The 56,458-nt window shown below is 62.5% G+C and carries 51 protein-coding genes and 2 tRNA genes (1 of these 53 cut by a window edge); 18 read left to right on the plus strand and 35 right to left on the minus strand.

Features of this window, described 5'->3' with window-relative positions:
* Window positions 1-1,243 carry the 3' portion of a secretin N-terminal domain-containing protein gene (locus DBR47_RS20825; RefSeq protein ID WP_197047205.1) on the plus strand. The gene continues 635 nt to the left of window position 1, outside the view, so only the last 1,243 of its 1,878 coding nucleotides appear in the window; the start codon falls outside the window, past its left edge; the stop codon is at window positions 1,241-1,243.
* A 4-nt stretch (window positions 1,244-1,247) separates the two neighbouring features.
* Here the strand turns inward: DBR47_RS20825 and DBR47_RS20830 are convergent, their stop codons facing one another.
* From DBR47_RS20830 to DBR47_RS20860, 7 genes are read right to left on the minus strand one after another with little or no spacing between them, the layout of a single operon-like run.
* Entirely contained in the window at window positions 1,248-2,090 is an 843-nt protein-coding gene (locus tag DBR47_RS20830; protein ID WP_231512425.1) for a substrate-binding domain-containing protein, read from the minus strand.
* Complete coding sequence (locus DBR47_RS20835) at window positions 2,087-2,800, minus strand: ATP-binding cassette domain-containing protein (RefSeq protein WP_231512426.1); 714 nt, start codon at window positions 2,798-2,800, stop codon at window positions 2,087-2,089. The genes DBR47_RS20830 and DBR47_RS20835 overlap by 4 nt, the downstream gene beginning before the upstream one ends.
* The gene (locus DBR47_RS20840) at window positions 2,797-3,510 is read right to left on the minus strand and encodes an ABC transporter permease (RefSeq protein ID WP_124453714.1); all 714 of its coding nucleotides are present in this window, start codon (window positions 3,508-3,510) and stop codon (window positions 2,797-2,799) included. The genes DBR47_RS20835 and DBR47_RS20840 overlap by 4 nt, the downstream gene beginning before the upstream one ends.
* 6 nt (window positions 3,511-3,516) lie before the next feature.
* Window positions 3,517-4,404 carry a DMT family transporter gene (locus DBR47_RS20845; RefSeq protein ID WP_124453716.1) on the minus strand — a complete coding sequence of 296 codons (888 nt, stop codon included), beginning with the start codon at window positions 4,402-4,404 and terminating at the stop codon, window positions 3,517-3,519.
* A 45-nt stretch (window positions 4,405-4,449) separates the two neighbouring features.
* Entirely contained in the window at window positions 4,450-5,397 is a 948-nt protein-coding gene (locus DBR47_RS20850) for an AlkA N-terminal domain-containing protein (protein WP_124453718.1), read from the minus strand.
* On the minus strand, window positions 5,398-6,180 hold the full coding sequence (locus DBR47_RS20855) for a LytTR family DNA-binding domain-containing protein (protein ID WP_124453720.1): 783 nt from the start codon (window positions 6,178-6,180) through the stop codon (window positions 5,398-5,400).
* Window positions 6,177-7,370 carry a sensor histidine kinase gene (locus DBR47_RS20860; protein ID WP_197047206.1) on the minus strand — a complete coding sequence of 398 codons (1,194 nt, stop codon included), beginning with the start codon at window positions 7,368-7,370 and terminating at the stop codon, window positions 6,177-6,179. The genes DBR47_RS20855 and DBR47_RS20860 overlap by 4 nt, the downstream gene beginning before the upstream one ends.
* 196 nt (window positions 7,371-7,566) lie before the next feature.
* Between DBR47_RS20860 and DBR47_RS20865 the strand changes: the two genes are divergently transcribed.
* A complete protein-coding gene (locus tag DBR47_RS20865; protein WP_124453724.1) occupies window positions 7,567-8,955 on the plus strand; it encodes a phosphomannomutase/phosphoglucomutase in 1,389 nt (462 codons plus the stop codon).
* The gene (locus tag DBR47_RS20870; RefSeq protein WP_231512427.1) at window positions 8,952-10,274 is read left to right on the plus strand and encodes a 3-deoxy-D-manno-octulosonic acid transferase; all 1,323 of its coding nucleotides are present in this window, start codon (window positions 8,952-8,954) and stop codon (window positions 10,272-10,274) included. The genes DBR47_RS20865 and DBR47_RS20870 overlap by 4 nt, the downstream gene beginning before the upstream one ends.
* 96 nt (window positions 10,275-10,370) lie before the next feature.
* On the opposite strand, the gene DBR47_RS20875 is transcribed toward DBR47_RS20870, so the two are convergent.
* The 4 genes from DBR47_RS20875 to DBR47_RS20890 form a co-directional block, all read right to left on the minus strand.
* Window positions 10,371-11,513, minus strand: a complete 1,143-nt coding sequence (locus DBR47_RS20875) for a branched-chain amino acid ABC transporter substrate-binding protein (protein WP_124453726.1) — start codon at window positions 11,511-11,513, stop codon at window positions 10,371-10,373.
* Window positions 11,514-11,850: 337 nt separating this feature from the next.
* Complete coding sequence (locus tag DBR47_RS20880; RefSeq protein ID WP_124453728.1) at window positions 11,851-12,429, minus strand: hypothetical protein; 579 nt, start codon at window positions 12,427-12,429, stop codon at window positions 11,851-11,853.
* Window positions 12,426-12,872 carry a DNA polymerase III subunit chi gene (locus DBR47_RS20885; protein WP_124453730.1) on the minus strand — a complete coding sequence of 149 codons (447 nt, stop codon included), beginning with the start codon at window positions 12,870-12,872 and terminating at the stop codon, window positions 12,426-12,428. The genes DBR47_RS20880 and DBR47_RS20885 overlap by 4 nt, the downstream gene beginning before the upstream one ends.
* Before the next feature lie 40 nt (window positions 12,873-12,912).
* Window positions 12,913-14,391, minus strand: coding sequence for a leucyl aminopeptidase (locus DBR47_RS20890; protein ID WP_124453732.1), 1,479 nt, complete (start codon window positions 14,389-14,391; stop codon window positions 12,913-12,915).
* A gap of 28 nt (window positions 14,392-14,419) precedes the next feature.
* Here DBR47_RS20890 and lptF point away from each other — a divergent pair, with 28 nt between their 5' ends.
* The 5 genes from lptF to DBR47_RS20915 are packed head-to-tail and all read left to right on the plus strand — an operon-like array spanning window position 14,420 to window position 19,211.
* Window positions 14,420-15,532: an LPS export ABC transporter permease LptF gene (gene lptF, locus DBR47_RS20895; protein ID WP_124453734.1), complete on the plus strand. Its 1,113-nt coding sequence runs from the start codon at window positions 14,420-14,422 to the stop codon at window positions 15,530-15,532.
* Window positions 15,529-16,662, plus strand: coding sequence for an LPS export ABC transporter permease LptG (lptG, locus tag DBR47_RS20900; protein WP_124453736.1), 1,134 nt, complete (start codon window positions 15,529-15,531; stop codon window positions 16,660-16,662). Before lptF ends, lptG begins: the two co-directional genes overlap by 4 nt.
* A 16-nt stretch (window positions 16,663-16,678) precedes the next feature.
* Window positions 16,679-17,059 (plus strand): sirohydrochlorin chelatase, encoded by a 381-nt coding sequence (locus DBR47_RS20905; protein ID WP_124453738.1) that lies wholly within the window; start codon window positions 16,679-16,681, stop codon window positions 17,057-17,059.
* Window positions 17,056-18,000, plus strand: a complete 945-nt coding sequence (locus DBR47_RS20910; protein WP_124453740.1) for a CysB family HTH-type transcriptional regulator — start codon at window positions 17,056-17,058, stop codon at window positions 17,998-18,000. The genes DBR47_RS20905 and DBR47_RS20910 overlap by 4 nt, the downstream gene beginning before the upstream one ends.
* A gap of 20 nt (window positions 18,001-18,020) precedes the next feature.
* Window positions 18,021-19,211: a pyridoxal phosphate-dependent aminotransferase gene (locus DBR47_RS20915; protein WP_124453742.1), complete on the plus strand. Its 1,191-nt coding sequence runs from the start codon at window positions 18,021-18,023 to the stop codon at window positions 19,209-19,211.
* A 42-nt stretch (window positions 19,212-19,253) separates the two neighbouring features.
* Here the strand turns inward: DBR47_RS20915 and DBR47_RS20920 are convergent, their stop codons facing one another.
* Entirely contained in the window at window positions 19,254-21,443 is a 2,190-nt protein-coding gene (locus tag DBR47_RS20920) for a hypothetical protein (RefSeq protein WP_124453744.1), read from the minus strand.
* 342 nt (window positions 21,444-21,785) lie between these two features.
* Here DBR47_RS20920 and DBR47_RS20925 point away from each other — a divergent pair, with 342 nt between their 5' ends.
* Both DBR47_RS20925 and DBR47_RS20930 read left to right on the plus strand, forming a co-directional pair.
* On the plus strand, window positions 21,786-22,490 hold the full coding sequence (locus DBR47_RS20925; protein WP_124453746.1) for a Crp/Fnr family transcriptional regulator: 705 nt from the start codon (window positions 21,786-21,788) through the stop codon (window positions 22,488-22,490).
* 85 nt (window positions 22,491-22,575) lie between these two features.
* Window positions 22,576-23,649, plus strand: a complete 1,074-nt coding sequence (locus tag DBR47_RS20930) for a phosphotransferase (RefSeq protein WP_124453748.1) — start codon at window positions 22,576-22,578, stop codon at window positions 23,647-23,649.
* 43 nt (window positions 23,650-23,692) lie between these two features.
* Here DBR47_RS20930 and DBR47_RS20935 read toward each other — a convergent pair whose 3' ends face one another.
* Complete coding sequence (locus tag DBR47_RS20935) at window positions 23,693-24,436, minus strand: hypothetical protein (RefSeq protein WP_124453750.1); 744 nt, start codon at window positions 24,434-24,436, stop codon at window positions 23,693-23,695.
* 67 nt (window positions 24,437-24,503) lie between these two features.
* Between DBR47_RS20935 and DBR47_RS20940 the strand changes: the two genes are divergently transcribed.
* Window positions 24,504-25,196 carry a glutathione S-transferase N-terminal domain-containing protein gene (locus tag DBR47_RS20940; protein ID WP_124453752.1) on the plus strand — a complete coding sequence of 231 codons (693 nt, stop codon included), beginning with the start codon at window positions 24,504-24,506 and terminating at the stop codon, window positions 25,194-25,196.
* Between the two features lie 110 nt (window positions 25,197-25,306).
* On the opposite strand, the gene DBR47_RS20945 is transcribed toward DBR47_RS20940, so the two are convergent.
* The 3 genes from DBR47_RS20945 to DBR47_RS20955 form a co-directional block, all read right to left on the minus strand.
* A tRNA-Arg gene (locus DBR47_RS20945) sits at window positions 25,307-25,383 on the minus strand.
* 90 nt (window positions 25,384-25,473) lie between these two features.
* Complete coding sequence (locus tag DBR47_RS20950; protein ID WP_124453754.1) at window positions 25,474-27,468, minus strand: OPT family oligopeptide transporter; 1,995 nt, start codon at window positions 27,466-27,468, stop codon at window positions 25,474-25,476.
* Between the two features lie 259 nt (window positions 27,469-27,727).
* Window positions 27,728-27,804 (minus strand) — tRNA-Pro (locus tag DBR47_RS20955).
* A 229-nt stretch (window positions 27,805-28,033) separates the two neighbouring features.
* Between DBR47_RS20955 and trxA the strand changes: the two genes are divergently transcribed.
* From trxA to DBR47_RS20975, 4 genes are all read left to right on the plus strand, one after another.
* Window positions 28,034-28,363, plus strand: a complete 330-nt coding sequence (trxA, locus tag DBR47_RS20960) for a thioredoxin TrxA (protein ID WP_124453756.1) — start codon at window positions 28,034-28,036, stop codon at window positions 28,361-28,363.
* Window positions 28,364-28,614: 251 nt separating this feature from the next.
* A complete protein-coding gene (gene rho / locus DBR47_RS20965) occupies window positions 28,615-29,880 on the plus strand; it encodes a transcription termination factor Rho (RefSeq protein WP_124453759.1) in 1,266 nt (421 codons plus the stop codon).
* Window positions 29,881-30,029: 149 nt separating this feature from the next.
* On the plus strand, window positions 30,030-30,287 hold the full coding sequence (locus DBR47_RS20970) for a type B 50S ribosomal protein L31 (RefSeq protein WP_124453760.1): 258 nt from the start codon (window positions 30,030-30,032) through the stop codon (window positions 30,285-30,287).
* 222 nt (window positions 30,288-30,509) lie between these two features.
* Complete coding sequence (locus DBR47_RS20975; RefSeq protein WP_231512428.1) at window positions 30,510-32,114, plus strand: hypothetical protein; 1,605 nt, start codon at window positions 30,510-30,512, stop codon at window positions 32,112-32,114.
* 103 nt (window positions 32,115-32,217) lie between these two features.
* Here the strand turns inward: DBR47_RS20975 and phoR are convergent, their stop codons facing one another.
* The 7 genes from phoR to pstS all read right to left on the minus strand — a co-directional run bounded on the left by phoR (window position 32,218) and on the right by pstS (window position 39,079).
* Window positions 32,218-33,591 carry a phosphate regulon sensor histidine kinase PhoR gene (gene phoR, locus DBR47_RS20980; protein ID WP_124453764.1) on the minus strand — a complete coding sequence of 458 codons (1,374 nt, stop codon included), beginning with the start codon at window positions 33,589-33,591 and terminating at the stop codon, window positions 32,218-32,220.
* Window positions 33,592-33,646: 55 nt separating this feature from the next.
* Complete coding sequence (gene phoB, locus DBR47_RS20985; RefSeq protein WP_124453766.1) at window positions 33,647-34,348, minus strand: phosphate regulon transcriptional regulator PhoB; 702 nt, start codon at window positions 34,346-34,348, stop codon at window positions 33,647-33,649.
* Between the two features lie 34 nt (window positions 34,349-34,382).
* Entirely contained in the window at window positions 34,383-35,090 is a 708-nt protein-coding gene (gene phoU, locus DBR47_RS20990) for a phosphate signaling complex protein PhoU (protein ID WP_124453768.1), read from the minus strand.
* 113 nt (window positions 35,091-35,203) lie between these two features.
* A complete protein-coding gene (gene pstB / locus DBR47_RS20995) occupies window positions 35,204-35,989 on the minus strand; it encodes a phosphate ABC transporter ATP-binding protein PstB (RefSeq protein WP_124453770.1) in 786 nt (261 codons plus the stop codon).
* Between the two features lie 15 nt (window positions 35,990-36,004).
* Window positions 36,005-36,889: a phosphate ABC transporter permease PstA gene (gene pstA, locus DBR47_RS21000; RefSeq protein WP_124453772.1), complete on the minus strand. Its 885-nt coding sequence runs from the start codon at window positions 36,887-36,889 to the stop codon at window positions 36,005-36,007.
* Window positions 36,886-37,863 (minus strand): phosphate ABC transporter permease PstC, encoded by a 978-nt coding sequence (gene pstC, locus DBR47_RS21005; protein WP_124453920.1) that lies wholly within the window; start codon window positions 37,861-37,863, stop codon window positions 36,886-36,888. The genes pstA and pstC overlap by 4 nt, the downstream gene beginning before the upstream one ends.
* A gap of 175 nt (window positions 37,864-38,038) precedes the next feature.
* Window positions 38,039-39,079, minus strand: coding sequence for a phosphate ABC transporter substrate-binding protein PstS (gene pstS, locus DBR47_RS21010; RefSeq protein ID WP_124453774.1), 1,041 nt, complete (start codon window positions 39,077-39,079; stop codon window positions 38,039-38,041).
* Between the two features lie 196 nt (window positions 39,080-39,275).
* Here pstS and DBR47_RS21015 point away from each other — a divergent pair, with 196 nt between their 5' ends.
* On the plus strand, window positions 39,276-39,779 hold the full coding sequence (locus tag DBR47_RS21015; protein WP_231512429.1) for a fasciclin domain-containing protein: 504 nt from the start codon (window positions 39,276-39,278) through the stop codon (window positions 39,777-39,779).
* A gap of 143 nt (window positions 39,780-39,922) precedes the next feature.
* On the opposite strand, the gene glmM is transcribed toward DBR47_RS21015, so the two are convergent.
* From glmM to DBR47_RS21035, 4 genes are all read right to left on the minus strand, one after another.
* Window positions 39,923-41,254 (minus strand): phosphoglucosamine mutase, encoded by a 1,332-nt coding sequence (gene glmM, locus DBR47_RS21020; protein WP_124453776.1) that lies wholly within the window; start codon window positions 41,252-41,254, stop codon window positions 39,923-39,925.
* Window positions 41,255-41,292: 38 nt separating this feature from the next.
* Window positions 41,293-42,150, minus strand: coding sequence for a dihydropteroate synthase (gene folP / locus DBR47_RS21025; RefSeq protein ID WP_124453778.1), 858 nt, complete (start codon window positions 42,148-42,150; stop codon window positions 41,293-41,295).
* 174 nt (window positions 42,151-42,324) lie between these two features.
* Window positions 42,325-44,229 (minus strand): ATP-dependent zinc metalloprotease FtsH, encoded by a 1,905-nt coding sequence (gene ftsH / locus DBR47_RS21030; RefSeq protein WP_124453780.1) that lies wholly within the window; start codon window positions 44,227-44,229, stop codon window positions 42,325-42,327.
* Between the two features lie 185 nt (window positions 44,230-44,414).
* Window positions 44,415-45,101 (minus strand): RlmE family RNA methyltransferase, encoded by a 687-nt coding sequence (locus DBR47_RS21035; RefSeq protein ID WP_124453782.1) that lies wholly within the window; start codon window positions 45,099-45,101, stop codon window positions 44,415-44,417.
* Window positions 45,102-45,121: 20 nt separating this feature from the next.
* Between DBR47_RS21035 and DBR47_RS21040 the strand changes: the two genes are divergently transcribed.
* Window positions 45,122-45,598: a YhbY family RNA-binding protein gene (locus DBR47_RS21040; RefSeq protein WP_124453784.1), complete on the plus strand. Its 477-nt coding sequence runs from the start codon at window positions 45,122-45,124 to the stop codon at window positions 45,596-45,598.
* Window positions 45,599-45,673: 75 nt separating this feature from the next.
* Here DBR47_RS21040 and DBR47_RS21045 read toward each other — a convergent pair whose 3' ends face one another.
* The 5 genes from DBR47_RS21045 to DBR47_RS21065 all read right to left on the minus strand — a co-directional run bounded on the left by DBR47_RS21045 (window position 45,674) and on the right by DBR47_RS21065 (window position 51,924).
* Window positions 45,674-46,099: a DUF4149 domain-containing protein gene (locus tag DBR47_RS21045; protein WP_231512430.1), complete on the minus strand. Its 426-nt coding sequence runs from the start codon at window positions 46,097-46,099 to the stop codon at window positions 45,674-45,676.
* A gap of 29 nt (window positions 46,100-46,128) precedes the next feature.
* The gene (gene greA / locus DBR47_RS21050) at window positions 46,129-46,605 is read right to left on the minus strand and encodes a transcription elongation factor GreA (protein WP_124453786.1); all 477 of its coding nucleotides are present in this window, start codon (window positions 46,603-46,605) and stop codon (window positions 46,129-46,131) included.
* An 84-nt stretch (window positions 46,606-46,689) separates the two neighbouring features.
* A complete protein-coding gene (carB, locus tag DBR47_RS21055) occupies window positions 46,690-49,956 on the minus strand; it encodes a carbamoyl-phosphate synthase large subunit (protein ID WP_124453788.1) in 3,267 nt (1,088 codons plus the stop codon).
* A 14-nt stretch (window positions 49,957-49,970) separates the two neighbouring features.
* Window positions 49,971-51,131 (minus strand): glutamine-hydrolyzing carbamoyl-phosphate synthase small subunit, encoded by a 1,161-nt coding sequence (gene carA / locus DBR47_RS21060; protein ID WP_124453790.1) that lies wholly within the window; start codon window positions 51,129-51,131, stop codon window positions 49,971-49,973.
* A 388-nt stretch (window positions 51,132-51,519) separates the two neighbouring features.
* Entirely contained in the window at window positions 51,520-51,924 is a 405-nt protein-coding gene (locus DBR47_RS21065) for a heme-binding protein (RefSeq protein WP_124453792.1), read from the minus strand.
* A 201-nt stretch (window positions 51,925-52,125) separates the two neighbouring features.
* On the opposite strand from DBR47_RS21065, the gene DBR47_RS21070 reads away from it, so the two are divergent.
* Entirely contained in the window at window positions 52,126-52,821 is a 696-nt protein-coding gene (locus DBR47_RS21070; RefSeq protein WP_124453794.1) for a Bax inhibitor-1/YccA family protein, read from the plus strand.
* 159 nt (window positions 52,822-52,980) lie between these two features.
* On the opposite strand, the gene rlmD is transcribed toward DBR47_RS21070, so the two are convergent.
* The 3 genes from rlmD to DBR47_RS21085 are packed head-to-tail and all read right to left on the minus strand — an operon-like array spanning window position 52,981 to window position 56,382.
* Window positions 52,981-54,345 carry a 23S rRNA (uracil(1939)-C(5))-methyltransferase RlmD gene (gene rlmD, locus DBR47_RS21075; protein ID WP_124453796.1) on the minus strand — a complete coding sequence of 455 codons (1,365 nt, stop codon included), beginning with the start codon at window positions 54,343-54,345 and terminating at the stop codon, window positions 52,981-52,983.
* 55 nt (window positions 54,346-54,400) lie between these two features.
* Window positions 54,401-55,441, minus strand: coding sequence for an RNA polymerase sigma factor RpoS (gene rpoS / locus DBR47_RS21080; RefSeq protein WP_124453798.1), 1,041 nt, complete (start codon window positions 55,439-55,441; stop codon window positions 54,401-54,403).
* A 29-nt stretch (window positions 55,442-55,470) separates the two neighbouring features.
* Window positions 55,471-56,382 carry a peptidoglycan DD-metalloendopeptidase family protein gene (locus DBR47_RS21085; protein ID WP_124453801.1) on the minus strand — a complete coding sequence of 304 codons (912 nt, stop codon included), beginning with the start codon at window positions 56,380-56,382 and terminating at the stop codon, window positions 55,471-55,473.
* Window positions 56,383-56,458: the final 76 nt, after the last annotated feature.

Here is a 56,458-nt window from a genome sequence, read left to right on the forward strand (position 1 = left end):
CACCACGGGTGCCGGCGGCACGCCGCAGCAGCAGGACGGCACGCAGGTTTCCACCAGCACCCGCAATGATTTTTGGTCCGACACCACGGCCGCGCTGCGCGCCTTGATCGGCACCGAAGGCGGCCGGGCCGTCATCGCCAGCCCGCAAGCCGGCACCGTGGCCGTGCGTGCCATGCCGGAGGAAATGCGCCATGTGGAGGCGTTCCTGAAGTCCACCAAGCTCTCGGTCGAGCGCCAGGTGATGCTGGAGGCCAAGATCGTCGAGGTGGAATTGCGCGAGGGCTTCCAGAGCGGCATCGACTGGTCGGTGTTGGGCAAAAACGGTGCCATCGGCCAGACCGGCGTCAACCCCTCCACCCCGACCGGCGTCGGCACCATCCTGAATCCCCTAGTCAGCAATAGCAACGGCCTGCCGGTGCTTTCCACCGCGGCGCAAAACCCGGCTTGGGCCGATCTGATCCCGGTCGCCTCACCCGGCGGCGCCGCCTTTGGCCTGGCGCTGACGCGTGGCGGCTTCCAAGGGCTGATCAGCTTTTTGGAAAGCCATGGCGACGCGCAAATCCTCTCCAGCCCGCGCGTGGCCACGCTGAACAATCAAAAAGCCGTGCTCAAGGTGGGCTCGGATGACTACTTCGTCACCGGCATCACCAGTGGCAACAACACCAGCAGCACCAGCACGACGACCAATACCACCAATAACGTCATCCCGACGCTGACACTCACGCCCTTCTTCTCCGGCATCGCCCTGGACGTCACACCCCAGATCGATGAAGAGAACATGATCACCCTGCACATCCACCCGGCCGTCACCGCCGTGACCGAAAAGGTCAAGCAGATCGATCTGGGCACCCTGGGCAACTTCCGCCTGCCCCTGGCCTCCAACAGCATGAACGAGACCGACACGGTGGTGCGCATCCCGGACGGCGCCATCGTCGCCATCGGCGGCCTGATGCAGATGGAATCGAACCGCCGCGGTTCCGGTCTGCCGGGTTCGGACAGCAATGCGCTCACCGCCACCTTGTTCGGCAACCGCGCCAATTCAGGCCGCAAGCGCGAGCTGATCGTGCTGATCAAGCCCAGCATCATCCGCAGCGCCGAGGACTGGGAGCAGCACAACCGCAGCGCGGCTCAAGCCATGTCGGATATGGACGACAAGGCCCGCCGCGTCATCACGGTGAATGGCGGCAGCACAGCGCCAGCGCCTGCACCAGCTGCAGCGGCCGCCAGCGCGAACAAGCCCTGAATCTTTAGCGCGCCACCAGCGGGAAGAACAGCGCCTCGCCGCCGATTTTGTAGTCGGCGATGGCGCGCTGGCCGCCTGGCGAGACCAGCCAGTCGGCGAAGGCCTGCGCCTCCTTCAGCTTCACATGGGGGTGCTTGGCCGGGTTCACCACGATCACCGCATAGGGGTTGTAAAGCCGGCTGTCGCCCTGCACCAGCAAGGCCAGCTCGCCCCGGTTCTTGAAGGCGGCCCAGGTGCCGCGATCGGCCAGCACATACGCATTCAGGGCCGAGGCCATATTCAGGGCCGGGCCCATGCCGCAGCCGCATTCGCGGTAGCCGGCGGGCTTTTGCGAGGGCACATCCACCCCGGCCGCCTGCCAAAGGCGCAGCTCGGCCGCATGGGTGCCGCTCTTGTCGCCGCGCGAGATGAAGCCAGCAGCGCCAGCAGGTGCGCCCCCCAAGAGTTTCATCGCGCGCTGGGCATCGCTACCGCGCAACTTCAGCGGATCACTGGCCGGCCCGACCAAGACGAAATCATTGAACATCACCGGCATGCGGCGCAGACCAAAGCCCTCGGCCACAAACTTCTCTTCGGCCGGAATGTCATGCACCAAGACCACATCGGCATCGCCGCGCCTGGCCAGATCCAAGGCCTGGCCGGTGCCCAGGGCCACCACCTTGACGGCAATGCCGCTCTCCTGAGTGAAGCGCGGCAGCAGATGGGCGAACAGGCCCGATTGCTCGGTCGAGGTGGTTGAGGCCAGCACCAAGGCCTCGGCGGCCGAGGCTGAGATGCCTGAACCCGCCAGGCACAGCAGCAGGGCCAGACGGCGAGCCATCGCGGCCGCAGACAGACGATTTTTCATAGCAATTCACCTTTCAAAAACTGATCCACCGCACGCCCCTGGGGCTGCTGAAAGAAGGCCTGCACCGGCGCATCGGCCAGCACCTGGCCGGCCTCCAGATACAGCACCCGGCTGGCCAAGCGCTTGGCCTGGCCCAGATTGTGGGTGCTCATCACCCAGCTCATGCCCTCTTCGGCAAAGCTGGCGATCAGACGCTCCACCTCGCGGCGCGCCCCCGGGTCCAGATGGGCCGTGGGCTCGTCCATGAACAGCAATTCCGGCTTCAGGGCCCAGGCGCGGGCCAGCGCCAGCCGCTGCTTCTGCCCGCCGGACAAAGAGGTCGCCAGCTGGGTGGCTTGGTCCAACAGGCCGACCCGGCGCAGAGCGGCCTCCAGCAGCGCCTCATGTTGCGGCCAGGGTAGCCGCGCCAAGACCAGGGCCAGACGCAGATTGCTGCGCACCGACAGGCTCAAAAAAAAGGGCTGCTGAAACACCATGGCCTGGCGCGGTGGGCGGCCCAGCTCGGGCAACTGGTGCAAAACGCGACCAGGGGTCGGCAGCAGACCATGCAGCAGGCGCAGCAAGCTGGTCTTGCCCGCACCGTTGCTGCCCAACAGGGCCAGGCGCTCACCCCTCCGCAGCTCCAAGTCCAAAGGCGCCAGCACTTGACGACCGCCCAGGCTCAGGCTGCTGCCGCGCAGCTGTAGAAGCAGGGAAGTCGGCGCGCTCACAGGGCCAGCTCCGGCGCCGCTTTGCGCTGCAAGACAAAAGCCTGCTGCAGCCAGGCGCTCAAGCCGTTCAGCAAACCCACCACCAGCAAAAGCAGCAGGCCCAGGGCCATCGCGCGGGGCAGATCGCCTTTGCTGGTCTCCAGAGCGATGGTGGTCGTCATCACCCGGGTAAAGCCTTCAATATTGCCGCCCACCACCATCACCGCGCCCACCTCCGCAATCGCACGGCCAAAGGCGCTGAGCAGAATCACCAGCAAGGCGCGGCGTAGATGCAACAGCATCAACAAGGCCGCGAGCCAGGGGCTGGCACCCAGCGAGCGCAGCTGCTCACCGCCCTCCTCCAGGCCCTCCACCAAACGGGCGCGCGCCAGGGCCGCCACCACCGGCAGTACCAGAATCGTCTGCGCCACGATCATGGCCCAGGGCGTGAACAGCAAACCCCAGCTGCCCAGCGGCCCCGAGCGCGAGAGCAGCAAATAAACCCCCAGACCCACCAGCACCGAAGGCAGGGCCAAGGCAGTATTGAGCAGCAAGACCCAGCCGCGGCGCCGCCCCGGCGCCAGCGCCAGCCAGGCCGCCAGGGGCAAGCCAAGCAAGCTGGCCAGCAAGGCCGCCGTGCCGCTAACGGTCAGGCTCAGGCCCAAGACCTGCAGCAGGCCCGCATCGGCAGCCCAGAGCAGGGCCAGGGCTTGGTCAAATGCGGCCCACATCGGGGGTCAGGTCTTGCTGGCCACGCGCTGTGGCATTTTGATCAAACCCAGGGCCAGGGCCGTACCCAGGAGCACGATGGCGCATCCCAAGGCCATCTGCAGAGTCAAGGCCTCGCTCAGGAACAAAAAGCCCCAGAGCACGGCGAACACCGGGATCAGAAAGGTCACGGCAATCGTGTTGGTCGGCCCGATACGGCTCATCAGGCGGAAGAAGAGCAGATAGGCCAGGGCCGAGCAAAGCAGGCCCAACAGGATCACCCCGCCCCAGGCCTGGGCGCTGGGCATGACGGTGGGCCAGAACAGGGCTGCCGGCAGCGCCAGCATCAGGGCGGCGAAGACCTGGCTGCCGGTGGCCACGGTCAGGGGATGGATGTGCACCGTGTACTTCTTGCTGAAATTGGCCGCCAAGCCATAGCAAAAAGTGGCCGCCACACAGGCCAGCAAGGCCCAACCGCTGCCGCCGGGTTTGAAGCTGGCCTTGTCCCAGGCCAGAAAGATCACGCCCGCAAAGCCCAGCAGCAGGCCAAAGCTGCGCAGCGGCGTCAGGCGCTGGTTCAGCCAAATCCAGGCGATGGCCGCGCCCCACAAAGGCGTGGTGGCGTTCAGAATGCTGGACAGACCGGCCGTGATGGACAGGGCCGCATAGCTGAACAAGGCAAAGGGAATGGCGCTATTGAGCAGGCCAATCACCATCAGCGGCCGCCAGGCCTTGCGCAACTCGCCCAGGCCTTGGCGCATGGCCAGCAGGGGCAGCAAGGCCAGGCTGGCCACCGTGACCCGCATGGCCGCCATGGCCATGGGCCCGAACTCATGGGCGCCCAGACGCATGAACAAAAAAGAGGCACCCCAGATGGCGGCCAGGCTGACGAGTTCAAGCAGATCGATGGGTTTCATGAAAACACGCGCGTGGGAATGGAGCCGAGCATACTGCCCGGCAGCTCATGGCCTTGGCGACCCGCTTCTTGCCCTGGCTTGGGCCAAGCTCGCCGCCCGCCACAAGCTCAGCACCGCATAGCTGCGAAAAGGCTTGAAGGCCTCGGCCGCCTCCCTGTAGGCCTTGGGGCTCAGGGGTTTGTCCAGGCCCAGGCTCAGCTGCTTGAGCAAGACCACATCGCTGGGCGGGAAGGCGTCTGGCCAAGACCAGCCCCGCATCAGCATGTAGTGGGCCGTCCAAGGGCCTATGCCCGGAATCGCGCACAACTCGGCCATGGCCGCGTCGATCAGGGCGGCCTCGTCGGTCACGCTTTGCCTGGCATAGAGCAGGCGCGGCCAAGCGCGTGCCAGGGCCAAAAGGCAATCGGCCCTTCGGCGGATGATGCCCAGCTCGGCAATCTGCGCGGGCTCCAGCGCCGCGATGCGCTCCGGGCTCGGGAAGAGCCGCAGGGGCGGCTCAAACCCCAGGGGCGGTTCGCAGCCCAAGGCTTCGCCAAAGGCGCGGACGAAGCGCCCAGCCAGCGTGCGCGCCGCCGCCACCGTGATCTGCTGACCCAGCACCGCTCGCACGGCCAGCTCAAAGCGGTCCAGGCAGCCAGGCAGGCGCAGGCCCGGCACAGTTGCCGCCAAAGGGCCCAGGGCTTGGCTGATGAGCCCCGGCTCAGCCTGCAAATCTAGCCAGCGGACGAGCCCGGCTTGCAGCTGCGCCAGCTCGGGCAAGAGGCTGTTGGAGCAAGTCAGCGCCACCCTGTCCTGCTGGGGCTCAAAACAAAGCTGCACCCAGCCATGGGCTTGCACCCCTCTCACGCTGCGGGTGATCTGCAAACGGCTTTGATCGACCCACTCGACCTCGGCAATCGCCCGGGCGGCGAGGAAGTCCAGCAAGGCCTCAATCTGATAGGGCGGCTGGTAACTCAGATGAAAGCGAGCCTGCACCGCTGCATGGGTGCCCACTCACATGGCCTTGAACAAATGCACATAGGCCCGGCTCACCGGCAACTCACGCGCATGATTCTTGAAACGCACAAACAGCCGGCTGGCTTCGTCGCGCCGGGTACCGGCCAGATGGTTCAGATTGATCAAGGTGGAGCGATGCACCTGCCAGAACTGCTGCGGGTCCAGCTGCTCGGCCAGCTCGATGATGGGCGTGCGGATCAGATGCTCGGCCGTGGCCGTCTGCACCACCGTGTATTTGTCGTCGGCCTGGAAGTACAAGACCTCCTCGACCGGGATCTGGTGCATCAGCTCCCCCTGGGCGGCGCGCACATAGCGCAGGGGCGCAACAGCTGGGCGGCCCGCGGGGGCCGATTGCAGCTGCCGCAGCACACCGGCCAGCTTGGCGTCCGGCGCCTCGCTGCCCGCCTGAAGAGGGCTGGCCATCGCCGCCTTGATGCGTTCCAGGCTGCGGGCCAAACGCTCCGCCTTGACGGGTTTGAGCAGATAGTCGAGCGCGGCCTGATCAAAGGCCTCGACCGCGTACTCGTCATAGGCGGTGACGAAGATCACGCGGGTCAATCCTTCAATGCCTTGCGCCACTTCCAGGCCTGACAGGCCCGGCATCTGAATGTCGAGAAAGGCCAAATCGGGTCGCAACTCGGCGATTCGCTCGGCCGCCTCGATGCCATTGCGCGCCAGGCTCAGGATGTTCAGCTCAGGCCAGAGTTGCAAGAGCTGTTGTTTCAGATGCAGGGCCAGATGGGGTTCGTCATCGGCGATCAGTGCAGTCGGGGCAGTCATTTCTTGGCTGAGTTGAGCGTTTGAGTGGTTTGCAAAATCAAGGGCAGGCGCAGCAAAGCGCGCGTACCCTCCGGCAAAGCTTGCAAGGATAAAGAGGCATTCTCCCCGTAGCGCGTCTGCAAGCGTGAACGGATATTGGCCAGGGCGATGCCATTGCCCGCCCTCCCCTTGCGGCCCAGGCCGCGCCCGCCGGACTTGGCGGCGTCCAGCCCCAAGCCATCGTCATCCACACAAATCTCCAGGTGCTCGCCCAGGGCATCATGCACCGCTCTGGCACTCAGCACAATTTCGCCGCCTTCCACCTTGGGCTCCAGCCCATGATGAATCGCGTTTTCGATCAAGGGCTGCAAGAGCAGGGGCGGCAGCACGGCGGCGCGCAGCTCGGGCGCCAACTCCAGGCGAAAGCGCAGGCGCTCCTCCATGCGGATCTGCAACAGGGTCAGATAACTCTGCGCCATGTCCAGCTCGGCGCCCAAGCTGGTATCGGTCTGGCGCATCTGGCTCATGCTGGCGCGCAGATAGTCGGTGAAGGCCTCCAGCATCTGCTTGGCTTTGGCGGCATCCAGATCGATCAGGCTCTGCACATTGGCCAAGGTGTTGAACAGAAAGTGCGGCTCGATCTGGGCTTGCAGCAGGCGGAGCTGGGCGTCGGTGGCTTGGAGTTGCAGGGTTTGGTTGTGGATGCGGAACTTCCAGAACACCCAGTTCACCGCGGTGATCACCAGGCTGATCAGCAAGAAGTTGCGCAAATGCTCAGAGTTGCTGACAAAGTCCCACAAGGCATTTGATTCGGTGACCCAACCCATCACCAGCAAGGCCACCGACATGCCCAGGGCCGAGCCAAACAGTGAGAGCAGCGGGAAGAAGACCCAGGCCCAGCCCCCCTGCCGACGCAGCGCCAAAGCTTGCAGCAGACGCTCGGAAGCCAGCAACTCCAGGCTGCGAAACAGCCCGTGAAAGGTCAGGGAAATACAGCTGGCCACGATCAGGCTGCCCACAAAGGTTCGGCTCAGCCAATGCCAATCGCCCAACTTGCTTTTCAGCAAGGCCGGCGCGACGGTAAACACCAGGGCAAAGCCCAGCGCAATCGCAAAGTCGATCAGCAGCCGCGCCCAGGCGGGCTCTGGCCTGTGCCGTCGAAGCACAAAGAAATGCTTGAGCGCGTAGCTCATGGTGTCTCGAAAGCTCATGTCAGCCAGTGTAGAGAGGCGAGGCCGCCCGCCCCAGAGCTGGCGCGACGAATCGACAAGCCCGGCGACGAATGGCAAGTCTGGCCCTTCGGAACTCAAATGAATCTCGCGCCCCGCCCGACTGCATACAATCCGGCCTCGTCGCGCGGGCGCTGGTTTTGCCCCAAAGAAATGCGCGACCCAAACAGGAGAATCCATGCAAGTTCAAGCCTCGGCCTTCAAGGCCTATGACATCCGCGGCGTCGTGGGCAGCGCTCTGACCGAGGAGTTGGCCGAACACCTGGGCCGCGCCTTCGGCACCGAAGCCCGCAAGCTGAAGGAAAAAGCTGTGGCCGTGGGCCGCGATGGCCGTTTGTCCGGCCCCGGCCTCGCGGCCGCGCTGATCCGTGGCCTGCAATCGACCGGCCTGGATGTCGTTGACCTAGGCGCCGTCACCACGCCCATGCTGTATTACGTGGCGGCCACCCGCGCCAAGCATGGCTGCAATAGCGGCATCATGGTCACCGGCAGCCACAACCCCAAGGACTACAACGGCTTCAAGATGGTGCTCAAGGGCGCGGCCGTGTTCGGTGAGCAGATCCAGGACCTGCGCCGCCGCATCGAGGCCGAGGACTACATCACCGGCGCTGGCCGCAGCGCGCCGATGGACATCGTGCCCGAGTACATCCACCGCATCGTCAAGGATTGCAAACTCAAGCGCCGCATGAAGATCGTGGTGGACAGCGGCAACGGCATCCCCGGTGCCACCGCGCCCGCCATCCTGCGCGCCCTGGGCTGCGACGTGATTGACATCTACTCCAAGGTGGACGGCGACTTCCCCAACCACCACCCCGATCCCTCGCGCCCCGAGAATCTGGAAGACCTGAAGCGCATCGTCCACGCCTGCGACGCCGAGCTGGGCCTGGCTTTTGACGGCGACGGCGACCGCCTGGGCGTGGTCACCAAGGACGGCCAGATGATCATGCCGGACCGTCAGATCATGCTGTTCGCCGCCGACATCCTCAAGCGCAAGCCGGGCGCGGAAATCATCTTCGACGTCAAGTGCACCCAGCGCCTGGCGCCCTGGATCGTCCAACACGGCGGCAAGCCCCTGATGTGGAAGACCGGTCACAGCTTTGCCAAGGCCAAGCTGCGCGAAACCGGCGCGCCCCTGGCCGGTGAGTTGTCGGGCCATATCTTCTTCAAGGAGCGTTGGTACGGCTTTGACGATGCCATGTACTCGGCCGCCCGCCTGCTGGAAATCCTCTCGCGCGAGAGCGACCCGAGCAGCACGCTGAACGCCCTGCCCACCAGCTTCAACACGCCCGAAATCAATGTACCTTGCGCCGAGGGCGAGCAGCATTCCGTGGTCGTCAAGCTGCTGGAGTCTGCCAAGTTCCCCGGCAGCAAAGAGGTGGTGACCATCGACGGCTTGCGGGTGGAGTACGAGGACGGCTTCGGCCTGATCCGCGCCTCTAACACCACGCCGGTGCTGGTCTTGCGCTTTGAGGGCCACACGCCCGAGGCCTTGGAACGCATCCAGCACGATGTGCTGGGCCAGCTGAAGTTGGTCAAGCCCGACGCCACCTTCGCGGCCGGCCATTGAGCCTGCAAGCACGCGCCAAGGAAAGCCTGGCCCAGCGCAGCAGCCGCTGGGCCTATAGCGGCCTGCTGAGCCTGCTCTCGCCCGCCTATCTGCTGCGCCTGTGGCGGCGCGGCAAGGCCGAGCCGCTGTACCGCCAGCACCTGGCCGAGCGCTTTGGCGTCTACGCCCAAGCTCCAGTCAGCCATGGCTGGATCTGGGTGCACGCGGTCTCGCTGGGCGAAACCCGGGCCGCGGCCGCCTTGATCGCGGCCTTGCGCGAGCAAGCGCCTGGCATGCGCCTGCTGCTCACCCACAGCACCGCCACCGGCCGCGAGGCGGGGGCCGCTCTGCTGCAGCCAGGGGATGCCCAGGTCTGGTTGCCCTACGACACGGCGGACGCGGTGCGGCGTTTCCTGGCCCATTGGCGGCCCCGTCTGGGCGTGCTGATGGAGACCGAGGTTTGGCCCAATCTGCAGCATCAATCGGCCAAGCAAGGCCTGCCCCTGGTCTTGGCCAATGCCCGCCTGTCCGAGCGCAGCCTGCGCCGCGGCCAGCGCTTTTCGGCCCTCTTGCGACCCGCCGCACAAAAACTCAGCCTGGCCCTGGCTCAGACCGAGGACGACGCCCGCCGCTTGCGAGCGGCAGGTGTGGCGAAGGTGCAGGTTGCCGGCAACCTCAAATTCGATATGGCGGTGGACCCGAGCTTGCTGGCTTTGGGCCGGCAGTGGCGTGGCCTGCTGCAGCGCCCGGTGCTGATGCTGGCCGTCAGCCGCGAGGGCGAGGAAGCCCAGCTGCTGCAAGCCTGGTCACAGCAAATAGCGGGGCAGGCCCACGCACCCTTGCTACTGATCGTGCCGCGCCACCCGCAGCGTTTCGATGAGATTGCTGGCCTGATCAAGGCCGCCGGTCTGAGTCTGGCCCGGCGCAGCCAATGGCAGGGCCAGCGGCCCGACACAAGCGCACTGCAAGTGCAGGTCTGGCTGGGCGACTCGATGCGGGAGATGGCGCTTTACTATGGGCTGGCCGATGTGGCCTTGCTGGGCGGCAGTTTCGCGCCCCTGGGCGGTCAGAATCTGATCGAGGCCGCCGCTTGCGCCTGCCCGGTGTTGATGGGGCCGCACACCTTCAACTTCGCCGAAGCGTCAGAGTTGGCCTTGCAAGCCGGCGCGGCCCAGCGGGTCGCCGATATGCAGCAAGGCCTGCAAGCAGGCTTGGCGCTTTGCCAAGCGCCCGAACGCCAGCAAGCCATGGCCCAGGCGGCGCAGGCTTTTGCCGCCCAGCACCGTGGGGCCGCGCAGCGCATGGCGCGCGAAATCCTGCGCCTGGCGCCGGTGAACTAAGAACTTAGCCGCAGCAAAGCCCAAAGAAAAAGGCCCGCAAGTGCGGGCCTTTTGCTGGGGGGCCAAGACCAGCTTGGCCTCAATTCATGTCGCCAATCAGCGCACCACGGCCAGTTCGGCGCGAGCACCACCGCGATAGGTGAACATGGTCAGCGCACCATTCTTGATATCGCCCTTGTTGTCAAAGGTGATGGTGCCGGTCACGCCCTTATAGCCCTCGGTCTTGGCCAGCACCGGCAGGTACTTGGCGGGTTCGGCCGAACCGGCCTTGACCATCGCAGCCACCATCACGTTCACGGCGTCATACACATAGGGTGCATAGATCTGCACGTCCAGCTTGTACTGTTCCTTGAACTTGGCCTTGAAGGATTCCATGCCCTTCTTGGATTCGCCTTCAACACCACCGGCCTCGGCGCAATAGACCTGGTCGTCGGCAATGGTGCCGGCCGCCAGCTTGGGCAGGTCGCCCGAGCAGATGCCGTCGCCGCCGACGAACTTGGCTTCAATGCCCAGCTGCTTCATCTGGCGCAGCATGGGGCCGGCCACAGCGTCCATGCCGCCGAAGAAGATCACGTCCGGCTTCTTGGATTTCAGGGAGGTCAGGATGGCGGAGAAGTCCGTGGCCTTGTCGTTGGTGAACTCGCGGCCAATGACCTTGCCACCGGCGCTCTTCACGCCTTTTTCGAACTCATCGGCCACGCCCTGGCCGTAGGCCGTGCGGTCATCGATGACGACGATGGCCTTGCCCTTCAGCGTGGTCGCTGCGTACTTGCCCAGGGTGCCGCCCAGATGGACGTCATCGGCCACGACGCGGAAGGCCGTCTTGTAGCCGTTGCGGGTGTACTTGGGGTTGGTGGCGGAGGGAGAGATTTGGGGGATGCCGGCGTCGAAGTAAATCTTCGATGCGGGAATCGTGGTGCCCGAATTCAGGTGACCGATGACGCCATTGACCTTGGCGTCGGCCAGCTTCTGAGCAGCGGCCGTGCCTTGCTTGGGATCGCCCGCGTCGTCTTCGGCCAGCAGTTCGAACTTGGCCTTCTTGCCACCGATCATCACGCCCTTGGCATTGAGCTCGGTGATCGCCATGCGGGCGCCCAGCTCATTGTCCTTGCCCAGGTGGGCAATGGCGCCGCTGGTGGGGCCGACGTGGCCGATCTTGACCACCAGGTCCTGCGCCATCGAAACACCGCTCAGCAGCAGGGCCACAGCACCAACAACAACGTTCAATTTGACTTGCATGAATTACCTCCGAAAAGGAAGAAGGAGAGCTTTAGAAGATCATCAGGCTGTTGAATTTTCAACTTGGCCACATTACCCCAAAACCCTCCCCCCCCGATATGGGGTAAGTCAGGAAAACCCAGTGGATGTCTCGCGCGTTGTCGCGCGCGGCCATCACTTACAGACCCCAATTGCATCAGACTTGGCGGCGGACACTTGCGCGCATAAAAGAGCCCGCAGTCCCCATGCGGGCCGGGCGGGTTGCCAAGCATCATGGGCCTTCTGCGGGCCTTACCGTCAATTCAAGCGCCACCGCGCGAGTTTGCGCGCTGGTGGTCTTGCACTCAGTCTTTTTCTCTCAATCCGGCTTGCCGACCTGCTCACGCAGGCGCCGCAGCACCGCGGCCTTGACGCTGCCATGCAACTGGGCACGCAAGGCCAATACGGCTTTTTCAAGCACCTGGTCGAGAACCTCGTCCAGCGCATCGTCCACGGCCTGATCAATCGCCTGCCCCAGGGCCAGCTCTTGGTCCGCCGGCAGCGCCGCCGCTTGCGTGGCCGGGCCGTCCTCGTCCTGTCCAGGCACCCGGGTGTCGGCCAGAAAATCATCGACCTCCAGCGCCTTCACATCCGCCGGCATGCGCAGGCTCAGATCCGGCAGATCCAGCGAAAGCTCGGGCAATTGCGCCAGGAACTGCGCCGCGATGGGCGAAGGCGCTTCGCCCAATACCAGAGCATCGGAGACAGGCAGGACGGGCAATTCGGGCGGATCGGCGAGATCAGACAAATCAAGCAAGTCCAAGCCCTCGGCCTCGACCTCGGCTTCGCGCGGCGGGATCACATGGGAAGATGCGGCAGGACGGGGCTCACGCCCCTCCAGCACCGCCTCGTCCACCACCTCGGTCAAGGTGGGCACCACCCGGTGCAAGGCGCTCATTGGCTCACCTTGTGATGCTGGACCCCATAGCCCAGGGCCTCGTACTGCTTGTAGCGCCGCCGCCCGGCTTGCATCTGCTCCGGGTCCTGCGACACCACCTCCAGCACGCGCTGGAACTGCTCAAAGCCCGTGGGCATTTCGGGGCCCAGGTTCAAGAGCAATTCACGGTGCGGCAGGCTTTGGGCTTGCTCGGCCAAGAGAATCGGCGTAGCCGCCAATTGCTTGGCTTTGTGCTCGGGCGAGCCATCGGCCAAGCCATCGACCCGCAGATGCGGCACGAACTCGGCCGCCTCGAAGTCCCAGAGCTTGGCGTCCAGGCGTCGCAAGAGCGAGTCAGGGCCGCACACCCCCACACGAGAACCGGAACGCTGCGCCTTGCGCAGCAGCCGGCAGAGGTACATCAGGCGTTCAGGCACGCCTGTGTAGAAGGTCACTTGAGTCATGCGAGGGAGCGTTCTGCCTTGGCCTTTATCGCTAGGGGCATCAACGCGCTTGCTGCGCCTGAGACAGCACGAAGTGGGTCAGCAGACCCACCGGACGGCCGGTGCCGCCCTTGGCTGCGCCACCCTTCCAGGCCGTGCCGGCGATGTCCAGATGCGCCCAGCGGTACTTGCTGGCAAAACGCTGCAGGAACTTGGCCGCGGTGATGGAGCCGCCTTCGCGACCACCCACATTGGCGACGTCCGCGAAGTTGCTCTTCAGGCCTTCTTCGTATTCGTCGTCCAGGGGCAGGCGCCAGCAAGGATCCAGCGCGGTTTCGCCCGCGGCGGTCAGGGCAGCCGCCAATTCGTCATCGCTGGCATACATGCCGCTGCGAACGCCGCCCAGGGCGATCACGCAAGCACCGGTCAGCGTGGCCACATCGACCACCACCGCGGGCTTGAAGCGCTCAGCATAGGTCAAGGCATCACACAGAATCAGACGGCCTTCGGCGTCGGTATTCAGGATCTCGATGGTCTGGCCGGACATGGAAGTGACCACATCGCCGGGCTTGACCGCACGGCCATTGGGCATGTTTTCGCAAGCCGCGATGATGACAACCAGATTGAGCTTGGGCTTGAGTTCGGCCACGGCACGCAAGGTACCCAGCACGCTGGCGGCACCTCCCATATCGAACTTCATCTCATCCATAGCCGCGCCAGGCTTGAGCGAAATACCGCCCGAGTCAAAGGTGATGCCCTTGCCCACCAGCACCACGGGGGCTTGGGTCTTGGCCGCGCCCTCGTAGCGAGCGACGATGAAGCGCAGCGGCTCGTCCGAACCACGGGCCACGGACAGGAAGCTGCCCATGCCCAGCTTCTCGACGGCTTTTTGATCCAGCACTTCAACCTTGATGCCATGGCTCTTCACCAGGGCCTTGGTCTGCTCGGCCAAATACGTGGGCGTGGCGTAGTTGCCGGGGCGATTGGCGCACTCGCGCGCCAGCTCGATGCCAGCGCCGATGGCTTGGCCGCGGGCCAGGCCCTTCTTGACTTCGGCCGCATCGTCCTTGTCGACCAACAGGGTCAGCTTGGCCAGCTTGGCCGCAGCGGGTGCGCTGGGCTTGGTGTGGCGATAGACGTAGGCCGAATCTTCAGCGCCCAGCACGAACTGCTCGGCCAGGCTTTCCACGGTTTCTTCGGCACCTTCAAAGCCGGCGAAAGCCACGGCTGCATGGGCAGCACCGCGGCCCTTGAGCTGGCCCAGAGCGGCTTGCAGTGCGGCGCGAGCGGCCTTCAGCGTGCTCTTGCCCGCAGCGGCCAGCACCAGGCGAGGCGCCTTGACGCCGGCAGCGCGCTGCAGCACCAGGGTCTTGCCGGCCTTGAATTCAAAGTCGCCCAGCTTGATGGCGTCCTTGACCAAGGCGCTCAGGGTCGCATCCAAATTAGCGGGCAGCGCTTCGCCGCCCAACACCACGATCAAAGCGTCGGCGGTGACGCCAGCCAATGCGTCCAGTGACGCGGTCTGTGTACGAAAGTCCATAATGTCGCCGAATAGATAAAGTGCCCGAATGTTATTCGATTCCACCGTACGTCGAGAGTTGGCCCGCAGCTTCGGCGTGACCCTCGTGGTCATCCTGACCATTGTGCTGACCATCATGCTGATCCAGACCCTGGGCCGGGCAGCCGGCGGCAATGTCGCGCCGCAAGATGTCATGCTGCTGATGGGTTATGCCTCGCTGTCCCACCTGCCCACCATGCTGTCGCTGTCGATGTTCATCGCCGTCGTCGCAACTTTGGGCCGCATGTATCGCGAGTCCGAGATGACCATCTGGTTCGCCAGCGGCATCGGCCTCACACGTTTTGTGAAGCCGGTGTTGCGCGTCGCCTCGCCGGTTTTGGCCCTGGTGATCGTGCTCAATCTGCTGCTCTGGCCCTGGGGAAATCAGAACAGCGAGCAATTGCTGGAGCGCTATCAAAAGCGCAGCGATCTCTCGCGTGTAGCGCCGGGCCAGTTCCAAACCTCAAGGGACGGCTCCAGCGTCTTCTTCATCGACCGCGACAGCGAGGATGGCCGCACCGGCCGCAATGTCTTCATCCTGACCCAGAAGGACGAGCGCGAGGCGGTGACCACCTCGGCCAAGGGTCAGATCGTGCTGGAGGGCGATGACCGCTTCCTGCTGCTGGACCATGGCCAACGCAATGAAAGCAATGCCAAGACCCAGGAAAAAACTCTGGCACGCTTTGAGGAATACAAGGTCTTGGCCGACAGCCAAGCGATGCGTGCAGCCGACAAATTGCCGCCCAAGGCCACCAGCACCCTCGATTTGTTGAGGAAACCCAACCCCGCCAACAACGCCGAGCTGACCTGGCGCTTCGGCATGATTTTGAGCTGCTTCAATATGGTCTTGATGGGCATCGGCCTGTCGGCCACCAATCCGCGCCGCGCCAATAACTGGAATCTGATGTTTGCCCTGCTCTGCGCCGTGGTGTATTTCAATCTCACCAACCTCAGCCAGGCCTGGGTGGCCAGCTCCCGGATGAGCATGCCCGCCGCCATGCTGAGCGTGCACGGCGGAGTGTTCCTGCTGGCCATTGGCCTGATGTGGTTGCGCGACCAAGGCAACCGGCTTTGCCTGCCCTTCTTGAAGCGCCGTGCCAAGCCTGAGGCGGTGGCCGCATGAGAACCGTCCGCCGCCTGCTCTACCGCGACATCGTCGGCTCGGTGCTCTTCGTCAGCCTGGCTTTTCTCTCGCTGTTCTATTTCATCGACTTTGTCGACGAGTTGGAACGCATGAGCCGCATCGGCGCGGGTGCGGCTCGCGCGGCCCTGCTCTCCCTGATGGTCTTGCCGGGGCATCTCTATGAGTTGCTGCCGATCGCCGTGCTGATCGGCAGCATCTTCTCGCTGGCCCGCATGGCCCAGTCCAGCGAGTTCACCATTTTGCGCACCGGCGGTCTGGGGCCGCGCCGCGCGCTCTCCCTGCTGGCCACCTTGGCCTTGTTCTTCGCGGTGCTGACCTTTGCCGTCGGCGACTTCCTGGCGCCCTACTTCGACAAGCAGGCTGACATTATGCGCGCCCAGCTGAGCGGCGATGTCTCGGCCAGCAGCCGTGGTGCCTGGCTCAAAGAGCACCGGGTGGTGGACGGTGAGGAGCGCAACTTCTCCATCCATGTAGGCCAGGCCAGCGCTTCCGGGGCCTTGCAGGATGTGCGCATCTTTGAGTTCAACCCGCATGGCGGCTTGATCGCCCGCATGGAGGCCAAGCGCGCCAAGGTGGACGGCAAGGGCCAGTGGCTGCTGGAGGACGTGCTGCGTAGCGAATGGCTGCAAGCCAAATCCGCCGACTCGGACAAGACCCTGGTCGCGCCGCCCGTGGTCAAGGAAGAGCGTTTGCCCAGTTGGCGCTGGGACAGCAGCCTGCATGCCGGCGTGGTGGCGGCAGCGCTTTTGCCCACGGTCTCCATGTCCACGCTGGAGCTCTACCGCTACACCGAACACCTGTCGGCCCAGGAACAATCGGCCCAGGCCCAAAACATCGCCTTCTGGCGCAAGGCCTTCTACCCCTTTGCCTGCTTTGTGATGGTGGCCCTGGCCCTGCCCTTTGCTTACCTGCATGGCCGCGCTGGCGGCATCAGCCTCAAGGTCTTTGGCGGCATCATGCTGGGCATCAGCTTTGTGCTGCTCAACAATGTGGCCGGCCATGTGGGGGTGCTGAAAGACTGGACCCCTTGGATCGTCGCCGCCTCACCCAGCCTGGCCTATATGGGCCTCTCTCTGGCCGCCTTTGGCTGGCTGGTTCGCTACCGCTGAAAGAGCGATAACTCAAATGACCGACGGACTCCTTCTCTTCGCCCATGGCGCGCGCGACCCTGCCTGGGCTCGCCCTTTTGAACAGGTGGCCGCACGCATCGCCGCCGAGCGCCCCGGCTTGCCCTGGACCCTGGCCTTTCTCGAATTCATGCAGCCCGAGCTGGAGGCCGCCGCCCATGGCCTGGCCGCACGCGGCTGCACGCGCATCCATATCGTGCCCATGTTCTTAGGCACCGGCGGCCATGTGCGCAAAGACATCCCGCCCCTGATCGCGAACCTACAAGCCCATTACGGCACCCAGATCGAATGGATCTTGCATCCCCCGCTGGGCGACCAGAGCCGGGTGCAGGAGGCCATGGCCGCCGCCAGCCTGGCTTGCTTGGAGAACATGCCATGAATTTGCACCAGTTCCGCTTCGTGCAGGAAGCGGCCCGCCGCAACCTCAATCTGACCGAGACGGCCAAGGCCTTGTTCACCTCGCAGCCCGGCGTCTCCAAGGCGATTCTGGAGCTGGAGGAAGAGCTGGGCGTGGACATCTTTTCCCGCCACGGCAAGCGCTTGCGCCGAATCACCGAGCCCGGCCAGCAGGTGTTGGCCGCGATCGAGATCATCATGCGCGAGGTCAACAACCTCAAGCGCATCGGCGAGGAGTATTCCAAGCAGGACAGCGGCACCCTGTCCATCGCCACCACCCACACCCAAGCCCGCTATGTGCTGCCCGGCCCAGTGGCCCAGCTGCGCCGCCAACTGCCCCAGGTTAGGGTCAGCCTGCACCAGGGCAACCCGGATCAAGTCGTGCGCATGCTGCTCGACGACAGCGCCGATGTGGGCCTGGCGACCGAATCCCTGGCCCAGATCGAGGAGTTGGTCACCCTGCCCTGCTATGAATGGCAGCATGTGCTGGTCGTGCCCAATGGCCACCCGCTGGCGGGCGTGGAGCGCATCAGCCTGGAGCAGCTGGCGGCCGAGCCCATCATCACCTACCACCCCAGCTTCACCGGCCGCAGCCGCATCGACCGCGCCTTCGCGGCCCGCCATCTGCACCCGAATATCGTGCTGGAAGCGATCGACTCCGACGTCATCAAGACTTATGTTCGCCTGGGCATGGGCTTAGGCATCGTGGCCGAGATGGCGGTGCGCGAAGACCCGGTGGGTGGCGATTTGCAATCCCGTCCCCTGGGCCATTTGTTTGGCCAGAACGTCACCCGCATCGCCTTCAAGCGCGGCGCCTATCTGCGCAACTACGTCTACACCTTTGCCGAGCTGCTGTCCGATCGTCTGAACCGCCATCTGCTCGAACGCGCCATGAATGGCGATGCCAACGACTACAGCCTTTGACCTCTTGCCGAGTTTTACCCTTGCCAATCGCATTGCCCGCCCTCCAAAGCCGCCTGCCCCATGTGGGCACCACCATCTTCAGCACCATGTCGGCGCTCGCGCAAAAACATGGGGCGGTCAATCTGGGCCAGGGCTTTCCTGACTTTGATTGCGACCCGGCTCTGATCGAGGCCGTGCACCAGGCCATGCGCGAGGGCCACAACCAATACCCCTTGATGAGCGGGGTGCCCGCCCTGCGCGAGGCCGTGGCCGCCAAGCTGCAAGCGCTTTACCAGGGCAGCTATCAGCCGGACAGCGAGATCACCATCACCGCCGGCGCCACCCAGGCCATCTTTACCGCCTTGCTGGCCGTCGTGCATCCGGGCGATGAAGTAATCATCCTGGAGCCCTGCTACGACAGCTACGCGCCCAATATCGAGTTGGCAGGCGGCGTGGTCGTGCGCGTGCCGCTGAGGGCAGGCAGCTTCCGCCCCGATTTCGAGCGCATCGCCGCCGCCATCAGCCCGCGCACCCGCGCCATCGTCATCAACACCCCGCACAACCCCTCGGCCACCGTCTGGACCGAGGCCGAGATGCTGCAATTGGCTGCGCTGCTGCGCGACACGCCGATTCTGCTGATCAGCGATGAGGTCTACGAACACATGGTGTTCGACCAAAAGCAGCACCACAGCGTGGCTCGCTTCCCGGAGCTGGCGGCGCGCAGCTTCATCGTTTCCAGCTTTGGCAAGACCTATCACGTGACCGGCTGGAAGGTCGGCTATGTGGCCGCGCCCGCCGCCCTCACCCGCGAGTTCCGCAAGGTCCACCAGTACAACGTGTTCACCGTCAACACACCCATGCAGCTGGGCTTGGCCCGCTATATGGCCGACGCCGCGCCTTACCTGCAGCTGCCCGATTTTTACCAAGCCAAGCGCGACCACTTCCGCGCAGCCCTCAGCCAGACCAAGCTCAAGCTCCTGCCCTGTGAAGGCACTTACTTCCAGTGCGTGGACATTGCCGAGGTGGAGCGCTTTGCGCAGCAAGGCCTGCGCGGTGACCTGGCTTTTTGCGAGTGGCTGACGGCCGAGATCGGTGTGGCCGCCATTCCCATGTCGGCCTTCAGCACCGGGCCAGAGGCCAAAGATCTGGCCCAGCAAACCGTCGTGCGCTTCTGCTTTGCCAAAAAAGAAGAGACCCTGGCTCAGGCCCTGAGCCTGCTGCAAACGCTCTGAGCAAAAGGGCAGAAGGGGAAAAGGGCCGGATTCGGCCCAATCTCAAACCTTGCGAATCAGCGGCGCCTCGTCCAGCAAGATGTCAACGCCCGCATCCGCCGACGGCGCCTGGTCGGGGGCTTGCCAGACCATGGTGGCCATCAAATCCATGCCGGCCTCGCCCTGCTCCGGCGCGTCCAAAGGCAAGAAGAGATCCACCGATTCGCTGCGCACCTCATGCTCGGAGAGATCGCGCGCGACGCTGTAAAGCAGCAGCAGATCCAGATAGGCAGGCAGCTCGAAACCGATGGACTGTTCGTCCCCCTTGGCCAGCAGGCTTTGCACCGTGGCCATGCTGCCGTGGCTATTGGACCAGCCCAGCTGCAACAAGCTCATCACCTCGGTATAAGCCTCCAGATGCCGCCCTCGGCGCATGTCCTGACCCCAGGTGGGCGGCAGGCCATGGAAGCGACGCGCAAAGCGGTCGGCCACATCATTGAAGCCCTGCATATTGCCCTGGCGCTGATAGATCTCCATCAGCTTCAGATAGGGCAAGGCACTGGCGGTTTCGGTGTGGATATGAACCAGCAGCAATTCCACCGCCGCCTCGGTCTGGCCCAGCACCAGGAAGAAGTCCACCTGCTGCTCCAGATCGATCAACTCTTCCACGCTGACATGAGCGGCATCGCCATGCTTGTCGAGCGCAGTCGAACGAGCGGCGGCTGGTGCCGGGCTGGGGGCCGGGGCGGGCGTTTGAGCACCCGGCCATTCCAGGCCCGGGTCCTCGGCTTCCTCCACCAGCTGCACACTCAGCGGCTCCAAGCCGCCAAAGCCGCTGGGTCTGGCTTCGCTCACCACGGCTGGCGGGCCGGCCTCGGTCTGGCCCGCAGCTGCGCTCAGGCCACGGCCGAGCGAGAACATATCCTGGACCTGGCCCTCGTCACCCTGTTGCAAGGGGCCGCCAGGGGCCAGATCGGGCGAGGCCTCGGCCTCAAAAATATGCGGCAAGACGATGGTCTGCTCATCAGGGAATGGCCCGCCAGCAGCACGCGTCGACGCGCTTGCGGCAGCAGCAGTCACAGCAAGCGGCGGCAGCACTGAGGCCTGCGGCTGGCCGCTCGGAGCCGGGGCTTCGCCAGCTCCCTCGCCGGAGGCGCTGGACTCCCGCCACCAGGCCGCCTCGCGCAAGCTGCGCTCGCGCTGGCGGCTCAGCCACAAATAGGCCGACAGGCCCGCCAGGCCCAGGGCAGCGCCGATCAAACCCAGATTCAAGGCCGACCATGGCCCGGCCTCACCTTGGCTGGCCAGCTCGCTGCGCAGGGCCAGCACACGCGCTTCGGTGCCTTGCTTGTCGCGCCGCAGCTTGCTCAGGCCTTCTTCCAGTTTCTGCAATCGCTGCAAGGCTTCGGCATCGCTCAAGAGCTGGCCCGGCGCGGCGGACTCGGCCGTCGCCAGAGCGACGGGCAAGTCCTCGGGAGCATCCAGACGCAAACGCGGCGTCGAGGCCGGCTTGCTACTGGGCTTGAGAGCCTGGGCCTCGTCCGCCTTGGCCTTTTGTTTGCTCTTGGGCTTGACGACTTTTGGCTCCGCCGCGCTCGCTGGGGCCGCACTTGCCAGCGCCATCGAAGGCTCGGCGGTTTGGCTGCCGGATGCTAGTTTTTTGCTCTTGGGCTGAGCCGGCCCAGGCTTGCTCGGCGCAACAGCGGTCGAACTCTGCAGCGGCTCGCCCAGCAAGGCTGCGGGCTGCGCACCGGCGCTGGCCAGGGCGGCGCGCATGGCCGGTGAATAATTCCGTGGGCTTGGGGCGCTGGCCTCCTCCGAAGAGGCTTGGTTCTGCGCATTGGGCGGATCCATCAAAGCGCTGTACTGGCGCACCAGGCGCGCCGGGCAGCCCACGCTGAGATTGACGTTGATGATGGGCTCATCAATCGCCACCGCGCTGCGCAGCCGCAGGCCTCGAACCGAGGCCTCGCTGGCGCCTTCCAGCTGAATACGTAGCTGGCTGGCGGCGATCCGGTTTTCACCCGAGAACACCTCGGCCTGCACGCAGTCAGCACTGAGGGTCTCGCCAGGGCTTAGCCGCACGGGGAAGAGAAGATTCAGAGGCTGACCCAAACCCGACTGCGCCTGCGGTCTATCCACACCCAAGGCCAAGGCCTGACCCGTCATCCCAAGTGAGAAAAAGGCCAGCAAGAAGACGCCGAGACTGGTGGGGCGAAGACGGTGTGGAGGCACTTCTTGATCTCGGTCCATGCCGTGGGCAAATGTTGTTTTCTGCACTCTAGCATGGCCACCCAGCACCCCAGACCCAGGCCGCTCACACTCCCCTCACTCATGGGTCGACCCCGTTGTAGCCATGCTGACAGGCCCGATAGGCGCCGCTTGCTTTTTGGTTTAGCAGTCGAGCCGACTCTCGGCCCGGCCAGGTCGCGCCTGGCCGCTTCACAGCGATTTGGGCGCCGTCTTGATTCACAAAAAAACTCGCGTTTAGCTTGTGTTTCGCAAGGTATTTTTCCGGCCGCCGCCAAGGGCAGCAAGCTCGTAGACAATAAGCCGCAACACGGCAGCCTCCTGCTGTCACGTCAGCGACTCAGCATGAATAGTACGGTTCTTACAATTTCCGAACGCAGCAATATCGAATCGGGGTCGTGGTTTTCCAAGCTGTCACCAACTCTACGCAGCGACATTCTTTCCCGAGCCTCGGTGCGCCGTCTGGGCGATGGCGCCCTGCTGTCCTGCCGTGGCGAACCCGCCGAGGAATGGGTGGGCGTGGCCAAGGGTGCGGTACGGGTCAGCTCCGTCTCACTGGCGGGCAAGCAGATCTCGCTGACCTATGTGGAGCCCGGCACCTGGTTTGGCGACATCTCCTTGTTCGACGGCTTGCCGCGCACCCACGATGCCACGACGCATGGCGACACCACCTTGCTGGTGGTGCGCAAACCCGATTTCAAGCAACTGCTGCAATTGCACAGCGAGCTTTACGAGGCCTTGCTACGCCTGAACTGCCGGCGCCTGCGCCTGATGTTCGACGCGGTCGAGGACCTCAATACCCGGCCGCTGGCCTCGCGCCTTGCCAAGCAGATTCTGCTGTTGGCGCGCTCCTACGGCGTGCCGCAGGGCGAGGAGATTCGCATCGGCCTGCAACTGGCGCAAGAAGATCTGGCCCAGCTACTCGGCGCCTCGCGCCAGCGAGTCAATCAGGAGCTCAAGGGCTTCGAGCGCGACGGTGCCGTGCGAGTGGAGCCCACCCGCCTGGTGGTACTCAGCAAGGAAAAACTGATGGCCATCGCCAGCCGTTAGCAGCGGGCGCCGCAAGGCCGCGCCGTGCTGCAGAGGCTGATGAGGCCGTTCTCATTCAACGCAGCACAATCTTTTGAAGCGAGCCATGGACGCCTTTACCGGAACACGAGCCCTCAGCCAAGCCCTAGACACCGAGGCGCTGAGTGCCTGGATGCAAGCCCACATCCCCGGCTTTGCCGGCCCCTTGAGCCTGGAGCAATTCAAGGGCGGCCAGTCCAACCCGACCTACAAACTCATCACACCGCAACGCAGCTATGTGATGCGCAGCAAGCCGGCGCCGGTGGCCAAGCTCCTGCCCTCGGCCCATGCCATTGAGCGCGAATTCACCGTGATGCGCGCCCTGGCCGGCAGCGAGGTGCCGGTGCCCGCCATGCTGGGTTTATGCGAAGACGAGTCCGTCATCGGCCGCGCTTTCTATCTGATGGAGTTCATGCCCGGCCGCATCTTCTGGGATCAAGCCCTGCCCGGCATGCACAAGGCGGAGCGTGGCGCCATCTACGCAGAAATGAACCGCGTCATTGCGGCCTTGCACAAGGTTGACTTTGCCGCCCTGGGTCTGAGCAGTTATGGCAAACCGGGCAACTACTTCGAGCGCCAGATCGGCCGCTGGAGCAAGCAGTACCTGGCCTCCGTGACCCAGCCCATTGAGGCCATGGATCGCCTGATCGAGTGGCTGCCTCAGCACATCCCGGCCTCGGCCAGTGACGCCAGCGAAGTCGCCATCGTGCACGGCGACTTCCGCATCGACAATCTGGTCTTTCACCCGGAAGAGCCTCGCGTCATCGCCGTGCTGGACTGGGAGCTCTCCACCCTGGGCCACCCCCTGGCCGACTTCAGCTACCACTGTATGTCCTGGCATATCCAAACCTCGGGCGTGGCCCGCGGCCTGGGCGGCAAAGACCTGGCGGCCCTGGGCATCCCGGACGAATTGAGCTATGTCCGCAGCTATTGCGAACGCACCGGCCGCAGCGATGTCGCGAGGGTGATGAGGGACTGGAATTTTTATCTGGCCTACAACCTGTTCCGCATCGCCGCCATCTTGCAAGGCATCGCCAAGCGGGTGGAAGACGGCACCGCCTCCAGCCAGCAAGCCCGGGAAGCGGGAGCTGGCGCCCGCCCGCTGGCCGAGCTGGCCTGGCAGTTCGCACAGAAGGGCTGATCGGCCGCCTGCCCCGGCCTGAAGAGCCCTAAGCCCTACGGGCTCAGTGACGCGAGCTGTCCTCTTCCGGCCGCGAACTCTGCCAAGCCACCGAGGTCGTGGTCGGCCAAGGGCCTCGGTCCGAAAGCTTGCCATTGATGCGCTGCGCCTCGCGGCAAGCCACCTCCAGCAAGCGCACCAAGGCCTGGATCTTGGGCAGCGAGGGTTCGGTCATGGCCGTACGCAAGTACACATTGCCTCGCATGGTCATCAGCACAAAAGGATGACCCTCGGGCAGCAGGTCCTGGCTGGACTGAGCCAGCAATTCGCTCAACTCGCCCTCAATCCAATCCGCCGTCAACTCCTTGTTGACGCCCAAGGCCCCAAAGCGCTGGCGCACCAGCTTGGAACTCATCTGGCTGAGCTTGGGGAACATCACCAGCCAGCGCATCTCCTCGGGCGTGTCGGTATCGACCCGGGTCTTCAAGGTGTCGGTATAGGCCTCAAAAACAATGCGCTCCAGCACCTCCATCAACTGGCGGCACAAAACCATCATCTGCAGATCGCTGTGCAGGCGCAGCTCGCAGCGCATGCGCAACTCCGTGCCCTCAATATAGGCGCGCTGTGAGGCGCCCCACTCGATGCGCAAGCTGCCGGGCAAGGCCTTGGGCTGGTCGATCAAAAAGCCGCGTCCATCCTTGGCCAGGCGAAACTGTCCTTGGCGACTCTCGGCCCAATCGTGAATAGGGCGCCAGCGCGCCGCATTGGCACGCGCCACCAGCCAGCGTTTGACTTGCTTTAAAAACATGAGCTAGGACAATGCATAGACATAGGGCCCGCGCCCCTGACCGAATTTGAAATTTGGAGAAGCCCCCATGATTGATCTTTACTCATGGCCCACACCCAACGGCCACAAAGTTCACATCATGTTGGAAGAATGCGGTCTGCCCTATCGGGTGATCCCCGTGGACATCGGCAGCGGCGCTCAGTTTGAAGCCAAATTCTTGGCGCTCAGCCCGAACAACAAGATCCCAGCCTTGGTCGACAGCGAGGGCCCGGACGGCCGCCCCATCAGCCTGTTCGAGTCGGGCGCGATTCTGCTCTACCTGGCGGGCAAGAGCGGGCGCTTTTTGCCACGGGACACGAGCGGAAAGTACGAGGTATTGCAATGGCTGATGTTCCAGGTGGGAGGCGTGGGGCCGATGCTGGGGCAAGCCCATCATTTCCGGGTCTACGCCAAGCAAAAGATGGACTACCCCATCCAGCGCTACAGCAGTGAAGCACAAAGGCTTTACACGGTGATGAACACGCGCCTGGCGGCCAGCACTTATATCGGTGGCAAAGAATACAGCATCGCCGATATGGCGATCTTCCCCTGGCTGCGCTCCTGGAAGAACCAGGGCGTGGAGCTGAGCGACTATCTACACCTGAAGGGCTGGTTTGACGAGATCGCCGCCCGGCCTGCCGTGCAGCGAGGTCTGGCGGTCATGGCCGATCTGCGCAAGCCCCAGCTCGACGAGCAGGCACGCGAAAACCTATTTGGCGAGACGCAGTACAAAAAGCACTGAGGCCCAAGGCCTGCCAAAGAAGCGCAAAACGAGAGGGTGTTGACGGCGCGACCTGAGGCGGCGCGGCGGGGCCAAGAATCCTGAACAGGACCTGCCCAAAGTAGCCAGAGTGGCCCGACCAGCAAGAATCGAACTTGCAACCGCCCGCTTAGAAGGCGGGTGCTCTATCCAGTTGAGCTATGGTCGGTTGGAGGCCCGAGTCACTCGCTAGTGGGTGACTCAGGCCCTGCCCTTGCGGGGTCGTGATTGTGCCATGGCACAAGCCCCGCAAAAACGATCAGCTCAACATCACGTTGATGATGGCATTGCCGATGCCCATCAGAGCCGCACCGGAGATCAGGCCGGCACAGATGGGCTCGCAGCCTTCCACCCAGATGCGATTGCCCTTGGTGCCGGGCGTCTTGTTGCGGCGACCCATGATCCAGAACAGCAAGGCGCCCAAGAACATGGCCAGCACGGACTCAGGCGGCAGCACCACGCCCAGACCGATGGACACGGAGGACAGGGGGAAGCGACCCTTGGTCACGATGCGCGCCAACTCGATCAGCACGGCCGAGACGGCTGCGATGATCATGGCGGTGATGGCCGAAGCCGGCAGGCCGCTCAAGCCCTTGGCGATGATCTCGGCCACGCCCTTCCACTGCAGCGCAGCGGGGAAGGCAAACTGGTCGGTCACGATGGTGGCTGTCGAGCGCAGGCCGTTGGCATCTGCGGGCAAGAACAGCAGATAGAACAAGGGCACGCAGGCCAGGACGCCGGCGATCACGCCGATCACATGGCCCACAGCCTGGTGACGCGGCTTGCCACCCAGCATATAGCCGGGCTTGATGTCGGACAGCAGATTGGCGGCATTGCTGGCGATGTCCGAGGTCATGCCGGCCGGCAGCAGATTGCTGGCCGGATTGCTACGGTCGATCGCGCCCATGGTGAACTGGGTGATCTTGGCCAGGGCGCCGGTCGGCGTCCAGGAGGTCAAGGCCATCGCGTTGGTGCAGATCACCGTCAACACGAAGATCAGGGGCAGCGAAACCAGGGCCAGCAGCCAAGGCACACCGAAGAAGCTGTGCGCCAGGGTTGCGCCTAAGAGGCTGAAGATGGGCACGCCCACATAGGACACCCAAAGCGGCACTTCGATATGCGAGAGCAGATCCTTGCCAGGCGCGGCGGCAGCCACGGCCTTCTTCTTGCCAAAGGACTTGAAGGCGCTGGTGAACATTTCAGGCTTGGCCAGCAAGCCCATCAGCGCACCCACCACCATCATCGTGACGGCCCACCACAACGACCATTGGTTGACGATTTCCACCCGCGAGATCGGCACCAAATTGCCGTTAGGCGCCACGCGTTGCGTGATGTCACCGGCCTGAATCATCAGCGGCGCCAGGACCGCGAAGTTCAGGAAAGAACCCAGCAAGCAGCTGGTCGCCACGGCAATACCCATCAGGCCGCCGACGCCCAGCATCGCGGCGTCCAGCGTGAAGCGCAGGCCCAGGACGCGGAAGTCGGTACCCAAAATCTTGGGCAACCACATCTCGGCCTTGACGGCAGCCTGGTAGTAATAAGTGTCCAGGCGCTCATGCAGAACCCAGGGCTCTTTCACGCCAGCCCATTGGTCCATGCGCAGAATCTTGAACTGCAGCAACTTCATCCAACCATCGCTGACAATGGCTTGATAGGCCGCGGTACCACCCGCCACCCAGCCGAGCAGTCGTGCCTTGAACATGCCTTCGCCGGCATCGCCGTTGTAGAGCGAGTCCAGCACCACACCGCTGGCCCGGCCCTCCGGGAAGGGCAGCTGCTCTTCATTGATGAAGCGACGCTTCATCGGGAAGGCCACCAGCACACCCAAGATGGAAATCACGATGATCCAGGTCATCATCTGCCACCAGGGGATGATGCGCTCGGTGATCAACATATAGGCCGACAAGCTCGAGATCATGGGCATCACCGCATAACCGGCCGCCGTTGCGATGGACTGGGTGCAGTTGTTCTCGAGGATGGTGTAGTCATCCGCCAGTCCGGCGCTGCTCAAGGCCTTGAACAAGGCAAAAGACAAGATGACCGAGGTCAGGCCGACGCCAATGCCGATGCCGGTCTTGGCGCCGATGTACAGGGCTGTTGCTGCCAAGATCCCGCCCAGCAAAAAGCCGGTAAAGCCAGAGCGCAGGCTCAGCTGAGGCATATCGCCACGGAAGATGTTCTTGAACCACCACTCGTCTTTTTGCGCGCGAGTCCAGGTTCGGATCTGCTCGTCGGTCAGTTGTTGAATAGCCATGATCAGAGGTCTAGGTTTGAAGCCCTGGTTGAGGGCTCAGAAATGGGGTCGGTAAACCCGAAGCCGCGAAGTGTCCCTGCTTCCAATCGTTTCGGTAAGCCGAGATAACCCAAAGATGTCGCCGCCTGAACCCAAAAATCGGCTGCAGCGGGCACCTCACCTTAAAGCGGGCATGAAAAAACCCGCTGCAGGCTATTCGCTTGCAGCGGGTTATCCAATTTTTGTGCATTTGAGCTTGAGGCTCTTGTGCGAAAGGTCTTGGTCGGGGCGGCGGGATTCGAACTCGCGACCCTCTGCTCCCAAAGCAGATGCGCTACCAGGCTGCGCTACGCCCCGACTAAGACCATGATTCTAGCCTGAATATCTCACCCCCTTGGGGACTTTCTGCAAATTTTTTGAAATAGGCGAAATTTCATCGCCATGAGCCGACGCAAACAAGGAAAACCCGGCTCGCCTGCGAGGCCCTGCCTTTGTGTCAAAATCACCCAGCACCAACGTAAGCCCTTACCGGTGCCCCAAGCGACAAGACAGCGGCAAACCAGTCGGCCCGCCCCAAGGACAAGCAATGAGCAGCGAATTGATCAAACATATTTCTGACGCATCTTTTGACAATGATGTGATCAAAGCCGGCAAGCCCGTGCTGGTGGACTACTGGGCTGAGTGGTGCGGCCCCTGCAAGATGATCGCCCCCATCCTGGACGAAGTGTCCAAGGACTACGGCGACCGCCTGCAGATCACCAAGATGAACGTCGACGAGAACCGCGAAGTTCCCGCCAAATTCGGCATCCGCGGCATTCCCACCCTGATGTTGTTCAAAGACGGTCAGCTGGCCGCCACCAAGGTTGGCGCTTTGTCGAAAGCACAATTGACGGCCTTCTTGGACGCCAACCTATAATCACCTCATAATTGCATTTGCGAACCCAGGGGCAATGACCCCTTCGGTTCGCAAATTTCGCAGTTTGCCAACACGCCCAGCCCGGCAAAGATTCGACCTGGCGCGTGGACTCGGCACCCAAGCTCCCGCGTTTTTTTCTTGCGTTGCGTGTTTTGCCCGACTTGGCTCGGGCGGCAAGCTGATCGCTGGTTGCCGAAGTATTTGTCACTGATTCTTGGCAGAATTTTTGACCCCCTACCGGGTGTTCACCCATGCATCTTTCCGAACTGAAAGCGCTACACGTCTCCGAGCTCATCAAGATGGGCGAGGCGCTTGAGATCGACAACGTCGCTCGCATGCGCAAGCAGGAGTTGATGTTTGCCATCATGAAGAAGCGCGCCAAAGCCGGCGAACAAGTGTTCGGCGACGGCGTACTTGAAGTCTTGCCCGATGGCTTTGGCTTTTTGCGCTCCATCGACGACAGCTATATGGCGTCGACGGATGACATCTATCTGAGCCCCAGCCAGATCCGTCGCTTCAATCTCCACACCGGCGACATGATCGAAGGTGAAGTGCGCGTGCCCAAGGATGGCGAGCGCTACTTTGCCCTGGTCAAAGTTGACCGCGTCAACGAACTGACGCCAGAGGAGAGCAAGCACAAGATCATGTTCGAGAACTTGACGCCACTGTTCCCACGTGAACAGTTCAAGCTCGAACGCGATAACTTCAAGGGCGAAGAAAACGTCACTGGCCGAATCATTGACCTGATTGCCCCAATCGGCAAAGGCCAGCGCGCCCTGATCGTCGCTCAGCCCAAGACCGGCAAGACCGAGATGATGAAGAGCATCGCGCACGCGCTGGTGGCCAATCATCCCGAGTCCCATCTGATCGTGCTGCTGGTGGACGAGCGCCCCGAAGAAGTGACCGAAATGATCCGCACCGTGCGCGGTGAAGTGATCAGCTCGACCTTCGACGAACCGGCCGCCCGCCACGTGCAAGTCGCCGAGATGGTGATCGAGCGGGCCAAGCGCCTGGTCGAACTCAAGAAGGATGTGATCATCCTGCTGGACTCCATCACCCGCCTGGCCCGCGCCTACAACAACGTCTTGCCCTCCTCGGGCAAGGTCTTGACTGGCGGCGTGGATGCCAACGCCCTGCAACGCCCCAAGCGCTTCTTCGGTGCGGCGCGCAAGGTCGAAGAAGGCGGCTCGCTGACCATCATCGGCACCGCGCTGATCGACACCGGCAGCCGCATGGACGAGGTGATCTACGAAGAGTTCAAGGGCACGGGCAATTGCGAGATCCATCTGGATCGCCGCATGGCCGAAAAGCGTGTCTACCCCTCGATCCTGATCAACAAGTCCGGCACCCGCCGCGAGGAGTTGCTGCTCAAGCCCGAGATCCTGCAAAAGAGCTGGATCTTGCGCAAGCTGCTTTACAACATGGACGAGATCGAAGCGATGGAGTTCGTGCTGGACAAGATGAAGTCCACCAAGAACAACCTCGATTTCTTCGACATGATGCGTCGAGGCGGTTGATTCCACAGGACTTCAGGGCGGGCTCGCACCCTGCCCTGCTGCCTGGGCTAGCCCGGGCAGCAAACTTCAAGCTATAATCCTCGTTTTCCTCCGCCAGAAAGTGCGTCACATGGTGTGGCGTGGCTACCGGCACCGCAGAGAGATACCCCATGAAAGACGGCATTCACCCCAATTACCGCGACGTTTGCTTCGTGGATCAATCCAACGGCTTCAAGTTCGTCACGCGCTCGACCATGGGCAGCAAAGAAACCGTGAAGATGGAAGACGGCCGCGAGTTGCCGTTGATCAAGCTGGAAACCACCAGCGAGTCGCACCCCTTCTACACCGGCCAGCAAAAGAGCATCGACAACCTCGGCGGCCGCGTCGAGAAGTTCCGCAACAAGTTTGCAGGCTTCGCCAAGAAGTAAGCCCTCCCAGGCTGAATCAAAAAGGGCAGCTCCGGCTGCCTTTTTTTTCGTCTGAAGTTTTCACTCAGGTCTCGCGGCCTGACCATGCCCGCAGCTCTTGCACCAAAGCAATTTGGTCACCAGATTTCTGCGGCATGATTGCCAAGCTCAAAAACTTTGCCCCGACTTCCCCGCGTGAATCTACCTAGCCCTGCCATCGTTGCCGTTCGCGGCGCCCAACGCATGCCTCGACTGGCGCTGCTGCTGTTTTGCGCCGCCTATGTCCTGCCCGGCCTGTTCGGGCGAGAGCCCTGGCGCAATGCGGATCTGAGCTCCTTCGGTTTCATGGCCAGCGTGGCCCAAGGTCACGCCCCCTGGTGGCAGCCCAGCATCGCCGGCCTGCATGCAGAGGGCGGCCCCCTGCCCTACTGGATTGGGGCCCTGGCCATCAAGGCCCTGCCCATGGTGGAGCCAGCCTTCGCCGCCCGCCTGCCCTATGCCCTGATTCTGGTCTTGGTCCTGGTGCTGGTTTGGTACAGCTGCTTCCATCTGGCGCGCACCGAAGCGGCCCAACCGGTCGCCTTTGCCTTTGGCGGCGAAGCCCAGTCGGTGGACTATGCACGCACCCTGGCCGATGGAGGACTGCTGGCCCTGATCGCCTCGCTGGGCCTGCTCCAGCTGGGCCATGAGACCACGCCCGAGCTCATGCAATTGCTGGCCAGTGCCCTCTATCTCTACGGCCTGGCCGCCGCTCCCTTTCGCATCGCCAAGGCACGCTGGGCGGTGATGATCTCTCTGCCGGTTTTGGCCGCCAGTGGTGCGCCTGCGGTAGCGGTGGTCTACGCCTTGATCGGCGCTTACCAATGCCATCGATCCCAGTATGCCCAGGTGCGAGAGCTGAGCTTGTGGCTTTTGATCTCCGGCATGTTGGCCACCATCAGCGCCTGGGAGTTCAATGCCTGGGCTTGGCGGGTCGAGCCCACCCTGGGCGCACAACTGCCGCTGGACTTTTTGAATCTGCTGGCCTGGTTCTGCTGGCCCGCCTGGCCCTTGGCCGCCTGGACCTTGTGGCGCTGGCGTGCCCATTGGCAACGCCGCCATATCTTCGTGCCGCTCAGCACCGCCCTGGTCGCCATGGCCACCAGCTTGCTGATGGCCGCCTCGGATCGCGCCCTGCTGCTGGGACTGCCTGCTTTTGCCGTGCTGGCGGCCTTTGCCCTGCCGACCTTGAAGCGCAGCCTGGCAGCGGCCATGGACTGGTTCTCGGTGTTTTTCTTCAGCGCGGCCGCCTTGTTCTTCTGGGTCTACTACGTTTCCATGCAGCTGAATTGGCCGGCCACGCCCCTGGCCAATTTGCGCCGCCTAGCCGACGGATTTGAGCCGCAGTTCAACGCCCTGGCTCTTGCTCTTGCCCTGTGCGCCACCATCGCCTGGCTGGCCTTGGTGCGCTGGCGCACGGCCCGCCATCAACACGCGTTGTGGAAGAGCTTGGTCTTGCCGGCAGGTGGCGTGGCCTTGTGCTGGCTCTTGGCCATGACGATTTTGCTGCCCTTTGCCGACTATGTGCGCAGCGACCAGGCCCTGGTGAGTCACATCAGGACGCATGTGCCCATCGACAGCAACTGCCTGGCCGCACCACAGCTTTCGCTGGCCACCTTGGCTGCGCTCGAGTTCCGTGGTGGCTGGCGGGTAGAGGCCAGGACGCCCTTGGGCGAGAGCGCCTGCGGCTTCGCCCTGCAAGCGGCCAAGGCCTCCGTCCCCGCGGGCTGGTCCTCAATTGCCCTGACGCAAAGACCCATGGACCGAGAGCCCAGCTTCCGCATCCTGCAGAGGCAATCTCGGGACTGATAGACCCGGTATGCAAGGACAAAGAAAAGGGGCCAAGCTCGCAAAGCTTGGCCCCTTTCTCATATCAATCGCTTGCCTTGAGCAAGGACCGGCTATCTGCAGCTCAATCCACGGTCAAGCCATCACCACCCGACCAAGCCGCTGCCTCCACACCCAAGGCCGGCTCGCCCGCATGACGCACTCTTGCGGGAGGGAACTGCAGATTGAAGCGCGAGCCCTTGCCGGCCTCGCTCTGAATCGACAACTCGCCGCCGTGACGCTGCACCACATGCTTGACGATGGACAGACCCAGGCCCGTCCCCCCAGTTTCGCGAGAGCGGCTGCCATCCACGCGGTAGAAGCGTTCGGCCAGACGAGGCAGATGTTCGCGCGCAATGCCCAGGCCCGTGTCCTGCACACTCAGCTCACCGGCGCCATCTGGCAGCTCACGCCAGACCACGTCGATCTGTCCACCGGCCGGCGTGTAACGCACGGCATTGGTGACCAGATTGGCGGCCGCGCTGAGCAACTCCGACTCCACGCCCGCCAATTCCACCTGAGTAGCCGGCTGAACCTTGATCTCATGCTTGCCAGCCGAAAGCGCCACCGCATCGGACTGAATCCGGCCCAGCAAAGCATCGAGAGAAATCCAACGATCCGCCGCCGGCCTGGGGCTGCCTTCCAGCTGAGCCAGGGTCAGCAGATCGCTGACCAAGCCTTGCATGCGCTCGGTTTGCTGGCCCATCAGGGTCAACACACGACGTCGCTCGGCCTCGGTCAGGGGCAAGGAACTCATGGTCTCGATAAAGCCCGAGAGCACGGTCAAAGGCGTACGAATTTCGTGCGAGACATTGGCCACGAAGTCGCGCCGCATGGCATCGGCCCGCTCGCGCTCGGTGATGTCCTGGCTCAGCACCAGGCGCATGCCCTCGCCATAACAGCGCACCACGACGGATAGCGTGCCTTGGCCGCGCACATTGCTCAGCAACAAGGGGGCTTCAAAATGGCCGGCCTGCAAAAAGGCGACAAAAGCAGGTGAGCGGACCAGATTGGTGATGCGCTGACGCAGGTCCCGCTGCGGGTCGAGCGAGAAGTGATCGGCCGACACCCGGTTGCACCAGAGGATGTGATCCTGGCCGTCCAGCATCAACACCCCATTGGGCGAGGCCTCGATGGCGGACAAAAATTGCTCCAGCTGCAGGCGTTCGCGGGCGATGACTTTCTCGCGGTCACGCACCGCTCGCTCCATGCGATAGCCCAGCTCGCCCCATAAGCCGGTGTCACGCGGCGCCACATCCAGCTGCGAGCCGCGCAGCCACAGCAAGAGCCGATGGCCGCGCACCGCATCGATCAGCACCAAGGCACCGACCGCGGTAGCCGCCCCCAAGGCCTCGGCCAGCAAAGGAATATCAAACAGCTTGCCGGCCCAAAGGCCGACGAAGGCACCCATGACCACCGCCAGGGCAGCCAAAACAAATCTCGGCAACAACCAACTCACCTGAACTCCCGGTTCTGGTTGATCAAGTAAAACAGGGGCTTGTTAGCCCCTGATCTCAAGCCTGCAGAGCAGCCGACAGCTGCGTCAGCCGGTAGCCCGCACCCCGCACGGTCTCAATCATGCGCGCGCAATGCACCCGCTCCAGCGCCTCACGCAAGCGCTTGACGTGCACGTCGACGGTACGCTCTTCAATGAACACATGGTCGCCCCAGACCCTGTCGAGCAGCTGCGAACGGCTGTGCACGCGCTCGGGATGGGTCATGAAGAAATGCAGCAGGCGGAACTCGGTCGGGCCCAGCTTGACCTCGGCACCTTCGCGGCTGACGCGGCGGGTGCCTGGGTCCAGGCTAAGGCCGGAAATTTCTACCAGCGAGTCCAGGGCCTCGGGTGCCTTGCGCCGCAGCACCGCACGGATGCGGGCCAGCAACTCATTGGTCGAGAAAGGTTTGGTGAGATAGTCATCCGCGCCGGCATCTAGGCCGGAGACCTTGTCGGTCTCCTCGGCTCTGGCGGTAAGCATGATGATGGGCAATTCCTTGGTGCGTACGGCGGAGCGCCATTGCCGCGCCAAGGCCAAACCCGACTGGCCGGGCAACATCCAGTCCAGCACCACCAGATCGGGCAGCACCCGATCCACTTCGTACTGGGCCTGGTCCGCGCTGGAGGCCAGGGTCACTTCAAAACCTGCGTGACGCAGATTGATGGAAATCAGCTCGGCAATCGCCGACTCGTCTTCCACCACAAGAATTCGGCTCATATTCTTCCCTCGTGTCTGGGCTTGGCGAGGCGGCTCAGCGAACCATGGTCTCGACGGCCTCGGGCGTGTTGTGGCGCACATCCGTGCCCTTGACCACATAGATGATGACTTCGGCCAAGTTCTTGGCGTGATCGCCCACCCGCTCGATAGCCTTGGCCACGAAGACCATATCGATGGCCGAGGAGATGGTGCGGGGGTCTTCCATCATGTAGGTGATCAGCTTGCGCAGCAGGCCATCGAACTCCTTGTCGATCTGGTCGTCCTGTTTGAGCACTTCCACCGCACGGTCCACATCCAGGCGAGCAAAAGCATCCAAGGCCTTGCGCAGCAGGGCCGTGGCCAACTCGGCCTCAAATGCCAGGTCGGACATGGGCAGGCGCAGACGGCTGGAAACGCCGGAGTTGATCAGGCGCTGCACGGTGCGAGCCACGCGGGCCGCCTCGTCGCCGACGCGCTCCAGATTAGCGATGGTCTTGGAGATGGCGATCAGCAAACGCAGATCGCGGGCAGTGGGCTGGCGACGGGCGATGATGCTGGAGAGATCGCGATCAATCTCGACCTCCATGGCATTGACCTGCTCTTCCTGCTTGAGCACGGCGCTGGCGATATCGCTGCTGAAAGAGGTCAGGGCCAATACGGCCTGAGCCACCTGGGACTCAACCAGACCGCCCATCTCCAGGACGCGGGTGGAGATGCCGCTCAGTTCTGCGTCGAATTGTGTGGAGAGATGCTTGTCACTCATGGTGATTTCCTGAATCAAAAGTGGGGCCCGTCAGACCGAGCCTCAATCCATATCAAAAGCGCGCAGCGTTGAGGTCGGTGCGACATCGCAGCTGCGAGCGGCAAGGGCCGGAATCAGCCGAAACGGCCAGTGATGTAGTCCTCAGTGTCCTTGCGCTTGGGCTTCATGAAGAGCTCGGCGGTGGGGCCAAACTCGATCAGATCGCCCAGATACATATAGGCCGTGTAGTCCGAGCAGCGGGCGGCCTGCTGCATATTGTGGGTGACGATGGCGACGGTGTAGTCGCTCTTCAACTCGTGGATCAGCTCTTCGATCTTGCCGGTAGAGATGGGGTCCAGGGCCGAGCAAGGCTCGTCCAGCAAGAGGATCTCGGGCTTGATGGCAATGCCGCGTGCGATGCACAGGCGCTGCTGCTGCCCCCCCGACAGGCCGGAGCCGCTCTGGTTCAGCTTGTCCTTGACCTCATTCCACAGCGCCGACTTCTTCAAGGCCCATTCGACCCGCTCGTCCATCTCGACCCGCGGCAGGGTTTCGAACAAACGCACGCCGAACGCGATGTTGTCGTAGATGGACATGGGAAAAGGCGTGGGCTTCTGGAAGACCATGCCGATCTTGGCGCGGATCAGCGAGACATCATCCTTGGAGGTCAGGATGTTGTTGCCGTCCAGCAAGATCTCGCCTTCTGCGCGCTGCTCGGGATAGAGCTCAAACATGCGGTTCAGGGTGCGCAGCAAGGTGGACTTGCCGCAGCCCGAGGGGCCGATGAAGGCGGTGACCTTCTTTTCCGGAATGTCCAGATTGATGTTCTTGAGCGCGAGGAAATTGCCGTAATAGAAATTCAGATTACGAACCGAGAGCTTGGCCCGCTCGGTGATGGGCATATCGACTTTGGCGTCCATGATTGTGGGTTCCGCTCAGTGCTTGTTCTTGAAGAGGACGCGCGCCAGGATGTTCAGCAGCAGCACGCCCATGGTGATGATGAATACGCCCGCCCAGGCCAGCTTTTGCCAGTTTTCGTAGGGGCTCATGGCGAACTTGAAGATGGTGACCGGCAGGCTGGCCATGGGTTGCGTCATGTCCGAGGTCCAGAACTGGTTGGACAGGGCCGTGAACAACAGGGGCGCCGTCTCACCCGAGATGCGCGCCAGGGCCAGCAGGATGCCGGTCAGCACGCCAGCACGGGCCGCCTTCAGGGTCACCGACAGAATGACCTTCCACTTGGGCGTGCCCAGGGCATAGGCGGCTTCACGCAAGGCGTTGGGGATCAGGCTCAGCATATTCTCGGTCTGACGGATCACCACCGGAATGACGATCAGGGCCAAGGCCAAGACGCCGGCAAAGCCAGAGAAGGACTGCATGCGCGCGACCACCAGGCCGTAGATGAACAGACCCACGACGATGGAAGGCGCCGACAAGAGGATGTCGTTGATGAAACGCACGACGCTGCCCAGCCAGCTCTTCTGGCCGTACTCGGCCAGATAGATGCCAGCCAGGATGCCGATGGGCGTGCCCAGCAGCGTGGCCAGGCCCACCATCATGACGGAGCCGAAGATGGCGTTGGCGAGACCCCCCGTTTCGGCCAGCGGAGGCGGCGTCATTTCGCTGAAAGTGGCAAAGCTCAGGCCACCCACGCCCAGGCGCACGGTCTCAAACAAGATCCAGAACAACCAGACCAGGCCGAAAGCCATGGAGGCCAGGGCCAGTACCAGGGCGATCGCGTTGACGCGCTTACGCTTGCGATGCATGGCCAAACGGCTGGCGCTCATGCCGCTGGCATTGACAGTTGCGGGGGTACTCATGTGCGCGTCCCTTCATTCTTCTTCAAGCGCGACAGCAGGATCTTGGAGCAGGCCAGCACCACAAAGGTGATGAAGAACAGCACCAGACCCAGATAGATCAGCGAAGCCTGGTGCAGGCCCTCGCCTGCTTCGGCAAATTCATTGGCCAGGGCCGAGGTGATGCTGTTGGCCGCCTCGAACACTGACAGGGAATTGAGCTGGTTCATATTGCCGATGACGAAGGTCACGGCCATGGTCTCACCCAGGGCGCGACCCAGGCCTAGCATGATGCCGCCCATCACACCGGTCTTGGTATAAGGCAAGACCACACGCCACATCACTTCCCAGGTGGTGGCACCCAGGCCGTAGGCGGATTCCTTCAGCATGGCTGGCGTGACCTCGAACACATCACGCATCACCGCCGCGATGAAGGGGATGATCATGATGGCCAGAATGATGCCGGCAGACAGAATGCCGATGCCAACCGGAGGGCCGGAAACCAAGGTGCTCAGGAAAGGCACGCCGGTCAGCGCAGACTGCAAAGGCTGCTGAACATAAGTTGCCAGGATGGGGCCGAAAACCAGCAAACCCCACATGCCGTAGACGATGGAAGGCACGGCCGCCAGCAACTCCACCGCCACGCCCAGAGGACGCTTGAGCCAGTTGGGCGAGAGTTCGGTCAGGAACAGCGCAATACCAAAGCTCACCGGCACGGCAATCAGCAAGGCGATGAACGAGGTCATCAAGGTGCCGTAAATCATCACCAGACCGCCGAACTTCTCCTGCACCGGATCCCATTCGCTGGTCCACAGAAAGCTCAGACCGAACTCGCGAATCGCAGGCAGCGCGCCGATCACCAAGGAGATGATGATGCCCACCAACAAGGCCAGGGTCAGCCAAGCGGCGCCATGGGCCAGGAAGGAAAACAGGGTATCCGCCCAGGGGGCCAGGACCCGCCGCTGCGGCGGCTGGCTCTGCGGCTGCGTCTTCTTCAAGACATCAGCGCCGGACTCAAAATTATTGGCTGGGAGTATTGCGGCCACGTGGCCTCCGCATGCTTGTGCGTTGATGAAAAATTCAGCGTCAATTGACCGGACAAAAGACGCAACAAAATCCGGGTAAACCTTGGGAGCCTACCCGGACTTCGTGACCTGAGAGCTCAGGCAGGGCTTACTTGTAGCTGATGGCCTTACCGGAAGCGTCCTTCAGATTGTCGGCCCATTGCTTGCGAACCAGATCCTTGACAGATGTAGGCAGGGGCACGTAATCCAGGTCATCGGCCGTCTTGTCACCGGCATTGAAAGCCCAGTCGAAGAATTTCAGCGTGTTGGCAGCGACGGCAGGCTTGTCTTGGACCTTGTGCACCAAGATGAAGGTGGCGCCGGTGATGGGCCAGCTGTCCTTGCCGGCTTGCTCGGTCAGGACTTGGTAGAAGCTCTTGGACCATTCCGCACCTGCGGCAGCGGCCTTGAAAGCCGCGTCGCTAGGAGCGACATAGGCGCCAGACTGGTTGCGCAGCAGCACATGGGCCATCTTGTTTTGCTTGGCGTAGGCGTACTCGACATAACCGATGGAGTTGGGCAGGCGCTGAACATACGACGACACGCCTTCATTGCCCTTGCCACCCGCGCCGGTAGGCCAGTTCACAGCCGTGCCCTCGCCCACCTTTGACTTCCAGTCGGCGTTGACCTTGGACAGATAGTTGGTGAACAAGAAGCTGGTACCCGAACCGTCGGCGCGGCGCACCACGGCAATCGCTGCGTCAGGCAGAGGCACACCGGGGTTCAGGGCTGCCAGGGCGGGATCGTTCCACTTGGCGATTTTGCCCAGATAGATGTCTGCCAGCACGGCGCCGGTCATGCGCACCTGGCCCGGGGCGATACCCTTGATATTGACCACGGGCACGACGCCGCCGATGACGGTGGGGAACTGGATCATGCCGTCCTTGGCCAGTTCTTCGTCCTTCAGGGGCGCATCCGAGGCACCAAAGTCAACGGTCTTGGCCTTGATCTGGCGGATGCCAGCACCCGAACCGACGGATTGATAGTTGATGCGAGCACCGCTGACCTTGTTATAGGCGTCGGCCCATTTGGCGTAGATCGGGGCCGGGAAAGACGCACCGGCTCCGGTCACGTCCTGAGCTTGTGCGCTAGAAAACACAGCCATGGCGGCGGCGAGAACGAATCCGGTACGGACTTGAGTGAATTTCATGAGCTACCTATCACTGTCGGGGGTTGGCAATGGACTGCATCCTATGTCTCGAATATGACATCCACGTGACAGAAAGAGGCAAACGGGCGGCATCAAAACGCCATATTACCGGCAAGCGTTCCGTCACATTCAATTCATTGAATCGTCATATCGACTGCCTAAGCTCCGTGCCACACCAATCCTGGAGCTCTTCAGCATGTTGATGAAAACAACTCTTCTTCGCCGTCATCTGGGCCTGCTCGGCGCCAGCGCACTGGTTCTGAGCCTGGTAGCCTGCGCAAGCACGCCTGCACCCCTGCCCTTGACTGAAAGCCTGGCTCGCCAGCCCGAACTGAGCACCTTCAATCGCCTGATCGAAAAGGCCGGTTTGCAAGACAGTCTGCGCGCCGCCGGCCCCTTGACCGTGTTTGCCCCCAACAACGAGGCGTTCAAGGCCGTGCCTGCCAAGACCCTGGAAGCGTTGAGCCAGGATCCCGTGCAACTCAAGGCCGTGTTGAGCTACCACATCGTGCCCGCCAAGCTGGAAGCCGCTGAAATTCAGAATGGCCATCTGAAGACACTGAACGGCGCCAATTTGTCAGCCGCTCGCGCCGGGACTTTTGTGACCATCGAAGAAGCCGTCGTGCAAACCGCCGATCTCAAGGCCAGCAACGGCGTCGCGCACGTCGTGGACCGCGTGCTTTTGCCGCCCAAGAAGTAAAGCCAAGCCCTGGATTCGGACTTTAGAGGGGCGACAAGCCTCAAGAAAAAGGCCACTGCGGTAATCGCAGTGGCCTTTTTTCATTCCCTCGACTCAAGCGAGCGAAACAGCCGCCGCAAGCCTTGCGGCCCGCGACGACTTGGTCAGGCGTTTACCGCACGCACCAGGCGCTCTGCACATTGCTTGGCCAACTCCGCATCACTGGCCTCCACCATCACGCGCAGCAAGGGCTCGGTCCCCGAGGCGCGGATCAAGACACGGCCCCGCGAACCCAACTCGGCCGTCACCTCGGCCTGTTCTCGCGCCAAGACGGCGTTGCTCTTCCAGTCTTGCCCGGCTTGCAAACGCACATTGATCATGGTCTGAGGGAACAGGGTCACGGCAGCCAACTGCTCGGCCAAGGACTTGCCAGAGCGGCACACCGACTGCAGGATCAACAAGGCACTGACGATGCCGTCGCCGGTGGTGTGCTTGTCCAAGGCCAGCAAATGGCCCGAACCTTCGCCACCCAACTCCCAGCCGCGGGCACTCAGTTCCTCCAGCACATAGCGATCACCCACCTTGGCGCGAACAAAGTCCACATCCAAAGCCTTGATCGCCAGTTCGACCGCCATATTGGTCATCAAGGTACCCACAGCACCGGGTACGCGCAGGCCCTGGCCCAATCGATTGGCCACCATGATGTAGAGCAACTCGTCGCCGTTGTAGAGGCGCCCCTCAGCATCAACCAGTTGCAGGCGATCGGCGTCACCATCCAAAGCCACGCCGTAGTGGGCACCATGATCCTTCACCGCCTTCACCAAGGCGGCTGGCGAGGTGGCACCGAAACCGGCATTGATATTGAAGCCATCGGGATTGCAGCCGATGGAAATGACCTCAGCCCCCAACTCGTGGAAGACATCGGGCGCCACGTGGTAGCCCGCGCCATGGGCCGCGTCCACCACAATCTTCAGACCCTTCAGCGTCAGGTCTGAGCCAAAGCTGTTTTTGCAGAACTCGATATAACGACCCCGAGCATCGGCCAAGCGCTTGGCGCGTCCCAGATTGGCGGAATCGATCCAGGTCGGCGGCTCTTCCAACGCGGCCTCAACGGCCAGCTCCCAGGCATCGGGCAGCTTCTCGCCCTTGGCCGAGAAGAACTTAATGCCATTGTCCGCAAAGGGATTGTGGGAGGCGCTGATCACCACGCCCAAGTCCTGGCGCAAGGCACGGGTCAGATAAGCGACACCCGGTGTTGGCAGTGGGCCGGTCAACAAAACATCGACGCCGGCCGAAGCAAAGCCCGCCTCAAGAGCCGACTCGATCATGTAACCAGAAATACGCGTGTCCTTGCCAATCAAGACGGTCGGGCGCGCGCTTCGTTTGCGCAAGACCTGGCCCACGGCATGACCCAGACGCAACATGAAATCGGGGGTGATGGGTGACTGGCCCACGGTGCCACGGATTCCATCGGTACCAAAATACTTACGGCTCATTGAGAGCATCCTCCTGATTGAATCTGAAACATTGTCCGTCAGTTTTGTGCGGCCCTCGCCTGCGGAGCCAGCCCTTGGTGACAGGCGGTAAACACCTTGAGCGCATCGACCGTGGCGGCCACATCATGCACACGCAAAATGCTGGCACCACGCTCAGCGGCCAGTAATGCTGCCGCCACACTGGGAATCAGACGTTGGTCGACCGGTCGCCCGCTTGCATCGCCCAAAGCGCGTTTGCGAGACCAGCCCACCAGCAAAGGGCGACCCAGATCGGCCAACTCCGCCTGCCTGCGCAGCAGCTCAAAATTCTGTGGGGTCGTCTTGGCAAAGCCATAGCCAGGATCCAAGACGATGCGTTCTTTGGCGATGCCCGCTGCACTCAAGGTCTGCAGACTTTGAGAAAGAAACTCGCGCACCTCCTGCACCACATCCTCGTAGTCGCTCAGGCTTTGCATGGTGGCCGAGTCACCGCGCATATGCATGGCGCACAGTCCGGCGCGCCCATGTTCGACCAAGGCCTGCAAGGCACCCGGCAGGCGGAAGGCTTGAATGTCGTTGATGATGTCCACGCCCAGGGCCAGAGCGCGCCGCATGATTTCAGGCTTGAAGCTGTCCACCGAAATCGGCGCGCCTAACTTCATCGCCTCGTGCAAGACCGGCCCCAGGCGCTGCCACTCTTCTTCGACACCCAGTTGCTGCGCGCCAGGCCTGCTGGACTCGCCACCAATGTCCAAAATGTCAGCCCCTTCCGCCAGCAAACGCTCGCAATGAGCCAGTGCCCCTCGTGTATCAGCATGCTGGCCGCCATCAGAGAACGAATCCGGCGTCACGTTGACGATGCCCATCACACGGGGCCGGCTGAGGTCAATCTGAAAGCGAGTGGTCTGCCAGAACATGGGCGAGGTCATTTGAAGCAAGGGGGTGATTGGCGCAATATTCTCGCAGGCCAAGATGAAGCCCAAAGAGCAAGCACAAGCAAGAAGGCGCCAAGCATGAAAAAAGGCCAATCCCTGCGGACTGGCCTTTTGACTTGACGCGCGGAGCGCATCAAGAATCAGAGAACAGAAAAATCAGGCCGCTGCCGGTGCGCCATCGGTGCTGACCGCCGGAGGCGAGCCATCGGACTTGCCGCCACTCGGCGTCGTCCAGTCCTTGGGAGGACGAGGCGGCTTGCCGGACATGATGTCGTCGATCTGATCGGAATCAATCGTTTCGTACTCCAGCAAGGCCTTGGCCATGCTGTGCATCTTGTCCTGGTTCTCTTCGATCAGACGGCGGGCGATGCCGTACTGCTCGTCGATGATGCGGCGGATCACCGAATCCACCTTGCGCATGGTTTCTTCGGACATGCTGGTGGTCTTGGTCACCGAGCGGCCCAAGAAGACTTCACCTTCATTTTCCGAATAGACCATGGGGCCCAGTTCGTCCGTCATGCCGTAACGCATCACCATATCGCGGGCGATGGCAGTGGCACGCTCGAAGTCGTTGGACGCGCCGGTGGTCATCTGGTTCATGAAGACCTCTTCCGCAATCCGGCCGCCAAACAGCACCGAGATGGTCGAGAGCATGCGCTCCTTGTCCAGGCTGTAGCGATCGCCTTCCGGCAGCTGCATGGTCACGCCCAGGGCGCGGCCACGCGGGATCACGGTGACCTTGTGGACCGGATCGGTCTTGGGCATCAGGCGCGCCACCAGAGCGTGGCCAGCCTCGTGGTATGCGGTGTTCTTGCGCTCTTCCTCGGGCATGATCATGGACTTGCGCTCGGGGCCCATCATGATCTTGTCCTTGGCCTTTTCGAAGTCGGTCATCTCGACCACGCGTCCGCTGCGGCGAGCAGCAAAGAGCGCGGCTTCGTTGACCAAGTTCGCCAAGTCAGCACCCGAGAAGCCCGGCGTACCGCGTGCGAGGATGTCGGCACGGATGTCTTGACCCACGGGCACCTTGCGCATATGCACATTGAGGATTTGCTCGCGGCCACGCACATCGGGCAGGGTCACATAAACCTGACGGTCGAAACGGCCGGGACGCAGCAGAGCCGGGTCCAGAATGTCCGGACGGTTGGTGGCCGCCATCACGATCACACCCAGATTGGTCTCGAAGCCGTCCATCTCCACCAGCATCTGGTTGAGGGTCTGCTCGCGTTCGTCGTTACCACCGCCCAAGCCAGCGCCGCGGTGACGACCGACGGCGTCGATTTCGTCCACGAAGATGATGCAAGGGGCGCTCTTCTTGGCTTGCTCGAACATATCGCGGACCCGGGCTGCGCCCACGCCGACGAACATTTCCACAAAATCAGAGCCCGAGATCGAGAAGAAAGGCACTTTGGCCTCGCCCGCGATGGCCTTGGCCAGCAAGGTCTTGCCGGTACCGGGAGGGCCAACCAGCAGCACGCCACGCGGGATGCGACCACCCAGCTTCTGGAACTTTTGCGGGTCCTTCAGGAAGTCGACCAACTCCTTGACTTCTTCCTTGGCCTCATCGCAGCCGGCCACATCGGCAAAAGTCGTGGTGTTGTTCGCCTCATCCAACATGCGAGCCTTGGACTTGCCGAAGCTGAACGCTCCGCCCTTGCCACCGCCCTGCATCTGACGCATGAAGTAAACCCAAACGCCGATCAAGAGCAGCATGGGGCCCCAGCTGATCAGCATATTGACCAGGAAGGAAGGCTCTTCACGCGGCTTGACATCAAACTTCACGCCGTTGGCGCGCAGATCGCCGATCAGTCCACGGTCCAGATAGGTGGCCGTGATGCGCAGCTTCTTACCGTCGCTGGTTTCCGCCAGGATGTCGGTCCCCGAACCACCCTCTTGCAAAACCACAGACTTGATGCGGTGCGCCTGAACTTCATCCAGAAATTCAGAATATCCAAGCTGATTGCCTTGGCTTGCACCTCGATCGAACTGCTTGAAGACCGTGAACAGCACCAAGGCGATCACGATCCAAACAGCTACCTTCGAGAACCATTGATTGTTCACCGCGATTCCTTCATTCAATTCGGCCCAATTGCACAGATACAAGCTTTACAGCCCTGTGCGTGCCATATGGGGTCAATTCTATTGCAGTCAAGGGCTGAGCCCCATTTTGATGGGGCGTTGTACGAATGAACTCCGGGCTTTTTACGGCCCTTCTGCCATTCCTTCGCCCCAAGGGGGAAAAATACTCAGGACTTTTGCTGCGGCGTCTTCAAACCAATGCCGATCAAGAAGGTCTCGGACGAGCGATCGCGCGAGGCCTTGGGTTTGATGGGCTTGACCTTCTTGAAGGTTTTCTTGAACTCCTCGACGAGCTGCGTATAGCCGCTGCCGTGGAAGACCTTGGTCACCAAAGCGCCCTCGGGCTTCAGATGGCGCTGGGCAAAATCAATCGCCAACTCAACCAGACCCGCAATACGCGCAGCGTCCACGCTTTCGATGCCTGACAAATTGGGGGCCATATCCGACACCACCAGGTCTACCGCGCGTCCACCCAGCGCCTGCTCCAGCGCCCGCAACACCGCCTCGTCTTGGAAGTCGCCCTGCAAGAACTGCACGCCCTCGATGGGCTCGCAAGGCAGCAAGTCCAAGCCGATGATGGTGCCATTGAGTTGCCCCACCGCAGCGCCGCCGACACCCGCCACCGTGGGTGCAAAGCAGCGCCTCAGATACTGGCTCCAAGCACCAGGCGAGGCGCCTAAATCCACCACCACCTGGCCCGGCTTGACGAGCTTGAGCTCCTCATCAATTTCCTTGAGCTTGTAGGCGGCACGGGCACGGTAGCCGTCCTTCTGCGCCATCTTGACGTAGGGATCATTGATGTGATCATGCAACCACGTCTTATTAAGTTTCTTGCTTTTTGTCTTGATCTTCATGTTGCACGGATAATACGCGTATGCCTGCGATTCAATTGACCCCTGCCCAGCGCAAGGAAAAACGTTCCGAAGCCCATCACCTCGCTCCCGTGGTGATGATTGGCGCGGATGGACTCACCCCTGCCGTCGTCAAAGAGACCGATGCCGCCCTGAAGGCCCATGGCCTGATCAAGGTGCGCGTGTTCTCGGATGACCGTGCCGGACGCGAAAGCATTTTTGCTTCGCTATGCGGCGAACTGGACGCCGCACCGATTCAGCACATCGGCAAATTGCTGGTGATCTGGCGCCCCATGCCCGAAAAGGAAGACGCCGAACGAGACGAGAACGCCAAAGGCGCACCTCGCATCGTCAAGATCGTGAAATTCTCCAAGAGCGGCAATCATCGCCCTCAGATGAAGAAGTTACGCGTGCTTGGCAATGAGCGTGTGGCCCAAGGCGGTGAGATCAAGCGCGCCAAACGCCGCATCACCAGCGTGAAGAAACAAGCGCAAGACTGAGTCCCGGCGCAAATTCCGAACCGGAATTTGTGTCTAACGAAGGCCCAAGCGTGATACCAGCACTTGGGCTGATAGTTACCTGCCGCCCAAGCGCCATGCCAGGGCCAGCACCAACAAGCCCTTCACACCAAAGAACAGCAAGGAAATGGTGTGCAGGGTCATGAACGACCAGTCCCCCTGCCCCGCCTTTGCCGCCGCCATCATGGGCTGCAAGGCGTAGTAGCCCGCCACAGTGCAAAACAGGGCTGCAGAGGGCAGCATGAACTCGGGCGTGATCGCGGGCCTTGCGCCATCTCGCGCCAAACGGCGCTCCATCAAAATCAGCAGCAATGCGGCGAACATGCTCAACATGGCCTCGCGCTGAAACAGCTGCGCCACCACCAAGCCCGCCATCGGCCGCTCCAGCGCAGCGAATGCGCTGGGTGCAGCCACCAGGCCCACACACAAAAGCATGCCGGCCCACAGAGCCGCCAGCATGGCTTGACTACGTCTGAGCAACATCAGCAACTCTCAGCCAAAGCCCGCTTGCTTTAGACGTAACGGACCTCAACCACCTCGTAGCGCTTGATGCCGCCCGGCGCCTTCACCTCGGCCACGTCGCCGGCTTCCTTGCCAATCAAGGCACGCGCAATGGGCGAGCTGATAGAGATCAGACCCAGCTTCAAATCGGCCTCGTCGTCACCGACGATTTGATAGGTCACCTCGGCACCCGTCTCCTCTTCTTCCAGATCCACCGTCGTGCCAAACACGATGCGGCCGCCGGCATCCACCGAGGCCGGGTCGATCACTTGAGCGGCCGCCAGCTTGCCTTCGATCTCGAGGATGCGGCCTTCGATAAAGCCCTGCTTGTCCTTGGCCGCTTCATACTCGGCGTTTTCCGACAGATCGCCCTGGGCGCGTGCCTCGGCGATCGCATGGATCACGGCATGACGCTCAACGCTCTTGAGTCGATGCAGTTCTTCTTTGAGCTTTTCAGCACCGCGTGTGGTCAGAGGAATGGTGGCCATAGTAGTAAACCTTGAAAGACAAAATGAATCCGCCGCTGCGCCCCCAAGCTGGGGTCGCGGCGGCGGAGTTCGTTGGGGCCGAGTTTAGACCAGTTCTGCGTGCAACTCTTGCAGGGATTGCACCAGCAGGCCGTTTTGATGCTTCATACCTTCGACCGCAGCCTCACAACCAGCCATGGTCGTGTAGTAGGTCACCCGCGCAGCTAATGCAGCCTGGCGGATGTAGCGGCTGTCGGCAATCGCCGTGCGGGTCTCGTCCACCGTGGTGAAGACCAGCTGAATCTCGCCGCCCTTGACCATGTCGACGATGTGCGGGCGACCGTCCTTGATCTTGTTGACCACGCGCACCGGCACGCCCACCTCGGCGATGGCAGCGGCCGTGCCCTTGGTCGCCACAACACCAAAGCCCAGGGCATGCAAATCCCTGGCCACGGCCACGGCACGCGCCTTGTCGGCATTCTTCACCGTGATCAGCACATTGCCCTGACGCGGCAGGCGCGAACCTGCACCCAGCTGGCTCTTCAACATGGCCTCACCAAAGGTGCGCGCCGCGCCCATCACCTCGCCGGTGGAGCGCATTTCCGGGCTCAGGATGGGGTCCACGCCAGGGAATTTGTTGAAGGGGAAGACGGCTTCCTTGACGCTGAAGTAAGGCGGCACAACCTCGGCCGGCACGCGGCCCTGGCGGTCCTTCTGATCCTTCAGCTTCTGGCCGGCCATGCAGCGTGCGGCGATCTTGGCGAGCTGCTGGCCGGTCGCCTTGCTCACAAAAGGCACGGTGCGCGAAGCGCGCGGGTTCACCTCCAGCACATAGACCGTAGCGCCGTCCAAGCCACCCGTCACGTCGCCTTGAATGGCAAACTGCACATTCATCAAACCCACCACCTTGAGAGCGCGAGCCATGGCAGCAGTCTGGCGACGCAGCTCGTCTTGCAGGGCGACGGAGAGGGTGTAAGGAGGTAGCGAGCAAGCCGAGTCGCCGGAGTGGATACCGGCTGCCTCGATGTGCTCCATGATGCCGCCGATCATCACATCGCTGCCGTCGCTGATGCAGTCGGCATCGACTTCGACCGCGTCTTCCAGGAAGCGATCCAGCAAGACCGGTGATTTGTCGGAGACGCGCACCGCTTCGCGCATATAGCGCTCCAGATCCTTGTCGCCATGCACGATTTCCATCGCGCGGCCGCCCAGCACATAGCTGGGGCGCACCACCAACGGATAGCCGATTTCATTGGCCAGGGCCACGGCCTGCTCTTCGGTGCGGGCCGTGCGGTTGGGCGGCTGCTTCAGGCCCAGCTCATGCAGCAGCTGTTGGAAGCGCTCGCGGTCCTCGGCCATATCGATGCTGTCGGGCGTGGTGCCGATGATGGGCACGCCATTGGCTTCCAGGTCCAGGGCCAGCTTCAAAGGCGTTTGGCCGCCGTACTGCACGATCACGCCGACGGGCTTTTCCTTCTCGACGATTTCCAGCACGTCTTCCAGCGTCACCGGCTCGAAGTAGAGGCGATCCGAGGTGTCGTAGTCGGTCGACACGGTCTCGGGGTTGCAGTTGACCATGATGGTCTCGTAACCGTCTTCGCGCATGGCCAAGGCGGCATGGACACAGCAGTAGTCAAACTCAATGCCCTGACCGATGCGGTTGGGGCCACCGCCCAGCACCATGATCTTTTTATTGTTCGTCGGCTCGGCTTCGCACTCTTCCTCATAGGTCGAGTACATATACGCCGTTTCGGTGGAGAACTCGGCCGCGCAGGTATCCACCCGCTTGTAGACCGGGCGCACGCCCAGGGCGTGACGGGCGCGACGCACATCGTGCTGATTGCTGTCCAGCAGCTTGCCCAGGCGCTTGTCGGAGAAGCCCTTCTTCTTCAACAAACGCATTTCGTCCACCGACAACGAAGCCAGCGTGCGCCCCTTGAGCGACTGCTCGATCTTGATCAGCTGCTCGATCTGCACCAGGAACCAGGGGTCGATGGCCGTCTCTTCGAAGACCTCTTCCATGCTCATGCCGATGCGGAAGGCGTCGCCCACAAAGAGGATGCGCTCGGGGCCGGGCTCGCCGATCTCTTGCACGATTTCTTCACGGTCGGTGCTGCGCTCCGACAGGCCGTCGATGCCGGTCTCCAGGCCGCGCAGAGCCTTTTGGAAGGACTCTTGGAAGGTGCGACCCATGGCCATCACCTCGCCCACCGACTTCATCTGCGTGGTCAAACGCGAATCGGCCATGGGGAATTTTTCGAAGGCGAAACGCGGGATTTTGGTGACCACGTAGTCGATGCTGGGCTCGAAGGACGCCGGGGTCACACCGCCGGTAATGTCGTTGCGCAGCTCGTCCAGGGTGTAGCCCACGGCCAGCTTGGCGGCGATCTTGGCGATCGGGAAGCCGGTGGCCTTGGACGCTAGCGCCGAGGAGCGCGAAACGCGCGGGTTCATCTCGATCACGGTCATGCGGCCGTTCTTGGGGTTGATCGAGAACTGCACGTTCGAACCACCGGTGTCCACGCCGATTTCGCGCAGGATGGCGATGGAAGCGTTGCGCAGCAGTTGGTACTCTTTGTCGCTCAGGGTCTGGGCCGGGGCCACGGTGATGGAGTCACCGGTGTGCACGCCCATGGGGTCCAAGTTTTCGATCGAGCAGACGATGATGCAGTTGTCCTTGCTGTCGCGCACGACCTCCATCTCATACTCTTTCCAGCCGATCAGCGACTCTTCGATCAAGAGTTCACGGGTCGGGGACAGGTCCAGGCCGCGCTTGCAGATTTCCTCGAATTCCTCGGGGTTGTAGGCAATGCCACCACCGGTGCCACCCAGCGTGAAGCTGGGGCGGATGACCATGGGGAAGCCGGTGCCACCGATCTCGGCCGTGATGCGCTTTTGCACCGCCAGCGCTTCCTCCATCGAGTGCGCGATGCCGGACTTCGCGGAGTCCAGCCCAATCTTGGTCATGGCGTCCTTGAACTTCAGGCGGTCCTCGGCCTTCTCGATCGCCTTCTCGTTGGCGCCGATCATCTCGACGTTGTACTTGGCCAGCACGCCATGCTTGTGCAGGTCCAGGGCGCAGTTCAGCGCGGTCTGGCCACCCATGGTGGGCAGCACCGCATCGGGCCGCTCCTTGGCGATGATCTTCTCAACCACCTGCCAGGTGATGGGCTCGATATAAGTGACGTCGGCCGTGTCCGGGTCCGTCATGATGGTGGCAGGGTTGCTGTTCACCAAAATGACTTTGTAGCCCTCTTCGCGCAGGGCCTTGCAGGCCTGGGCACCGGAATAGTCAAACTCACAGGCCTGGCCGATGATGATGGGGCCGGCGCCGATGATGAGGATGCTCTTGATGTCTGTACGTTTTGCCATTTTTCTTTACTCCATCAAGCCTTCGCCATCAGACCGATGAAGCGATCAAACAAATACGAAATGTCATGCGGGCCGGGGCTGGCTTCGGGGTGACCCTGGAAGCAGAAGGCCGGCTTGTCGGTGCGGGCCAGGCCTTGCAGCGTGCCGTCAAACAAGCTGATATGGGTGGCGCGCAGATTGGCCGGTAGGTCTTCGGCCACCACCGCAAAACCGTGGTTCTGGCTGGTGATGGAAACCCGGCCGCTGTCCAGATCCTTGACCGGATGGTTGGCCCCATGGTGGCCAAACTTCATCTTGAAGGTCTTGGCGCCCGAGGCCAGGGCCATGATCTGGTGCCCCAGGCAGATGCCGAAGGTGGGGATGCCGGATTCGATCAACTCGGCCGCCGCTTTGATGGCGTAGTCGCAAGGTTGCGGGTCGCCGGGGCCGTTGGACAGGAAGACGCCATCGGGCTCCAGATCGAACACGGCGGATGCGGGCGTCTTGGCCGGCACCACGGTGATCTTGCAGCCGCGCGAGGCCAGCATGCGCAAGATATTGCTCTTCACGCCAAAGTCATAGGCCACCACATGGAAACGCGCCTGGCTCTGCTGGCCATAGCCCTTGCCCAGAGTCCACTCGGTCTCGGTCCAGGCATGCGACTTCTCGGTCGTGACCACTTGAGCCAGATCCAGACCCGCCATGCTGGGCGCGGCCTTGGCCTTGGCAATCGCCTCGGCGACCAGGGCCGCGGTGATGGCCACACCCAGGGGCAAGGCCATGATGCAGCCGTTTTGCGCGCCGGTCGTGCGCAGTACACGGGTCAGGCGGCGGGTATCGATATCGGCAATGGCGACGCACCCTTCGTCCAGCAGGTACTGCGCGAGGCTGCGCGTCTTGCGGAAGTTGGAATCGAGCAGGGGCAACTCTTTGACAATCAAGCCAGCGGCATGGATCTTCGAAGCCTCGACATCCTCGTCGTTGACGCCGTAGTTGCCGATGTGCGGATACGTGAGGGTCACGATCTGCCGGCAGTAGCTCGGGTCAGTGAGGATTTCTTGGTAGCCGGTCATGGCGGTGTTGAACACCACCTCACCGACCGTGTGGCCGGCAGCTCCGATGGAGATGCCTTTGAAGACCGTGCCGTCTGCCAGGGCGAGAATCGCGAGAGGGGAATGGAGCAGATCGGGCAGCACGGGGAACTCCGTTATAGTGCGCGCGCCCAGCTCTACTCGGGCTCCAAGGGGGGTTTCAAAGTCGAAATCCGCCTGAAGCTTTGAGTTCGGTGGTGAGACCGGTTTGGAGGCCCGGGCCCATGCCTAAGCATTGGCCCTCGCCCTCACCGGAGATGAAACTGTTACGAGTTTCGCTGGGGTAGCGGTAGGTTGCGGGTAAACCTGCTAAGTATACCCGAGCAGGGTTATCACCAAGCGCTAGCAGCGAAAATTGACGGGCTTGTGTCAGCCCCTGGCCCCATCCAAGCCCGACTCAGACCTGAGTCAGGACGACCACGAAGCCGTGTTGATCGGCCATATCTGCGCCTTGAGCGGGTCGCCAGCAGCGCCGACCCGCCACCCAAAGAATTCAAGCCAGAGCAGCGATGCCTGCCCGTGCGATCTGCGCATCCTCCGTCGACTTGACGCCGCTAACACCCACGGCACCGACGCAGAAACCATTCGCCACGATGGGAACACCCCCTTCCAGCATGCCGCTCAGCCCGGGCGCACTCAGGAAAGAAACACGGCCCTGGTTGATGATGTCCTCGTAGACCTTGGACTCACGGCGCCCCAGGGCCGCCGTGTGAGCCTTGGCCGGCGCGATCTGGGCCGAGATGGCGGCCGCGCCGTCCAGGCGCTGCAACCACAGCAGATGACCGCCATCATCGACGATGGCGATGCTCACGGCCCAGTGATGGGCCAGAGCTTCGGCCTCAGCGGCAGCGGCAATCGCCTTCACATCATTCAGGCTGAGATAGGGCTTTTGATTCATGGTGATGGCTTGAAAATTGAGGTAGAGGCCGCACTTTAGCTGGGAGCAGCACGGTCATTGCCTGCATTGCCAGCAAAGCTGTGCCACCTCGCGCCGCGACTGAAGCCCTTAAAACGGCTACAGTCTGTCGCGGGCGCCGCCAAGCCCTGACCCACGGGTGGTCCGGCAGCGGCGCCATGAAACCAATCCCGGAGGACTGTGATGAACGAAACCCTACAAACCCAATACGGCAGCGCCGCTGGCGGTGGCTTGGCCATCGAACGCCAACGCGTGCTGCGCAATACCTACTGGCTGCTGGCCCTGTCCATGGTGCCCACGGTGCTGGGCGCCTGGGTTGGCGTGAGCACGGGCTTTATGGCGAGCATGGGCTCGGGCATGAGCATGCTGGTGTTTTTCGCTGGCGCCTTTGGCCTGATGTTCCTGGTCGAAAAGACCAAGAACAGCAGCGCCGGCGTGTTCTCTTTGCTGGCCTTCACCTTCTTCATGGGCCTGATGCTGTCGCGCCTCTTGGCCAGCATCCTGGGCTTTAAGAACGGCAGCAGCCTGATCATGATGGCTTTTGGCGGCACCGGCGCCATCTTCTTCGCCATGGCCTCGCTGGCCACGGTCATCAAGCGTGACCTCTCGGCCATGGGCAAGTTCTTGTTCGTGGGTGCCATCATCCTGATGGTGGTCGGCATCGTGAACGTGTTCCTGCAGTCCTCGGCCCTGATGCTGACCATGATGGTGCTGGCCATGGCCGTGTTCTCGGCCTTCATGCTCTACGACATCAAGCGCGTGATCGACGGCGGCGAGACCAACTACATCTCCGCCACCCTGGCCATCTATCTGGACATCTACAACGTGTTCCAGAGCCTGCTGTCCTTGCTGGGCATCTTCGGCGGTGAGCGAGACTGATGACCCACCCCCGTAGGCGCTGGCGCGCCACCCTCTCAAGGGGCCGAGCCCGATGGACCGGCAAAGCCGGATCCATAGGCTCCACTTGACGGCGCACCCGCTTCGCGGTTCATAAAGAAACAAAGGGCCCTCGGGCCCTTTGCTCGTTTCATACCTGGCTCATTTGCCAGAATCGAGTTCGAACACCGCGATGCTCTCCACATGCGAGGTGTGCGGGAACATATTCACCGCGCTGGCCGCCGTGCAGCTATAGCCGGCCAGATTGACCAGCAAGCCCGCATCACGCGCCAAGGTGGAAGGGTTGCAGCTCACATAGACGATGCGCTTGGGCGGCTGCCAGCCGGGCGCCAGGCTTGGGTCTTGCGCAATATCAGCCACCGCCTTGGCCAGCGCGAATGCGCCGTCGCGCGGCGGGTCAACCAGCCACTTGTCAGCCACACCGTCCGCCGCCAGCAGTGCAGGCGTCATCTCGAAAAGATTGCGCGCTTCAAAACTCGTTTTCTCGGCCAAACCATTGCGACGCGCGTTCTCACGCGAGCGCTGAACCAGGGTTTCGCTCCCTTCGATTCCCACAACCTCACGGGCTTTGGTCGCCAAAGGTAGGGTGAAATTGCCGAGGCCGCAGAACCAGTCGATCACCCGTTCATCCGGCCGCACATCCAGCAAGCGCAGGGCGCGCCCCACCAAGACGGAGTTGATATGCGGGTTGACCTGGGTGAAGTCGGTGGGCTTGAACGGCATCACCACGCCGAACTCGGGCAGGCTGTACGACAGCTCGGCGCCTCCCTCATCAAGCAGATGCACCGTGTCCGGCCCCTTGGGCTGCAACCACCATTGCACATCGTGCTCGGCGGCAAATGCACGCAGCTTGGCCTTGTCACCTTCGGGCAGGGGATTGAGGTTGCGCAACACCAGGGCGATGACGGCGTCGCCCATGGCCAGCTCGATCTGCGGCAGGCGATCGCGCTCTTCCATGCTGGCAATCATGGCGCGCAAAGGCATCAGCAAATCGCTGACACGCTGCGGCACCACCTTGCAGACCTGCATATCGGCCACATAGCGGCTCTTGCGCTCGTGGAATCCGATCAAGACCTGCTCCTTCTTCAGCACATAGCGCACCGAGAAGCGCGCCCGGTAGCGGTAGCCCCAGGTCGGCCCTTCGATGGGTCGGAGCAAGGTTTCCGGCTTGACCTTGCCCAGATGCCAAAGGTTGTCCTCGACCACCCGCTGCTTCACGGCCACCTGAGCCGAGGCATGCAGATGCTGCATCTTGCAGCCACCACAAGCACCACCATGCAGGCCGAAATGCGGGCAGCCGGGCGTGACGCGTTGCGAACTCTCCTTGCGCAAGGCCGTCAAGCTGCCCTGCTCCCAGTTGTTCTTTTTGCGACCGACGCTGACCTGCACCTCTTCACCGGGCAATGCGCCCTCGATGAAAACGACCTTGCCATCCTCTTTGTGGGCCACGCCCTGCGCTTCCAGGTCCAGGGATTCGACCTTGAGCCATTCTGAATCTTGAATCATGGGCGCGATTATCCCAGCCTCGCGCAGCAGACCGAAAAAGCAGCGGGCCGGCTTGCTAAAAAATCGAGTCCCGATCGACGCCGTGGCGCATCATATTGCGCTTGAGTTTGGCCAAAGCCTCGATCTGGATCTGCCGTATACGCTCCCGCGTCAGATTCAGGCGCTGCGCCAAAATATCCAAGGTTTCGGGCTCACGATCGGCCAAGCCAAAGCGCCCTGCCAGCACCTCGCGCTCGCGCTCGTTCAAGGCTGCCAAACCATGGGAGATCAAGGTCTCAAGCTCATGACTCAAACGCAGGCCCATGGGATCAACGGCCTGCTCATCGGCGACCAAGTCCAACATGGACTCGCCCCCTTCGCCATTGCGATCCACCGGCGAATCGAGTGAGCTGGGCAACTCGGCATAGGCCAGCAATTCAGCCACCTCAGCGACCGGACGACCCAGCGCCGCAGCGACCTCTTCGACCCTCACCTTGGCCTCAACCCCGCGCTGGCTCTGCACCGCCTCCAGCGCTCGCCGCGCCTTGATGACCTGATTGAGCTCACGCACGATGTGCACAGGCAAGCGAACCAAGCGCGCCTGGTGCATCAAGGCGTTCTCAATGCTCTGGCGAATCCACCAACTGGAATAGGTCGAGAAACGGAAACCGCGCTCGGGCTCAAACTTACCGATGGCGTGCATCAGGCCAAGATTGCCCTCTTCGATGAGATCACTCATCGGCAGTCCACGGCCCAGATAGTTTTTGGCGATGCTCACCACCAGACGAAGATTGTGGCGAATCATGGCTTGGCGGGCCGGAAAGTCGCCCGCACGCGCGGCAACCGCGGTTTCGTACTCGGCCTGCGGGCTCAGCAGCGGGGTGCGCCGGATATCGCGCAAATAGGCTTGCAAGGCATTGCCGGGGTCGGCATCGCCTTCGGCAAGGCTTTCGATGGAGCCGGAGGCAACGGCGACCGGTACAAAGGGGGGCTCGCCCCTATTGCCGGCCTCACCCTCCTCCGCCGCCGACTCGTCCAGCAAATCTTGCAGTGCGAGGCGAGCAGCGACAGGATTCAGCCCCGGCGCTTCAGGGTGGGAGCCTTCAGCATGCTTCATGTTGAAGGTCCCCGAAGCAGCTCAGTCTTTCAACGAGCCGGAAGGAGCTTGGCGGGATCCATGAGCTTGGTCTGCCGACGAATCTCGAAGTGAAGCTTGACTTGATCTGCATCGCTAGACCCCATCTCCGCTATCTTCTGACCCTTGCGAACCACCTGGTCTTCTTTGACCAGCAGGGCCTGGTTGTGCGCGTACGCGCTGATATAGCCTGCGTTGTGCTTGATGATGACCATATGGCCGTATCCGCGCAAGCCAGATCCAGCATACATGACCCGGCCGTCCGCCGCGGCCAAGACCGGGTCGCCAGCCTTGCCACTGAAGTCCAGGCCCTTGTTGTTGCGCGCCTCGTCAAAGCTGCCAATCAAGGGGCCATTGGTCGGCCAAGCCCAGCTGATGTCATCGTCATCGGAACGCGCGGCTGCCGCTGCCGCACTTGCGGCGGCCGCGCCACCAGCGGCCGAGGCCGCCGAGCTGCCACCCGCGGGCGCCGAGGCTGCCGGCGCCTTGCCATCCAGCGGGCGGGATTCGACCTTGGCCGAATTGATCGGGCGCGCGCTAACCGAAGCCGCATCCACACCGGGCGGCACCACGCGCAAGACCTGACCCACTTCGATCACATTCGGGTTATCCAAACCGTTCCACTTGACCAGATCACGCCAGCCCTGGCCGTTCTCCAGCGCCACGCGGATCAAGGTATCCCCTGGTTTGACGGTGTAATAGCCCGGCTTGCCGGCATTCTCTGCACCCGGCAAAGGCTTGGCATCGGCATTGCTTGAGCTGGCCGAGCCGCCTGAGGGCGAGGCACCCGCGGGCTTGCTGGGTTTGACCGCCGTGCGGTCCTCAACCGGCGCATGATTCAAGCTGGTACCGCAACCCGACAACAGGGCGACCAGTCCAGCGACAACAAGTGCTGAGGAAAGGCGATTGGGTTTCTTTTGCATGCGTAGCTTTTGCTGACTTGTACGGAAATTCACGAGCGCCCGAGCTTGCCACCAAGGGCTCGCCCAAAGAGCAGCG

Source organism: Paucibacter sp. KBW04 (assembly GCF_003852425.1).
Lineage (GTDB): Bacteria > Pseudomonadota > Gammaproteobacteria > Burkholderiales > Burkholderiaceae_C > Paucibacter_A.

Excerpts from the sequence above, each read along its gene's own strand:
- DBR47_RS20830 (WP_231512425.1), bottom strand. The coding sequence starts at position 2,090 with ATGAAAAATCGTCTGTCTGCGGCCGCGATGGCTCGCCGTCTGGCCCTG.
- DBR47_RS20840 (WP_124453714.1), bottom strand. The coding sequence starts at position 3,510 with ATGTGGGCCGCATTTGACCAAGCCCTGGCCCTGCTCTGGGCTGCCGAT.
- DBR47_RS20845 (WP_124453716.1), bottom strand. The coding sequence starts at position 4,404 with ATGAAACCCATCGATCTGCTTGAACTCGTCAGCCTGGCCGCCATCTGG.
- DBR47_RS20855 (WP_124453720.1), bottom strand. The coding sequence starts at position 6,180 with ATGACTGCCCCGACTGCACTGATCGCCGATGACGAACCCCATCTGGCC.
- DBR47_RS20860 (WP_197047206.1), bottom strand. The coding sequence starts at position 7,370 with ATGAGCTTTCGAGACACCATGAGCTACGCGCTCAAGCATTTCTTTGTG.
- DBR47_RS20865 (WP_124453724.1), top strand. The coding sequence starts at position 7,567 with ATGCAAGTTCAAGCCTCGGCCTTCAAGGCCTATGACATCCGCGGCGTC.
- DBR47_RS20875 (WP_124453726.1), bottom strand. The coding sequence starts at position 11,513 with ATGCAAGTCAAATTGAACGTTGTTGTTGGTGCTGTGGCCCTGCTGCTG.
- DBR47_RS20880 (WP_124453728.1), bottom strand. The coding sequence starts at position 12,429 with ATGAGCGCCTTGCACCGGGTGGTGCCCACCTTGACCGAGGTGGTGGAC.
- DBR47_RS20885 (WP_124453730.1), bottom strand. The coding sequence starts at position 12,872 with ATGACTCAAGTGACCTTCTACACAGGCGTGCCTGAACGCCTGATGTAC.
- DBR47_RS20890 (WP_124453732.1), bottom strand. The coding sequence starts at position 14,391 with ATGGACTTTCGTACACAGACCGCGTCACTGGACGCATTGGCTGGCGTC.
- lptF (WP_124453734.1), top strand. The coding sequence starts at position 14,420 with ATGTTATTCGATTCCACCGTACGTCGAGAGTTGGCCCGCAGCTTCGGC.
- lptG (WP_124453736.1), top strand. The coding sequence starts at position 15,529 with ATGAGAACCGTCCGCCGCCTGCTCTACCGCGACATCGTCGGCTCGGTG.
- DBR47_RS20905 (WP_124453738.1), top strand. The coding sequence starts at position 16,679 with ATGACCGACGGACTCCTTCTCTTCGCCCATGGCGCGCGCGACCCTGCC.
- DBR47_RS20910 (WP_124453740.1), top strand. The coding sequence starts at position 17,056 with ATGAATTTGCACCAGTTCCGCTTCGTGCAGGAAGCGGCCCGCCGCAAC.
- DBR47_RS20920 (WP_124453744.1), bottom strand. The coding sequence starts at position 21,443 with ATGGACCGAGATCAAGAAGTGCCTCCACACCGTCTTCGCCCCACCAGT.
- DBR47_RS20925 (WP_124453746.1), top strand. The coding sequence starts at position 21,786 with ATGAATAGTACGGTTCTTACAATTTCCGAACGCAGCAATATCGAATCG.
- DBR47_RS20930 (WP_124453748.1), top strand. The coding sequence starts at position 22,576 with ATGGACGCCTTTACCGGAACACGAGCCCTCAGCCAAGCCCTAGACACC.
- DBR47_RS20935 (WP_124453750.1), bottom strand. The coding sequence starts at position 24,436 with ATGTTTTTAAAGCAAGTCAAACGCTGGCTGGTGGCGCGTGCCAATGCG.
- DBR47_RS20940 (WP_124453752.1), top strand. The coding sequence starts at position 24,504 with ATGATTGATCTTTACTCATGGCCCACACCCAACGGCCACAAAGTTCAC.
- DBR47_RS20950 (WP_124453754.1), bottom strand. The coding sequence starts at position 27,468 with ATGGCTATTCAACAACTGACCGACGAGCAGATCCGAACCTGGACTCGC.
- trxA (WP_124453756.1), top strand. The coding sequence starts at position 28,034 with ATGAGCAGCGAATTGATCAAACATATTTCTGACGCATCTTTTGACAAT.
- rho (WP_124453759.1), top strand. The coding sequence starts at position 28,615 with ATGCATCTTTCCGAACTGAAAGCGCTACACGTCTCCGAGCTCATCAAG.
- DBR47_RS20970 (WP_124453760.1), top strand. The coding sequence starts at position 30,030 with ATGAAAGACGGCATTCACCCCAATTACCGCGACGTTTGCTTCGTGGAT.
- DBR47_RS20975 (WP_231512428.1), top strand. The coding sequence starts at position 30,510 with ATGCCTCGACTGGCGCTGCTGCTGTTTTGCGCCGCCTATGTCCTGCCC.
- phoB (WP_124453766.1), bottom strand. The coding sequence starts at position 34,348 with ATGAGCCGAATTCTTGTGGTGGAAGACGAGTCGGCGATTGCCGAGCTG.
- phoU (WP_124453768.1), bottom strand. The coding sequence starts at position 35,090 with ATGAGTGACAAGCATCTCTCCACACAATTCGACGCAGAACTGAGCGGC.
- pstB (WP_124453770.1), bottom strand. The coding sequence starts at position 35,989 with ATGGACGCCAAAGTCGATATGCCCATCACCGAGCGGGCCAAGCTCTCG.
- pstA (WP_124453772.1), bottom strand. The coding sequence starts at position 36,889 with ATGAGTACCCCCGCAACTGTCAATGCCAGCGGCATGAGCGCCAGCCGT.
- pstS (WP_124453774.1), bottom strand. The coding sequence starts at position 39,079 with ATGAAATTCACTCAAGTCCGTACCGGATTCGTTCTCGCCGCCGCCATG.
- DBR47_RS21015 (WP_231512429.1), top strand. The coding sequence starts at position 39,276 with ATGTTGATGAAAACAACTCTTCTTCGCCGTCATCTGGGCCTGCTCGGC.
- glmM (WP_124453776.1), bottom strand. The coding sequence starts at position 41,254 with ATGAGCCGTAAGTATTTTGGTACCGATGGAATCCGTGGCACCGTGGGC.
- folP (WP_124453778.1), bottom strand. The coding sequence starts at position 42,150 with ATGTTCTGGCAGACCACTCGCTTTCAGATTGACCTCAGCCGGCCCCGT.
- DBR47_RS21035 (WP_124453782.1), bottom strand. The coding sequence starts at position 45,101 with ATGAAGATCAAGACAAAAAGCAAGAAACTTAATAAGACGTGGTTGCAT.
- DBR47_RS21040 (WP_124453784.1), top strand. The coding sequence starts at position 45,122 with ATGCCTGCGATTCAATTGACCCCTGCCCAGCGCAAGGAAAAACGTTCC.
- DBR47_RS21045 (WP_231512430.1), bottom strand. The coding sequence starts at position 46,099 with ATGTTGCTCAGACGTAGTCAAGCCATGCTGGCGGCTCTGTGGGCCGGC.
- greA (WP_124453786.1), bottom strand. The coding sequence starts at position 46,605 with ATGGCCACCATTCCTCTGACCACACGCGGTGCTGAAAAGCTCAAAGAA.
- carB (WP_124453788.1), bottom strand. The coding sequence starts at position 49,956 with ATGGCAAAACGTACAGACATCAAGAGCATCCTCATCATCGGCGCCGGC.
- DBR47_RS21065 (WP_124453792.1), bottom strand. The coding sequence starts at position 51,924 with ATGAATCAAAAGCCCTATCTCAGCCTGAATGATGTGAAGGCGATTGCC.
- DBR47_RS21070 (WP_124453794.1), top strand. The coding sequence starts at position 52,126 with ATGAACGAAACCCTACAAACCCAATACGGCAGCGCCGCTGGCGGTGGC.
- rlmD (WP_124453796.1), bottom strand. The coding sequence starts at position 54,345 with ATGATTCAAGATTCAGAATGGCTCAAGGTCGAATCCCTGGACCTGGAA.
- rpoS (WP_124453798.1), bottom strand. The coding sequence starts at position 55,441 with ATGAAGCATGCTGAAGGCTCCCACCCTGAAGCGCCGGGGCTGAATCCT.
- DBR47_RS21085 (WP_124453801.1), bottom strand. The coding sequence starts at position 56,382 with ATGCAAAAGAAACCCAATCGCCTTTCCTCAGCACTTGTTGTCGCTGGA.